A 57,671-nucleotide genomic window follows, 5' to 3' on the forward strand; every position below is an offset into this window, starting at 1 on the left:
GAACTCAAAAGCTATTTCGGAGAACTCAAAAGCTATTTCGGAGAACTCAAAAGCTGTTTCGGAGAACTCAAAAGCTGTTTCGGAGAACTCAAAAGCTATTTCGGCGAACTCAAAAGCTATTTCGGCGAACTCAAAAGCTGTTTCCAGTGTGTTCTTTACATATACTTTGCCACCATGCGCTTGCGAATTTTACAGACAGTTGCTAAAAATCTTGCTGATCCTATACGATACCACAGCCAAAATCTTATTTAGAACTTACGCACTCAGATCCCCCAACCCCCTTCAAAACGGGGCTTTAGACGTTCCCCCCTTTTGAAGGGGGGTTAGGGGGGATCAAGGTTTCAGGCTTGAGTGCGTAAGTCCTATTATTGTTAAGATGTGGATAGTATGGACATATTTGAGCAACATCTCATCCAGGTAACAGAAAAGGAAGCGCCCCTGGCTGCCCGGATGCGTCCGCGTACCCTTGATGAATTCGTTGGACAAGACCACATCATCGCCAACGGAAGGCTGCTACGACGTGCTATCAGTTTAGACCAACTATCTTCGCTGATTTTTTATGGCCCTCCTGGTACTGGTAAAACTACTTTAGCGCGTGTGATAGCTAACACAACTCGCGCTCATTTCATTGCCATTAATGCGGTGCTTTCTGGCGTTAAAGAAATTCGGGCTGCGATCGATACAGCCCAAGAACGGCGTAAGTTCCACAACCAGAGGACTATCCTGTTTGTTGATGAAGTCCACCGTTTCAACAAATCCCAACAAGATGCTCTCTTGCCTTGGGTAGAAAATGGTACAGTGATTTTAATTGGAGCGACAACAGAAAATCCTTACTTTGAAGTTAATAAAGCTCTTGTTAGCCGATCACGTATCTTCCAACTCAAGCCACTCAACGATCAGGACTTGTACCGCGTAGTTGAGCAAACACTAACTGATACAGAGCGCGGTTATGGCAAGCTGGCTGTGCAGATAGCGCCTGATGCTCTGGCGCATTTGGTAAATGTTGCTAACGGTGATGCACGCTCGTTGCTAAATGCCTTGGAATTAGCAGTAGAAACCACACCAACCGATGCTACAGGTGTAATTAAGGTTACTCTAGCTGTAGCAGAAGATTCTATTCAGCAGCGTGCTGTTTTGTATGACAAAGAAGGCGATGTCCACTTTGACACTATTAGCGCGTTCATTAAGAGTTTACGCGGCTCTGACCCAGATGCAGCCCTGTATTGGCTGGCAAAAATGGTTTATGCTGGCGAAGACCCGCGCTTTATCTTCCGCCGGATGTTAATTTTAGCTAGTGAAGATGTGGGACTAGCTGACCCAAATGCTGTTTTAGTTATCAATGCTTGTGCTGAGGCATTTGACCGTGTGGGTATGCCAGAAGGACGTTATCATTTAGCCCAAGCTGCGCTTTATTTAGCAACAGCACCAAAGTCGAACAGCATCATGGGTTTTTTTGATGCTTTAGCTGCGGTTGAGCAAGAACGAGAAGCGGAAGTTCCCACTCACCTCAAGGATGGTAATCGTGATAAAAAAGGATTTGGGCATGGAGCAGGTTATCTTTATCCTCATGCCTACCGTGACCATTGGGTAGCTCAACAATATTTACCTGCTAGCTTGCAAGGGCAAATGTTTTACCAGCCATCAACCCAAGGCTTTGAGGGAGAAATTGCTACACAGGTAGCGCGGCGTCGTGAAGCTCAACTTGCTGCTTTAGTAGAAGGTGTGGGTATTGCTCCCCTAGAAGTGCTGACTTATGGTGCTACTGACCGCGCTGCTGAACGCTGGTTGCAGCGTACTCTTTCTCAGATGGGTACACAGTTAGCAGAGGTACGCGATCGCATTTTCACATTGGCCCAAATACAGCGTCATCATCTAGTACTGGATCTGAATGCAGGAAGCGGTTTACTTACTTGGGAAGCCATACGCCAAACCCCAGAAGGTGGAGTTTATGCCTGTGTTCGCAATGCTAATGATGCTAAGGCTCTACAAGAACAAGCAACGGCGCTACCAGAATTAATGCATCCTACTGTGTTAACTGCACCGATATCTGAACTACCAGATGTGTTAGCTACCCAGCCGCCAAATCTGCGATTTGACTGTATCATCGGACGCAATGCTCTACTTTATGAAGCTGATAAATTTACTACTGCCCAAACTTTAGCGCAATTACTACCACAATCAGGAAGGCTGGTATTGGCAGAGACTGTGCCACGTCATACCCAAAGACTTTATAAATTACTTGACCCAAACAAACTGAACGCAGACTTATATGAGCAGTTAATAATTGCGGAAGAAACTATCTACACTCATCAGTCAGACTTGATGGTTAACTGGGATGTTGAAGATTTGCAGAAGGCTTTCGAGGCTACAGGTTTGGTAGTGGCAGTTCAGATTGAGCAAAATTCTACACAAATGCATATCACGCCAGCCTTTCTCAATCGCTTGTTCACTCCTAATCAAGCTCGACCAAGTTATGCAGACCGTTTAGCTGTTCACCTCAGGGCAGAAGAAGTAAGCGCTGTACAAAAACTATTTACTAAATATTTGCTAAATCAAACAGTTGCTTGGAAAAGTACTATTGCCTTTGTGCAGGCTAGTTATATTATGTGCGGTTAAATAGACCAGTACTTACGCACCAATAACGTAATTTCGTCATTGCGACCGTAGGAAAGCATAAGTCCTAAGCCCTTCGGGCACGCTACGCGGTAAGCGAAGCTATGCCCGAAGGGCTTTACGGACACGCTTCCCGAACGCAAAGCCTTGAATCTCGTTGCGAATGCGTAATGCCGATTCTCCAAAATTCAGCAACAGATTCTTTTTTTCACAAACCCTTGTGAAATCTGGCTTTCTTAATTTTGAATTTTGAATTGGTATTACTCTCTTATTTTGTAAGCAGTAACTAACAGTTGAGGAACATCAAAACCCCCCTGAATAAAAAGGTCATGCATGATATGCCATCCCCTTCGGGTAAATAATAACTCCCAAAATGATGGGCTGGACTCTGGGTATAATTTTCTCCAATAAAGCAGTTCACTACGAGTTAAAAAACACTGATCGCAACGATAGTTATCTACATAAAAGCCTGTCTTTTCCAGAAGATTAAGTATCTCATCCTGAGTAAAGGCATGAAGGTGGTATGGATCAAAATGACGCGTCTCACCCAGCGGTACAGATATTATGAATACACCATTGGGAGCTAGAAACTTACGGATTTGTTTAAGAAAATTAGTCGGATTTTTTAAATGTTCTATTGTCTCAAATGAGACAACAACATCAAAAGGCTCTAAACACTCAAACTGCTCTGCATTAGCGCAAATAAATTCTATTTCGGGTGCTTGGTAATGTTTTTTAGCATACTCCACAGTCTCTAAAGATATATCTACCCCGACTACACTGCTCGCGCCTGCGAAGCGAAGCATTTGGCTACCATATCCAGTACCAGATGCAATGTCTAGAACTTTTTTTCCCAAAACATAGCGGCTTGCAGCTTCGTAGCGCCCAATATGTAGCTCCAGAATCTTGCGACTAGCCGAATCGTTACCCATGCGATTAGGGATTAAGCGTTCCCAAGTGATAGAAAGGTTATCTAAAGCTTCGACCGATGAAGTAACGGAGTTATTCATATAATGACTGGCTTTTAGGGATCTGCTTTACGGTTAGGATAAGCTCTTGCAGCACTTAAGGCTGGGAGTGCTGGGGAAGACAAAGCAATAAATGTATTCAAGGTTATTAAAGTAGTAAAAATAACTAATAGTTAGGGAACTCCAACAAATAAATTATCCAAATTTCTGGACTCAACACGACTGTCCCTCCCCCTGCTCCCCTGCCTCAACGCAATGGAATATTTTTTATTTGGAAGTCCCTTATTCTTTACTCTCCCAGCTTATCTTCGTGACATTCCCTACACAACTGTATATCCATCTACAGAAAATCCTAGCAGCTTAAATTAACCCTTCACGGATAGCCAGAGCTGCTGCTTGGACACGATCATCAACGCTGAGTTTGTTTAGTAGCATACGCACATATGACTTAATGGTTCCGAGAGAGAGGTAGAGCTGATTAGCAATCTCTTGGTTTGAGTTTCCTTTAGCAATAAGTTTGAGGATTTCTAGCTCACGAGGGCTAAGAATTTGTTGTTGAGGTAGCTCAGGTGTAGGAATCGCTTGGGCTACAACGCTGGGCTTGAACATCCGGGAGACTTTTTGAGCTATGCGAGGATCTAAATAAGCACCACCTTGAAAGATCAATTGAATGACAGCGATGAGTTGTTCCCATTCAATGGTTTTAAGGCAGTAACCATCCGCACCAGCAGCTAACATTCCCATTACTTGGGTATCGCCGTCAAATGCACTCAAGGCAAGGATACGAATGGCAGGGTGATCGCTTTTAATTTGTTGCGTAGCTGTGATCCCATCCATAACTGGCATATCAATATCCATCAAAATAACATCTGGCTGGAGTTGAGCAGCCAATTCGATAGCCTGTGCACCGTCATATGCCTCTCCTACTACACTAAAACCAGGTTGAAGCGTAAATTGGCCTTTCATGCCCCGACGTATTAAAGTATGGTCATCGACCAGTAGAATCTTCATAGTCTTCTGTTCTACACTCTCGGACATCTTGACTTCTCCTCAATTTGCTTTCATGCTAAACCTAGCCTGATCTGTGTTAGCTGGCAGAGTAAACCAGAAGGTACTACCTTCTCCAAGGGAACTATCGACGCCAATGCTACCTCCATGAGCCTCGACGATTTGACGGCACAAATAAAGACCAAGCCCAGATTTACCACGGCGAGTTCGTCCCTGAATAAAGCGGTGGAAAAGCCGTTCTTTGTCCTCTAGCGCAATTCCTAAACCCTGATCGCGCACTGATACCTTTACTTGGGCCTCACTGAGGGATGCTACTTCTAGAACAATTTCCTTGTTAGCCTCACTCACCCGAACCGCATTTTCCAGCAGATTTTGTAAAACTCGTCGAATCTCTAACTCATCACCATAGATGATCGGTAGTGATTGAGAAATTCTATAGATGAGAGCGAACTCAGACTTGGAAGTAGATTTAATTTGAGCAATTACTTTCACAAAAATCTCTTCCCAATTAAGAGGCTCATAGTTTAGCTGAATGCCACAACCAGCTTCATAGCGCGAAACATCTAGTAGAACTTCTACAAGCTTGAGGAGATCAACGTTAGCTTGGCGGTACTCTTCAAATACTTCTCTCCAGGTATTGTTTACAGGGCCAAAAGCTCCTTTAAGCATGACATCCAATGTATTGCGGGTAGCAAGCAGGGGTGAACGTAAATCGTGAGATAAAGCACTGATCAGGTCTTCAAAGTGTTGATTGCGCTCTTTCATCCATTGCTGACGATAGCAAGTTTCGCCTGCCATTGTGTTGAGAACTCTAGCCAACCGTCCAATTTCATCAAAGGAGGAATAGCCAAATTGGGCTTCCATTTGACCATCTCGCCACTTTTCGCCTACCTGCGTCAATTTACCTAGAGGAACCGCAACTCGTTGATGCAATAGCCTGATATTGTAGCCTACTCCTACCAAAACCACTATTGTGATGAAGATGTCCACAACAGTATTAATTTGGTAGAGTTGCCACAGTCGAAGCTTGCGTTTTTCTAAAATTATCTCCTCGTACAAAAGTAGGGTACGAATTTCAGCGCGTAGGGCATTGAATAAAATGTTGTCCGCCGAGGTATAGTTCCTGGCAGAGCTAAAAACTTTTCTCTGGTCTAATTGACTTTGCCACTGAGTATAAAGAATTTTTATCTTATTTAGTTGTTTGAGTTGACTAGGCTTATGTTGTACAAGAGTGTATAGGCGTTTGAGGCTGGTATGAAAACTCAACTGTTTATTACTGCCAGTATCGAGTAAGGTTCTTTCCTGTTCAATCACAGCATTAAGCAGACGTTCTCCTTCACGCTCTATTACTAAAGTATGGGTTACTTGATCGGCTGCTTGCTGACTGAGTGATGTTATCCAAAGGTTCCAGCCTTGTTGTCCTAGTATCAATAACACCAAAATCAAAAAGCTAGTGTACAGGGGGGCAAATAAACGAGCTTTTAGAGCCGAGGGAACTAGTAAACGCAAGAACTTAATAGTTAACACCATTTAAACAGATCCCTACCCTATTTATATGCAATCCCAAACAATTGAATGGTATATTGGTTGCCTCTTACTCCAAATTTTTTGCATACTTAAAGATGATGTTAATACTCACCTTTTAATAATAAGTATTTTTTCATGTATAAAAAGGGAACCAATAGTGTACTCAATTTATTGTGACTAATCTATATAAGTGATATTACTATAAAACCATATATATAAATAAGCCGGCGCTAAGATTTTAAGCTAAGTTAAGAAATTTGAGTGTAGGAGGGCCAATGCGTTGCGGAGATTCCCTCCGTTTCCAAACAATTGACTGGTATATTGGTTGACCCTTACTCCAATTTTTTTGCATACTTAAAGATGATGTTTTAAAAGTTCTCTTGTTGGTAGCGAAACGTTTTAGATCCCCCTAAATCCCCCTTAAAAAGGGGAGGCAGTGCGTTGCGGGGGTTCCCCCCGTTGTAGCAACTGCCGTGGACTTTAAGAAGTTTCTCCCCTTGTTGGCTACCGTGTACACACAAGTCTTTGAGAGTTGTCCCACAGGCTTTTGATCCCCCCAACCCCCCTTAAAAAGGGGGGCTAAAATCCCTCAAAGTCCTCCAATTTATCGGAGGATAATGACGGATCTACAATGATTTCGGTTTAGTACAGAGATGTGTGTACACCGTAGCCTTCAAAAGGGGGCTAGGGGGGATAAATAAGTGCTTAAAATCACAGCCAACCACTTTTCAAAAAACCTCTAAAGATGATGTTAATACTCACCTTTTAATAATAAGTATTTTTTCATGTATGAAAAAGGGAACCAATAGTATACTCAATTTATTGTGACTTAATCTACATAAGTGATATTACTATAAAAACATATATATAAATAAGTCGGCGCTAAAATTTGAAGTTAGTCAGATGTGCATCAATTTTGTGGATCATTAAGTTTAAATTTATCCCCGTGAATACGAGGAAGACCAATCCCTGTGTAAACAAATGGTTCGCCGTAAAGTAGGCGATTTGAGCGCAAACAAAACAATTTATCGGCTGTCTAAGCTAAGTTTAAAATTACTATATAATTAGAAGCTTACTTACATTTGGGAACCGAGATTGAACAAAATGTGTCTGCAAGCTATAAATAGTAAGCGAGCTAATGAAAGATTTACAAGCTGAAAATGAAAAAGCAAGGCTTGAAGTCCTTCGACAATATCGTATTCTGGATACTGTCTGTGAAGCAGCCTTCGATGACCTCGCTCTTTTAGCAGCACAAATTTGTGGTACTCCTATAGCTTTAATCACCTTGATTGATGAGTGCCGTCAGTGGTTCAAAGCAAAAGTCGGATTCGATGCTGAATCAACACCACGGGATACTGCGTTCTGTGCCCATGCTATTTTGCAGCCTAATAACATTTTAATTGTTCCAGATACATTACTCGACCAGCGATTTGCCAGCAATCCACTGGTAACTTCCGATCCTTGTATTCGGTTTTATGCTGGTGCTCCGTTGGTCACACCCACCGGATATGCGCTGGGAACACTTTGTGTAATTGACCGTATTCCACGAAACCTGAGTCCAGAACAACAAAATTCATTGCGGATCTTAAGTCGTCAAGTCATGGCTCAATTAGAGTTAAGACGTAATTTAGACAAGCTGGAACTTATAACCATCGCAGAACACCAACGGATTGAAGATCTAATTTCTGCCCTTTCCCATGATATGCGTACTCCCTTGCTAGCAAATCGCGGTACTCTGCACGCCATGCTGAGTGGAGCTTTTGGCACTGTGAGTGATAGTTGGAGAGAAGGGCTTGAAGATTGTCGTCAGGCTAACGAAGAGGTACTGAAGCTTGTCGAAACTTTATTAGATATTTCTCGCCATCAAACTTCAGTTTTGAAGAATCTAAACTACGAAATTCTTAACTGGAAAAATATCTTTGTCGAAGCTATTACTCGCTGCAATGCCAGTTGGCAGCAAAAGCCAGTTATTGGATATCAAATTTCTCCCTCACTACCAACTGTCTATGGTGATGAGTTAGAAATTCAACGGGTAGTGCAGAACCTACTTGAGAATGCTTTCCGAGTCACCAAACCAGACCAGTTAATTAACTTGACGGTGGTAGCGCTGGGAGATGCCCAGGTAAAGGTATCAGTGCGCGATCGCGGGCCAGGAATTGTTCCCCAACAAAAGGAAAGGCTCTTCTATCGTTTTAGTCAAGAACGGGGTCGAAGTAATATATTTGGGCTGGGTCTGTATTTATGCCGCCTCATTGTAGAGGCTCACGGAGGAACCATCAACGTTGAAAGTGTTCTCGGTGAGGGTAGCAACTTCTGGTTTACCTTACCTGTTACCCCACAGTCCATAACACCAATTCAGTAATGAGGATACGGCAATTGCCTGTAATCTCCGATAATTAATGCTAAGTTCTAAGCTAGAGTTCGCATCAGTGTAATGCGATTGCAAATTTACCGATATAAATTTTTAGTTTTTTCCGGAATGCGTCAAAAGCTGACTGTATACCATAACATACAGAACCATTTATACATAAAACGGGGCATTATTCTATGAAGCCCCATGCCTAACAACTCTCCCAAAGCCGCTCTCTAGTTCAATTAGAGCGGCTTTGGTTTATATAAGAAGCTCTTTGTCAAATTTGGAATTTCGCCATCAAATCGAAGTTTGATAATTTCTACTTCGCTACGTTGTTATCCGGTTGAAAAGCGTAGATGCTTATGGCAGAGCATCAATGATAACTTTTTAGTAATTAGTAGCAAATCGGCAGGTACTTTAAAGGGGAGTAAGAAGTCCATGCGAAAAATACGGTTATTCATCGCTTCTAGCCTTGATGCATATATTGCCCGAACATCAAAAGAAGTACATTGGCTATTTACAGATCAAGACTATAGTTATGCAGACTTCTTTGAGCAAATTGACACCGTACTCATGGGTAGTACTCTCCTCCAATGCCAAATTATCCCAATTTTAGATTTTAGAGAGGGGACAAGAAACTCAATCTAAAATCTAAAATCTGGACAGCTAAAATTCAACAACTACCACCAAATCCGATTTCCGTTTTCGTCAACTCGTGCTTGTCGAATTACATCAGAAATCTCTTCGGCATCTTTAACATGGTGAAGTGCCTTTTTCTCACCATCTGGTTCATCGACAACGAAGTAAGTGGGGACAGTAATGTGGTCACCTGTAATGTCTGGTGAATCTACAGCAACTTGCTTAGACTTTTCTTCAACTGACTCAGATTTATCAGAAATTCTATCTCCCGGATTTGCTGTTAAGTTTCTTTCTTTGACGTTTGGCTCGTCTTGAGAATGTCTATCTTCGCTTACTGGTTGATTAATTTGCTCTTTTGGTTCATTAGTCATAGCTATTGCGGGAAATTAAATCTATGCATTTACTAAGTTCAATTTATGAAATAAAATGCATTATTAGTTCTTTCCCTAGAGAGAGTTTGAGAAGCTTAGTCAAAGATACATATCTTAGGTTATATATTGCCTCCCGCTTGAGAAATAGTTAGTATTTATTTTTTACTCAAAAGAGAGATGGCAATAAGGAACTTCCAAGTAAAAGAATATTCCATCGCTTTGATGGCAGGAGAGCAGGGAGCAGGGGGAGGGAAAGCCGTTTTGAAGGAGTAAAATTGGATAATTTATTTTTTGGAGTTCCATAAACTTAATTCACTTCTTTGGCTGAAAGAGCGTAGATTTTCCCCCTAATGCTTCTACAATTGTTCGAGTATTTGCTTCCATCATTTTAATGTAAGAATCTCCTGCGCTTCCCTTAGCACCAATTGAATCAGAGTAAAGTTGACTTGATGCTAGTTGCACACCTGCTTCTTGAGCAACGGTTTTGATTAAAGCTGGGTTAATTGTAGTTTCAGCAAAAATTGCCGGCACGCCTATTTTTTTAATTGACTCTACCAGTCGCTGTACTGTTTGGGCGCTTGGTTGTTCTTCGGTACTGATGCCAATTAATGTTCCAGCGATCGCTATGTTATAAGCACGTCCATAATATTGAAATGCATCGTGGGTAGTTATCAGTTTGCGTTTATCTGCTGGAATAGTTTGAATCTGCTGATTAATCCAGTTATGCAACTGTTTTAATTCATTGGTAAGTTGGGCTGCGTTCTGAGTAAATTTATCTTTATCTTCAGGCGATAACTTAATCAACCCATCCCGAATTGCAGCTACCATAGCGATCGCATTTTCCGCACTACCCCAAACGTGCGGATCGGGCACAACTTCACTGCCTTTATCTAACTGCAAAGGTTTGACAACTTCTCCCACCGCTAACTTTTGCGCCTTACCACCGGCGGCATTCATTAATTTAATCAGTCCTGGTTCTAGGTTGTAGCCGTTATATAAAATCAATTCTGCTTCTTCTAAAAACCTGCTGTCTGCTGGTACTGGTTCGTAAACATGGGGATCAGCGCCTGGTTTGAGAATACCAGTTAGTTGAATTTCATCTTCTGCAATCTTTTGTGTCAAATCAGCAATTATCGTGCTAGTTGCTACCACTTGCGGTTTGTCATCACCTTTGGGATTGTTACTTGCAGAGTTCAACTGAGTACAACTGAATAAAGCTAAAGGCAGAAGCATTGTCAGGCAAAAATGCGAAACAATGTTGTTCATCCTGTTTACTTTTGCTTTGCCGTGGGTGTTGGCATTCTCTATCTGGAGTATTAGTTTCATTTATTTGTGATATTACTTCTAATTATAGAGTTTTTCATATTTCTCTCATTTTTATAGTAAGCTCAAGAAATGAAATATTAAAGTATTGTTATGAAAAGTGTCTCTTTTTACTCAAAAATTAGCTTAATCCAGAGAAAAACATGGGAAATGCCTAAACAATCCGTAAAAGCTCTGGATATGAATTCTACAGAAGCAATTAACGTCGCTCACATAGGGGTACACTACCGCACACAAGAAGCTTTGCGGGACGTCAACTGTGCTGTCAAAGGAGGGAAACTAACGGGGATTTTTGGCCCGAATGGTGCTGGCAAAAGTACAATGATGAAAGCAATGTTGGGCTTAGTTCCCCTCAGTAGTGGTACTGTCAACTACCAAGGCAAACCGTTGATGCAGCAGCTTGAAAAAGTTGCCTATGTGCCACAGCGCAGCCAAATTGACTGGACTTACCCCGCCACAGTTTGGGATGTAGTGATGATGGGACGGGTAAAAAAGACAGGCTGGTTGCGTAGCTTCTCGGCGGTTAGCCGTCAGGTGGCAAACAATGCGCTAGAAAGAGTTGGGATGAGTGAATACCGCGATCGCCCCATTGGAGAACTTTCAGGAGGACAACAGCAGCGAGTCTTTTTAGCACGTGCTTTAGCGCAGCAGGCAGAAATTTTCTGTTTTGATGAACCTTTAGTAGGTATCGATCAGAAAACTCAGTCAGTAATTTTTGAAGTCTTTCATGAACTAACTGCTGCTGGCAAAATTGTGTTAGTAGTCAACCACGACTTAGGCGAATCAATCACTCATTTTGATGAGTTAATTTTACTAAATCGTGAGTTAATCGTCACAGGTTCCCGGCGACAAGTACTAACAGAAGAAAATTTACAGCGTGCTTACGGCGGTAAAGTAATGTACTTTTCCGAAGCCGCTTAAAAATTGAGAATTCCCCCTGCGTAGTTTGTGGTTCGTATTAAGAATAAATACTTATGCTCCAAGCATTAATTGAGCCGTTGCAATACGGCTTTATGCAGCGATCGCTCGTGATTGCTATTTTAGTCGGACTGTTGTGCGCTGTGGTTGGTAGTTATTTGATGGTGCAAAGGCTAGCATTGCTTGGTGACGCTATTAGTCACTCGGTTTTGCCAGGACTAGCGATCGCATTTATGGTAGGAGCAAATATTTTTATTGGCGCATTTATTGCAGGCGTGATCAGTACAATGGCGATCGCACTTATCAGAACGCGATCGCCGATTAAAGAAGATGCGGCAATGGGGATAGTTTTTTCCGCATTCTTTGCTCTTGGTATCACCCTAATTACCGTAATTCAAAAAGACAATAAAATCGATCTTAATCACTTTCTCTTCGGTAATATTCTTGGTGTCACTATTAATGACGTCCGGGACACCGCCATCATTGCAGCTATTGTTTTATTAGTTGTAGTCTTGTTATACAAAGAACTATTATTTTATACCTTTGATCCCTTAGGCGCTCAAGCCGTAGGTTTGCCAGTCAATAAGCTTAACTTTGGACTCATGCTGCTGATTGCTTTAACAATTGTTGCCAGCATGAAAGCCGTAGGTGTAATTCTCGTACTGTCACTTTTAATTACACCAGGGGCAACTGCCTATCTATTAGTTAAACGCTTAAATCAAGTAATGATTTTGGGTGCAGTCATTGGGGTAATTGCTAGTATCAGTGGTATGTATCTTAGTTACTTTTATAACTTGCCATCTGGCCCGGCGATCGTTTTAGTAGTATCTGGATTATTTGTATTGGCATTACTATTTAGCCCCAGGCATGGTATACTTACCACTTATCAAAGACAGCAAATTTTGGAAAAATAAATCAAGTAATACAAAGCAAGGCCTAACAAGGATGTTTGAAAAGTCTAAAATAAACTCAAAGACGTTTTTCCCAACCTCTTTCCTATGAGGAGTGAAACTATCTAAATATTCCCATTTCCTTGTAAACAACAAGCAATGGTAATTAAGTTTCGCGGGATTTGAAGTTTAGCAGAATATCTTTTAAGCATCCTCCAAGGCGGATACTTTAACATAGAACTGGACACCATAATCATTAATGGTAGAGGTTATCGATAATGGTAGAGGTATCAATGGACTCTTTAGTAGAAACTCTGGATACGAAATTGCGTCAATGGAAACCTGAGGTTGCTGAACAGGTACGGCAATATGTAGGAGCAATCATTGAAATGGCAGACCAAGATGCCCTAGATATTATGCAGTCCAGGGATGGTGTGCAAGAAGATTTTCATAAATCAGATGACGCTGAAAAGCGGTGAAGTCTAGCCTGTTGTTCTGGGGCTAGCTGCAAAAACGCGACACTATTTACGATAGGTCGCGTTATGAACCGAATGTACTAAATTCATCTTGGATTTGAATATTCATAGCAACAGGATTATTTACCTGAAACAGATGAACCTCAAGTTTAGCCAAAGTCGTCCCACGAATAAAGTCTCAACTACGTCCCAGCTAAAAACTGTCTTGTTTTGGTGCTGATACAGAAAAATAATTCCTGGATCGGATAAGCTAGCCACAGCAGTTTTTATCCTCAAAAACATGACCGCAAGTAGTCCCACAATTTTAGCCCTAGACTTTGATGGAGTAATTTGCGATGGACTAATTGAATATTTTGAGGTAGCATGGCGTACCTACTGTCAAATTTGGTCGCCTGCTAACAATACACCACCAAATGATTTAGCTCCTAAATTTTATCGCCTCAGACCAGTAATTGAAACGGGTTGGGAAATGCCTGTTTTAATTAAAGCTTTGGTAGAGGGAATTTCTGAAGCCAAGATTCTTCAAGAATGGGTCACTATTACCCCACAAATTTTATTAGACCATAAGCTACAAGCAAGAGAAATTGGCGCAAAACTAGATAATCTGCGGGATGAATGGATTGCTACAAATTTAGATAATTGGCTAAGTCTGCATAGATTTTATCCCGGTGTAGTGGAAAAAATTAAAGCCACTGTTGCCAGTACAATCAAGCTATACATTGTTACTACCAAGGAAGGACGTTTTGTACAGCAGCTATTGCAGCAAGAAGGAGTAGAAATCCCACCAAAATCGATTTTTGGTAAAGAAGAGAAGCGCCCCAAATATGAAATTCTGCGAGAATTAAAGCAGACGGCAGATGTAAAGTCAGCCAGTCTTTGGTTTGTGGAAGATAGACTTAAAACATTGCAGTTAGTCGAACAGCAAAAAGACCTTGATGATGTAAAACTCTTCTTAGGCGACTGGGGCTATAATACCCAACCAGAAAGAGAAGCTGCCCAAAATGACCCACGAATTCAGCTATTAACTCTTTCTCAGTTTGCTCAAGATTTCTCTGCTTGGTAATTTTTGCCGTAATGCACCCAGATGCATGGTGCGCTAAAGCACAGTGCAACGCACCATGCAAATTTAATACTAATTCAAATAATGTTTGCCACACATAAAGCATCTTATCAAAGCTCCCCCTGCTGCCATCTGGCGCGATCGCGGCAAAAAAAGACACATTGTAAAGTTATGCTACGCAAATTTTTATAACCGAGATCCGGTGACTACAATTCCAAACTGAGCGTCTTCCTTTTAGGTGAGAACATCGCCCAATATGCTTATTGCTGGACAAATTTGACGCAATGAATAGGGTTAAGAGTTGATTTTATTATGCAAAACTTTATTTGCCCGTATATTATTTATGGGTGAGTTAGTAAATTAACAAGGTAATCTCTGCAATAATCGATAAGAGAAGGGAAGTGTCAAGCTATTAGCTTTTCGATTGAAGCAGATTGAAGAGTTACTGCACTCGATGGAAACGGACAAGACCTCCTAAACTAGAATTTTCTTAGGACGGGCAGAAATAATGATTAGACCTCTGGAAGGTTATCAGTGCCTAGAACTCATTCACGAAGAGAGCAATACGGTTATTTATCGCGGGATCAAAGAATCGCAGCAAATACCCGTGCTGATGAAATTCATTAAAACTGAGTATCCGACGCTCGTTGATATTGCTCGGCTAAAACACGAGTATAAAATTCTCCAGTCTTTGGACATTGCAGGAGTTGTTAAAGCAGTAAGTTTAGAGGAATCTCATCGCGCTTTAGCACTGGTATTAGAAGATTTTGGAGGAGAACCGCTCTCAACATTACTATCTGGGCGATTGCCTCCGGTACTGCACTCCGCGCAATCGCGCAAACTAAGCGAGTTTCTCCAAATTGCGATTCAGCTTGCCCAAACACTGGCGCAACTGCACCACCATAGAGTTATTCACAAGAATTTGAAAACTTCTAATGTTCTGTTCAATCCAGCAACAGAACAAGCTTTAATTTACGACTTTAGCCTCGCTACCCGTTTGTCTAGAGAAAACCAAACAATCAGCAATCCGAATCTCCTTGAAGGCACTCTTGCTTATATGTCGCCAGAGCAAACCGGGCGAATGAATCGTAGTATCGATTACCGTACCGATTTTTATTCTCTAGGCGTCGTTTTCTACGAAATGCTGACAGGACAGTTACCCTTTCAAGCAAGTGATCCGCTAGAACTCGTTCACTGCCACATTGCTAAAGCACCTATTTGTCCTAGTGAAATTACCACAAGCGACTTCACCAGAATTCCTCAAGCGGTTTGTGACATTGTAATGAAGCTCTTGGCAAAGACAGCAGAAGACCGCTATCAAAATGCTTTAGGGCTAAAAGCTGATCTGGAAACTTGTTTAAGGATGCTCCAGGAAAGGGGCGAAATTGTACCCTTCAAGGTGGGGCAACTCGATTTATACAGCCAATTTTCAATCCCGCAAAAACTCTACGGTCGTGAGTCAGAGGTGGCGACTCTAATGGCTGCCTTTGATCGGGTTAGTGCAGGAACAACGGAAATGATGCTGGTCAGTGGCTATTCCGGGATTGGTAAGTCGTCTTTGGTGTATGAAGTTCATAAGCCGATTGTACGCCAGCGAGGGTACTTCATTTTCGGCAAGTTTGACCAGTTTAAGCGTAATATTCCCTATGCTGCTTTGATTCAAGCGTTTCAGGAATTAATGCGGCAATTGCTGACTGAGAGTGCTGAACGGATCGAGATTTGGCAGGCAAAACTTTTAGAAGCTTTGAGTTCTAATGGTCAAATAATTATTGATGTAATTCCTGAAGTCGAGCGAATCATCGGGTCTCAGCCTGCTGTGCCGCAATTGGGAGCATCAGAATCTCAAAACCGATTTAACCGCGTCTTTAGGCAGTTCATTCGTGTGTTCTGCAAACCGGAACACCCGCTGGTATTATTTTTGGACGATTTGCAGTGGGCAGATTCAGCATCACTGAAGTTAATTCACTTGCTGATGAATGACCTTAACAGCCAATATTTGTTGTTGATTGGCGCGTACCGCGATAACGAAGTGAGTGCGACGCATCCACTAATGCTGTCGCTAAATGAGATTCAGCAAACCGGGGCAGCGATCAATAATATTGTTCTTGGCCCGTTACACCTCAGTCATGTCAGTCAGTTAATCGCTGATACTTTTCGCAGCGATCAAGAGCAATGTTATCTCCTGGCTAAATTAGCCTTGAACAAAACTCAAGGCAATCCCTTCTTTTTATCTCAACTGCTCAAATCACTTCATCAAGACAATCTGCTGTTCTTCAACTTCAATGAAGGTTGCTGGCAGTGGGACATTGAGAAGTTACAAGGCATTGATATTACCGACAATGTTGTTGAATTGATGGTCAGCCGGATTCAAAAGCTATTACCGACTACTCAAAACATTCTGAAGTTGGCTGCCTGCGTTGGAGACAAATTTCCTTTAGAGATACTTAGTATTGTTAATCAGAAATCTTTGTCAGATACGGCATTAGAATTGTGGGAAGCTTTGCAAACTGGGCTAATTTTGCCTTTGAACCAGTCTTATAAAATTCCTCTAGTAATTAACTTGGAGGAAGTTGTGACTGGGCAAGATTCTCAATCTTTAGTTTCTAATTCCCAACTTGCGATCGCCTACAAGTTTCTGCACGATCGCGTGCAACAAGCAGCTTATTCGCTCATCCCTGAAGCCGAGAGAAGCCAAACTCACTTAAGAATTGGGCAGCTGTTGCTCGAACACACACCAAAGGCGGAACTTGAAGAAAAGATTTTTGAAATTGTTAACCACCTGAACATTGGCGCTCTTTTAATTACTAGCCAATCAAATAAAGATTATTTAGCTGAATTAAATTTAATAGCTGGTCGCAAAGCGAAGGCAGCTGCTGCTTATGAAGCTGCACTTAGGTACTTCAAAACTGCTCTAAACCTGCTTTCAAAAGATAGCTGGTTACATCAGTACGAGCTAACATTGACTATATACGACTTAACCATTGAAGCAGAATTTTTAATTGCTAAATTTCGACAATCTCAAGCACTAATTGATATTGCGTTAGAGCGAGTAAAAACGCTATTAGACAAAGTTAAAATCTCCAAAAGAATAATCCAGTTAAATATCGGTCAAGGCAATTTCCCAGCAGCTATTGATACAGCCTTAGAAGTTTTAGCAATGCTGGGAGTTGTGCTACCAACGAATCCAATAGAAATCAGCAATTATTCCCAAAAGTTGCGACAAGAATTAACATTTGAAAAAAGTCAAATTGCTGAGTTAGTTAACTTGCCAGCTCTGAACGATCTCTATAAACGAGCTGCAATAGAAATCTTAAACACAATGCCAGGCCCAGTTTATATTAGCAGACCTGAATTATTTCTGCCGATGATGTTGGCAATGACCAATATATCGGTTAAGTATGGTAACTGTGCTACCTCAGCTTTTGCCTATTGTGCCTATGGAATGCTTTTATCTGGGGTTTATAAAGATATTGAGTGCGCCTATGAATTTGGGCAATTGTCATTGCAGATATTAGATAAATTTAACGATAAAGCATTGCGATGTAATGTATTGAAGGTATATGCAAGCCATATTCAACACGCTAAAGAGCCGATTCGAGACGTTGTAGAAACCTTGCAACTGGCAACTCAAATTGCGATAGAAACAGGAAACCCAGAGTTTCTAGGTTATGGCAGTACAGAATATGGGATATATTTATTCTTTAGTGGAGAAAATCTAGAGACAGTTGCCCAAAAACTTGTACCTTATGTTGAGCTAGTCGATAGTTTTAAGCAAGAGCTAGGAATCTATTACATCAGAATTATCAGACAAATTGTACTTAACTTGCTTAACAGAAATACTAATCAACATACTTTAACGGGGGAGAGTTTTAATGAAGAAACGATGCTTCCTATTGTTGTGGCATCGAATTGGGAAACCTTACTTTGCTGTTTTTATCTTTTTAAGTTGATCTTAGCTTATTTATTTAAAGATTATGTAGCAGCACTGGCCTATACCAAATATGTAGAGAAACATCTGAACGCTGTAGCCGGGATGATGATGGATTATGAATATAATTTTTATCATTCTTTGACACTTCTGCAAGTATATTCTACTGAAAAGTTTTCTGAAAATGAGCGAGAAAACTATCTAAATCAAGTTCAATTAAACCAAGAGACTTTGCAGTATAGAGCGCTGCATGCACCTTGTAACTTTCTGCATAAATACGAACTCGTAGAAGCAGAGAAGGCGCGAGTTTTGGGACAACGCGATCGCGCAATGGAGTATTACGATCGCGCAATCCAAAACGCACAAAAACACGGCTACATTCAGGAAGAAGCACTCGCCTCGGAATTGGCAGCAGAGTTTTATTTTGCCCGTGGTCGAGAACGAGTAGCCAAAGACTATTTAACTGATGCTTACTATGGCTATTTGCGCTGGGGCGCAACTGCAAAAGTTCAAGATTTAGTAGAACGTTATCCGCAAGTATTTTCTGCGAATCAAGCACCAGCAGATTTAGGAATTGTATCAACTCATACAACAGAACTAGGCTTGGCATCATTGGATTTAGCCACGATAATCAAGACTTCTCAGGCACTCTCTGATGAAATATTTCTGGATAAATTACTTGATAATTTGATGAACAGTGCGATCGAGAATGCGGGAGCAAGTACCGGGTTGCTTGTCCTACAGCAGGAAGGTCAATCGGTTCTGGTAGCTCAAGGATTTGCAGACAAAGACATTACCCTTGTGCTACCACCCAAAGCGTTAGATGCATCTTTAGATTTGCCAGTAGCATTAATTAACTACGTCACTAGAAGCCAGTCTACTTTAGTGTTAAATAATGCCACCGAGGAAGGAATGTTTACTAATGACGCATACATCCTGAAAAATCGGCCTAAATCTGTCCTTTGTTTGCCGATTATTTATCAAAGTCATCTGAAGGGAATTCTTTACCTAGAAAACAATCTAGCGAAACACGCGTTTACCGAAAACCATGTGAAGGTATTGAGTTTATTAGCTGCTCAGGCAGCGATTTCTCTAGAAAATGCTGGACTTTACCAGGAGTTACAAATTTATTCTCAAGAACTAGAGAACAAAAATGAATCTTTACAGGCTGAAATCAGTGAACGCCAAACAATTGAGCAAGCGCTACGAGAAAGCGAACAACAGCTAAGGCTGGCACTCAAAGCTGCTAAACTTGGCATTTGGCAATTAGATTATTCAACTAAAACTCTATTTACTTCTGACCAATGCAAAGCAAACTTTGGACTACCACAAGGAGCAGATTTGTCTTACCAAGCTCTGTTCGAGGTATTCATACATCCTGACGACCGGGAGCGCGTGCAAGCAGCAGTTAAACAAGCGATAGCAGATCGCACTGATTACGAAGCAGAGTACCGTAACATCTGGCCTGACGGTAGTATTCACTGGGTTTCCGTCCAAGGTCGTGCGATCTATGCAGCCGATGGTAAACCCTTGCGGATGGTAGGCGTGTCGCTCGACATTACAGCCCGCAAGCAAGCAGAACAAGAGCGAGAACAACTCCTTGAGCGCGAGCAACAAGCTCGTATCGAAGCAGAATCAGCCAACCGCATCAAAGATGAATTTCTTGCGGTACTTTCCCACGAGCTTCGCACGCCGCTTGGCCCTATTCTCGGCTGGGTGCAGTTTCTCCGCACTCGAAATCTGGATCGAGTAACGAGTGATCGCGCCTTGGAAACAATCGAGCGCAATGCTAAGTTACAAACTCAACTAATTGAAGACCTGCTCGACATTTCTCGTATTATTCAAGGTAAGTTGAGTCTCAATGTTTCTCCGGTAGACCTGACCTCAACTATTACAGCCGCAATCGAAACAGTACGTTTAGCAGCCAACGCCAAATCGATTCAAATTCAAACGATGTTTGACCCCGGTGTGGGACAAGTTTTAGGCGATGCAAACCGCCTCCAGCAAATCTTTTGGAATCTGCTTTCTAACGCTATTAAGTTTACGCCCTCTGGAGGGCAGGTAAAAGTTTGCTTGGAACGTATAAATACTAATGCTCAAATCAGGGTTAGTGATACAGGCAAAGGCATTAGCTCTGAGTTTTTACCCTTCGTATTTCAAGCCTTTCGGCAGGCTGATGGAGGGACAACCAGGGCTTTTGGGGGATTAGGGCTGGGATTGGCGATCGTCCGTCAATTGGTAGAACTGCATGGTGGTACAGTCCAAGCGGAAAGTTTAGGTGAAGGACAGGGGGCAAATTTTACAGTTAACCTGCCGCTTCTGAAAATTCCTACACAAAACAATGAAGACAAGCAGCAATCTTTTGGCACGACAGAACTCAAGGACGTGAAGGTTCTAGTGGTGGAAGATGAAGCGGATATGCGGCATTTAGTAGCTTTGATGCTAGAACAATCTGGAGCGCAAGTCATCTTAGCAGCATCGGCAGCAGAAGCATTGGCAACTATCACTGAGGCTAAACCAGATTTACTACTGAGTGATATTGGTATGCCTGGGATGAATGGCTATACGCTAATGCACCAAATCAGAACTTGGACACCAGAACAAGGGGGACAAATTCCCGCGATCGCCCTCACTGCTTATGCTACTGATGCTGACCAGCAACAAGTACTTACCGCAGGCTTCGACCGATATATTACAAAGCCAGTCGCTCCAGACAAGCTGATCGCAGAAGTTGCAGACCTACTTAATAGGTCGGCGTAAATAATTATCGTTGGCATAAGGCAGGGAGCAGGGGGAAAAAGGGTTTGAGCCTTGTTTACTTTTCTTCAGACAGTTTGGTTTTATTGTGCCGACTTACTTAAAATTAGTTAAACATTAGCAGAAATTGCTTTGTTGATTTACTAACGTTGGATATGTAGGACTCATATTTGATTTTTGAACAAAATTCAGTACACCTTTATTCCTTCTTCCCAGTCCCCAGTCCCCAATCCCCAGTCCCTTACCTCTACGAGTGATTCAGAAATCAAATCGGATTGCTATATCGCCATTGAATTAATTCAATTGCGGTTTTGAGCAATGTAATAAAATTCAATCTCTGAAATTTACAATTTCGCTTCAATTTCGCTTAATATAAACTCTAAAATCTTATGCTTGACCTGACAAAATTAGCGCGGCAAATGCAAGGCTTAAGTCAGCATCTTACCGTAGAGGCTGTTGCCAGCCGCCAGCGTTTAGAATTAGCTCAACAACATCTCATAAATGCTTACGAGTGTCAACAAGATTTAGTTGATCGCCAAGAAAAATGGCGCGATCGCATTCTCTTTGCCAATGCTACCCCCATTGAACCCTTAGAAACCAGCATTAATATTCCAGTTCCGCCGAAAATTCATACTGTCATTGCTACCGATGGTTCGCAAATAGCTCCTAACCATCATGAAATTGCTTATTGCTATCTGCTGAATATCGGTAGGGTGGTTTTACACTACGGACAAAATCTCCACCCCCTATTAGATAGTTTGCCAGAGGTATTCTATCGTCCAGAAGATTTGTATATGTCTCGACAGTGGGGAATTAGAACTGAGGAATGGATGGGTTATCGCCGCACCGCTAGCGAAGCAACAGTTTTGGCAGAACTTGCTTGCAGTGTGAAAACAGAAGCACCAACCCTTGCAATGGTGGATGGTTCATTAATTTATTGGTTTTTAGAACAGTTGCCGATTGATGCACGCGATCGCATCTTACCCCCCATCTTAGAAGCATGGAAACAAATGCGTGATGCTCAAATTCCGCTGATGGGCTATCTTAGCGCCTCTCGTAACGTTGAAGGCATGAACTTTTTACGTCTGCTAGCTTGTCCCCATCCAGTACCAGACTGTATAAGTTATTGCCCCAACCAGTTAGAAAAAGTACCTTGTAAAATATTTGAACCTCTGCGAGATACTTCTTTGTGGGCCACCCAGCTCAAACCAGGACAGCGCGGCCCCCTGTGGCGGAGTAATGCCCGAATTTTAGATTTGTACGAAGAGCAAACGATCTACTTTTGCTATATCCACGTTGGCACGGAAATTGCCCGAATAGAAGTTCCAGCCTGGGTAGCAGAAAACACCAGCCTGTTTGACCAATCGCTGGGACTCATGCTGGCCCAAGTGCAGAAAGGATATGGCTACCCAGTGGCGATCGCCGAAGCGCATAATCAAGCCGTCGTACGTGGTGGCGACAAAGCGCGCTTTTTTGCCCTTTTAGAAAAACAAATGATCAAAGCAGGTTTGAAGAATGTCGGCACTTCTTATAAAGAAGCTAGAAAGCGAGGAAGTATTGCGTAATTACTTGCACACACTATCTTAAATTAGAAAATTCGTAAAATTTTCTACAATATCTCTAAATAAATTAATACAAATTTGACTTCGCCAATAGTAATTTTTGATATTACTTAAAACTAAAGTACAAATCTAAGACTTTATTAACTATCAAAACTTTACCTATTGTTACATTGTTGCTGAATTGCTTTGCCTAGCAAAGATTTTGAACTAGCAAAACTCACATTAAATAATTTACGTAACACTTCTTAACTTAAATTCTAAACATTAAGGTTTATTTTATAGTTTTTCAGGGAAATCTATATAAATACAGAAAAATGGGTAAATAGTAAGGTAGTTAAATAGGTAGAACATAGGCTAAACTCGCAACTACAGCATCAATTTTATTGCGTAATTGATCGTGGGCGCAAATTTTTAGGCTGGGAAATATGCCAATTATAAAAATTTAAAACATTGCCAGATAAACCACTGTTGGATAATTTTAAAATCATGGAAAAATCTCGCTATAATTTTCAAGAATTGGAAGAAAAATATTCTCGATTTTTTTCGCTTTCGCTAGATTTACTTTGTATTGCTGGTTTTGATGGTTACTTTAAGCATTTAAATCCAGCCTGGACAAGAATACTAAATTGGTCAACCCAAGAGTTAATGAGCAAACCATTTCTGGAGTTTGTTCATCCCGAAGACCGTGAATCTACGATTTTAGAATGCCAGAAACTTTCAAATTCTGAAGATACAATTTCCTTTGAAAACCGCTATCTTTGTCAGGATGGCTCTTATAAATGGTTGTCATGGAATTCAACTCCTTTTAATGAAGAGAATTTGATTTATGCAGTAGCCCGTGACATTACTCTGATAAAACAAAATGAAATAGTTTTACGCGATTCTATTTTAGCGTCTCAGACTCACGCAGAAAAACTCAATATAACATTACATAAATTACAAGAAACCCAAGCTCAACTAATTCAGCAAGAAAAAATGTCCAGCCTGGGGCAATTAGTAGCTGGAGTTGCCCATGAGATTAATAACCCAGTTAATTTTATTCATGGCAACCTATCTCCTGCTAAAGAATATATTGAAAACTTATTAAAGCTATTGCATCTCTATCAAGATTATTATCCTAATCGCGTTTCCGAAATAAATACTTTTTCTGAAGAAATTGATTTAGAATTTCTTACTGTTGACCTATTTAAAATCCTGTCTTCCATGGAAATTGGTACTAAGAGGATTCGGGAAATTGTTTTGAGCTTGCGAAACTTCTCTCGCCTTGATGAAGCCGATATGAAAGCAGTTAATATTCATGAAGGTATAGATAGTACGCTTTTGATTTTGCAGAATCGACTGAAAGCCAAGCCAGACCATCCAGAGATTGAAATTATTAAAGAGTACGGCAATCTGCCTTTAGTAGAGTGCTATGCCGGACAGTTAAATCAGGTGTTTATGAACATTATCGATAATGCCATTGATGCTATAGATAATGACAACTTTCAGCGTTCTAAGCAAGATATTTTGAGCAATCCCAGCCGGATTATAATTCGCACCGAACTTGCCAAGAATAAAGCAATAATACGAATTATCGATAATGGGCCAGGAATGACCCAAGAGGTGAAGCAGAAGCTATTCGATCCATTTTTTACAACTAAGTCTGTAGGTCAAGGAACAGGCTTGGGCTTATCGATTAGTTACCAGATTGTTGTAGAGAAACACTCTGGAGTACTTAGGTGTGAGTCAGAAATAGGAAAAGGAACCGAGTTTTGGATTGAAATTCCTTTGCAACAGGAAAAGAAGCTAACGGTATGCCTAACTCATTCAGTTATGGAAACAACATAAGTAGCAAATTGAGTTTAATGCAAGTTGAGCAGTTTGGCTGAAGATAACTACACCCAAAATACTCAACTTTGCAAATATCAATCGATGTGCCAAAGATCAGTTAACAACGCTGCAACTGCGTTAACAATACTACAATTTCATCAATTGCTTGTCGCAACATGCTTGCGGACTGTTCACTTTGATTGACCATAATGCTAAAAACTAACGGCTCATAGCTAGTTCCGTTTATATATCCGGCTAGGGAAACTGCACCGCTTAATGTCCCTGTTTTTGCTTGCACGATACCCTCAGCAGGAGTATTGCGAAAGCGATTCTTTAGAGTACCGCTTTTCCCTGCAACGGGTAAAGATGCCCGATAAACAGATGCGGCTGGTGTTTTTGCCATTCCTTGCAAAGTTTGTACTAAAGCTTCTGGCGACACTAGGTTACGACGTGATAACCCGGAACCATCTACCAAAATGTAAGTTGTTGGATCGACTCCTAACTTAATTAAACTTGCTTTAAGAACTTCTAACCCAATATCAGCAGTATTCTTATTGTGCAGATTGGGTTGTTTAAAAGCTAATGCTCTAAGTAATGCTTCAGCATAGAGATTATTACTATTTACATTTGTCTCTGTTACCAATTCAGATAACGGAGGCGAATCTACCGCTGCTATTTCCTGCTGATTATTACCACCAGGAACTACCAATGTTTGCCCCAAGCTGATTTTTTCTGTTGCCAAAACAGTACGGAAACGCCGCAAGAAATAATAATTAGGGTCAACTACTGGTAAAGTTACTAAATAAGATTCAGAATTTGCTGCTAACTGTCCTTGAATTCGTAATAAAAACCCTCTCAAATCACGGGTAACGTTGATGGGTTTAGAATTTTGTGTAACTGTCATTGACTGATTAATTATTCCCCACTGTTTCGCCTCATTGGGATCAGTCCAAATGACTTGTAAAGGTTTACCTATAGCTTGGGGTACAAGCTTGAAGGTAAAAATATTTTCATTCAAAATAAAGCTACTGATTGGTGCGCCATAGTCTGACTGTACATCTTCCCATTGCCAAGTAGGGTTGACTATATCCCCTTGAATATAACTATCATCAACAGCCAATTGACTAATTTGGGTAATACCCTGTTGTTTCAATTGTTTTGCTAGTGCTTGCAACTGAGTATCACTCAAGCTAGGGTCTCCTCTACCCACGACACGCAAAATACCATTATCATCTTGATAAATTGAGGTACGAATACGAAAATTTGTACCTAACTGCTGTAATGCAGCTGCTGTTGTCAGCAATTTTGTATTAGAAGCTGGGGTAAAGTATTTCTGAGCATCTCGACTGTAAAGAGGTTGCTCAGATGATAAGGATTGTACTAATATTCCCCAACGCACTCGACTAAATAAGGGACGATTAATAATAGAATTTACAGATGTCGCTAGTTGAGCCGGGCAAATTGTTTTTGTGGTGGGTGGAGCTACCGGGGTTGGTATTTGTGCTTGAGTTGCTTGGTGAATAACACCAATATGAATACCAAAAAACAACAACGTTAAACCAATAGTAATTTTTTTTGTCATTACATAGTGCTGAAAACTACTTGATGATAATAGCTTGAGGTTGCGCTTTTTAACAAAGTCAATATTCTTACCTTTACCGTTTTGGCAATTTTTGCAAAAGTTGCCAACAAAAAAATCATGAGTAGCTATTTTAAGGCAATCATGAACTGCATTATTTATTCTTTAACGATATAGATAAATGTTTGGCCCGATTTTAGGTACATATTGTCAAACTAAGTTTGCAATTTCATAGATTTAGGCAGATAAATGAAATAACCATACTAAATTGCGATAATTAGTATTGTGTGAAATTTTAAACTTGACTTTTGTAAAAGTTTTTAATTCAACATTGATATTACTTTTCCTCTTATCCATACTCTTCTTCGCCATCTTCCGCAAAAATTCCGTCTATAATCTCTTGTGCGCGCTTGTCTGAAATTTTCAAGGCTTCCTGAAGCTTAGAAATATAATTCTGTTCAGTTTTAGGTACTTCATCGTCAATACCCACCACTAAAAGAGCAGTGATATATGCAGCTTCTCGATTATCTGTATCTAGTAAAGAGGCGATCGCCTGTTCAAATAAGTCTTCGCGTTTTGTTTTCTCTAGCAAGCCATAAACTTTGGATGTCAACTTTTCAAAGTCTTTTTGCGAGAACTTTTCAAATTGGGAAATACTAGCTAACATTTCACTCAAAACATATTTTTCTGTCCTGCTTAGACCTTGATCATCAGCAACTGCGGAAAAATGTCCAATGACTGCGATCGCTACTTCTGGTTCCAGCACAACTGAACTGGTGCTACGGCTTTTAGGCAACTTGCGTTTAAACATAATTATCCTTTAAAAGTTCCGTTATGGCTGAAGCAGCAATCCCTTGGGTTTATATAGCTTCCTTAATTTAGGTTTCCCAAAAAAAAGCAGAGAATACACTTCTCTGCTTAGAAAGACACTTCAAATGTCGTTAATCTAGCTTTTTAATTCAACTCAGCACTCTTCATAGCTTAGTGCCACATTCACAACAGAAGTTGTGAGCAGGAGCGTTTTTCGTACCACAATGGCTGCAATAAACTGGTTCTACAGCTGTTGTCGGTGGCTGCTTAGGCAAGCCAATCATTTGAGCGTTACTCTTGCCTGGGGCTACCATGGGATAGCAGTTTTCATCTCTGGTGACGCGGACATCTACAACTACAGGGCCATTGTGTGCCAGGATTTCGGCGATCGCATCCTTGAGTTGTTCACGTTTGCTAATCACCATACCTTTGATGCCGTAAGCTTTTGCCAAAAACTCAATGTCTGGCATTCCTACTTCCATGTTTGAGCAGGAGTAACGTTCACCGTAGAAGGCTTGTTGCCACTGGCGTACCATTCCCTGCCAACCATTATTGAGAATCACTGTCTTGACATTTATGCCATATTGTGATAATGTTCCCAACTCTTGTAAGCACATTTGGAAACTGGCATCGCCGCTGATACAGATGACTTCTTCATCGGGGAACGCTACCTTAGCACCCATTGCCGCAGGTACACCAAAACCCATTGTTCCTAAACCAGCGCTGGAAATCCACCGTCGGGGGCCATTCTTGAGGAATTGTGCTGCCCACATTTGATGCTGACCGACATCCGTGGTGTAGAAAGCATTGGGCGCTTGGCGACCAAGTTCTACAATCACTTCTTGGGGAGAAATGCTGTCAGTATGCTGTGGCACTACTAAAGGATACTCTTCGCGCCAACGGTTGATTAAGTTTAGCCATTCTTGGTTTTGGTTGGGTGTACTTTTTGTACCTGTTTGCTTACACCGACGCAACAAGTCAACCAATACATTTCGGACATCGCCAACAATGGGCACTTCTGGAACGCGGTTTTTGCCAACTTCTGCGGGATCGATATCGATATGAATGACTTTGGCGCGGGAGGCAAATTCATCCAATTTGCCAGTTACACGGTCATCGAATCTCGCACCAACGCAGATCAACAAGTCACAATCGGTAACAGCAAAGTTAGCGTAGGCTGTCCCATGCATCCCCAACATTCCCAAAGCTAGGGGATGATGTTCGTCAAAAACACCAATACCCATCAAAGTTGTAGTGACGGGAATGTTAAATAACTCAGCTAGTTCTTTAACTTCTTGGTGGGCCCCTGAGGCGATCGCACCTCCACCCACATACAACAGGGGACGGCGGCTTTCCCGAATTAATTGGATGGCTGCATTAATCTGCCGGGGATTGCCCTTAACTGTAGGACGATAGCCACGCAACTTCACCGAACCCGGTTCTACAGGCACATAGTCAAATTCTTCTAAAGCCACATCTTTGGGCACATCAATCAAAACTGGCCCGGGACGCCCTGTGCTAGCAATGTGGAATGCTTCTGCCACAATGCGTGCCATATCTTTGGGATCGCGCACTACATAAGAGTGTTTGACTATCGGCAGGGTGATTCCATAAATATCAGTTTCTTGGAATGCATCCGTACCAATTGATGCCCGTGGTACTTGCCCGGTGACCACGATCATCGGGATCGAGTCCATATAGGCGGTAGCGATGCCTGTTACCAAGTTAGTCGCCCCTGGGCCAGAGGTGCCAAAGCATACTCCTACTTTACCAGTGGCGCGGGCGTAGCCATCAGCAGCATGAGATGCACCTTGTTCGTGTCTCACCAGGATGTGCTTAATGCCAGCAGTCGCTTCCACCTTGTACAAATCATCGTAAATCGGCAGAATTGCCCCACCAGGATAACCAAAGATATATTCGACCCCGTGGCGCTGGAGGCTGTCAAGGAGAGCAAAACCACCGGATGCACGCTGAGGGGTTACTACGACGGTTTGGATAGTCGTATTCAGCTGGGTGTGATTCTCGGTTTGTGGGGGACTGATTCGGGTTGGCGATTCTCCTGTGGAGACACTTTGTGAACGCACTGTCAAACCTCTGAGAATAGCTAAGTTAATACTTGGATTCTGTAGTTAAGATTTCATTTTAATAGAAAAGTTTAATTAAATCCTTACAAAAATATCTATCTTTGATATCTAGTTAACCTATAACTCTTTATGCTTTAGATTACGTCTTGCAGTACTCGACGGGTATTTTGCCAAGCCCAAACACCAACAGCCGCAACTACAATGCTCATGGTTACCAACACAACGCGCAAGCCCAAAATATCAGTTAAGGGGCCTGTAATTGCCAGGGGTAAGGAAAGAGCAATATTGACGGCATGATTTTGAAAGCCAAATACTTTACCGTGCATCGTGGGTGGTGCTTGCTGTTGAATTAAAGTTTGCATTGGCACGCCAATTAGAGAAGCACCTATACCTAACAATGCACAGAGTCCTAGCGCCAATAAAAGGTTATGGGTAAAAGTGAACACTCCTAAAACCACAGCCATCATCAAAAATCCGATTAAGGGTAAAGGTTTGTGATGCAATTTCACACCCCAGTGACCCAAAATACCTGCGCCCAAGACCATACCAACCCCAGCTGCTGCCAAGAAAAAGCCGAACTGTTTCTCTTTTAAGCCAAAGTCCTCTGCCAATCTAATTGTCAGTACTGTTAATGCTGCAAACACGCAATACAAAGTCACAAGTTGCAGCATGGCATTCAATACCAAACGGTTTTTCGTTAAATAGCGCAAACTTGCTGTAAATTCGGCCCAAGGCTTAATTGATTCCTGATGCACCTCAGTAGATTGGTGTTCTCTAAATTTAATTGGCTGCATGATTGCAGCTGATAACAAATATAAAACGCTAACTATAATCTCTTGACCGTACTGTTCTCCCAGAAAGGTTTTCGACCAACTTAATATCGGTTCTCCTATAGCAAAACCAACTATCAAGGCTCCCATCATCGTGCTGCTAAACAGCGCGTTAGCTGCCATTAAATTCTCTTTTCGCACCAACAAGGGAATGGCGGCTTGTTCTGCTGGGGCAAAAAACTGCGTCACAGTAGAAATAGCAAAAACAAGTATTAATAAGAATAAGAATTCACGCGGTAAAAACGGAATTAATAACGTCAATAACCCACGCACAACATCAGAGCCAACCATAATTAGCTTTTTAGGCAAGCGGTCAACAAAGATACCACCCGCAGAACCAAACAATATCGCTGGTATTGTAAACACTAACATCAAGGTTGAGTGCATTGAGCTATCTGCCAATCCCGGAAGGGGTGGGTAATGCTCCAGCAAGGCAATCATCAAAACGAAGAAGACCTTATCTGCCAACTGGGAAACGAGTTGCCCAATCCACAGGAGCATAAAATTTCGGTTTTTTAGCAGTGCGCCAAACCCGTTATTAACAGCAGCAGGTTCCGTTGGAAACATTAGTTACTCAATAATAGGGACTAGGGTAGATGGGGAGCAGAGGGGCAGAGGTGCAGGAAAACAAGAAAAGAGAAATTATTTCTTCAGATTCTTGCTGTTCATCACTCCATTTTAAAAGCTGCCTTATTTCTGACTCCTACTTGCCAACTTTGTTTTCCGGACTATTTGTTTTCATAGCGCTTTAACAGCAGGTGCAAAAATTCAGCTGCACTTAAGCGATCGCCTTTGGCGCTGCGCTCCGCGCAATCGCTCTTGGGGTAAAATTCCTCAGATGAGTCTACCCAAAAGCCTTGTACAGTTTGAGGCGATCGCCACATGGATAAATGGTCAACTGCTGGTTCAGCATAGAAGTTATTTTGCCCACTACCCAGTAAAGATGAACTCCAGTGAGTAAAATAATCATGGCTGATCCGATGAATGGGAAAATCTCCCCATAGTGGCACCCCCCATCCATCTATAGCAATAAACGCTTTGACATTACCACCTAAGAGTCGCCACGAACACGCCGCCAGAATTGCCCCGACTACGCCAGCACTAAAGCTAATGAATATAACGGGCGATTCTAACTTATCTCCCACGCGATCGCGCAAAAACTGCAAAATATGCAATGCTGATAGCGTCAAAAACCCCTGTTCTGGGAAAACCAGTACATCATCTAAATTTGCAGCAATTGAGCTACGAGAATCAGGATCTAAACACCCCAATATAAAGCTTTTAGTTAAGGCTGGATCATGAATTCCAGGGCAAATAATTATGCTCATCTGTTTTTCGTGTTAGCAGCTGTAAAAGAAACTGGGAATTAGGGATTAGGGATTGGGTAAGAGCGCGGAAAAATTCTGGAAGGCGGCTTTTACCCACTGACAAATTTTGGAATGTTTTCCCAGTACCCAGTCCCGGAGCGGCGTTCATGGAGCCGCGACCAGTTGACAATTCTCTTTTTCCAACCATTTTAGTTATCAATAAGACATTGTGTCTCAGCAATATTAACTAAATATTTTGTTGAAAAATTTTATAAATCATCTCTGAATTAGGCTATTAGGAATCTTCAGGATACACAAAATTCTAAATACTTAACATCTTGCATGAGGTGACTTTAAATTACAGCTCATTTTGCACATAGGCACAACCTGCAAAAGCAGGTTTCAAGACACTTAGTTTATATAGCCGTTGGATGCGCGATGAGAACAATTTTCCGGCCAATGGAAGATACTACTTTCGCTTCTAGTCCCTCATCATTGTAGGTAAATTTTTTTATCTATGTAGCGATCGCTGGAGTATATGATGTAATGTCCCGTTATGATGATTTTACTGATCCTATCCCCCCGGATGGGATAACATTTAAGTAAGCAGCGAAGTAATTAAGTTACTTTCTCACTGCTTTAACTCTCGATTCTGGTTATATTGAGGAACTCATTGTGGTAGCCACGCCGGAAAAAGTACAACACACTCACGAGCAATCATCAGGTAAAAATAGAGTCGCCGTATTGCTCATGGGCTACGGCGAAGTCGAAAGCTACGAAGATTTCGCTAACTATAATGAACAGGCTTTAAATCTATTAACAGCAAAATTTGCACCAGTTCCAACTTGGATTTACCCACCCCTAGCAAAGCTTTTGGCATTATTTGACCGTCACGAGTGGGGACACACACACCACGATTTTATTTCCCCACATAATGCCATCTTTGAAAAACAACGTGCTGGCATTGAGAAGTTGTTACAAGAAAAGTGGGGCGATGGCGTCCAAGTCTTTAAAGCTTTCAACTTCTGCGCTCCTTTTTTGCCTAAACAAGTCTTAGCGGAAATTCAAAACCAAGGCTTTGACAAAATTTTGATTTACCCACTGTTGGTGGTTGATTCTATCTTTACTAGTGGAATTGCGATCGAGCAGGTAAATAACGCCTTAGCTGAGATGGCTGATGGCGAGCAACATTGGGTAAAAGGCCAACGCTACATCCCTTCTTTCTACAACGAACCAGCCTACATTGATTTGATGGCTCATCTAGTAGAGGAAAAAATTACTGCCGATTTAGCAGCAACCTACCTACCTTCTCAAGTCGGCATTGTGCTAATGAACCACGGCTGTCCCCACAAAGCTAAAGGCTTCACCTCTGGGATTGTCGAAAGTCAGGCACTTTACGACTTGGTGCGTGATAAGTTGATTAACCGCTATCCTTTAATTTCGGTAGGTTGGCTCAACCACGATACACCCTTAATTGAATGGACGCAGCCAAACGCCGAGCAAGCTGCTAATAACCTCATTCAATTAGGTGCAAAAGCGGTGATTTTTATGCCGATTGGTTTTGCCACCGAAAATCACGAAACTTTATTGGATGTACACCACATTATCCATGCTTTAGAGAAAAAGCATTCCGATGTGGACTATGTACAAATGCCTTGCGTCAATGACCATCCAGAGTTTTTGGCAATGGCTGCTCAATGGGCAGATGCTTATATTGGTGAGTTGAGACAAGAGGAAGCAATAGCAGTTAATCCTCAAGTAGATGGGCATCACCATCACCATCACCATCATCATCATTAAGTAGCGGCTGGCGTCCCGTTGAGGAGCCACTACGCTCTTGCGGTTAAGCGACCTGTAGCGGTCGCTTAGTTTTAGGTGGGGATTTAATCCCCATCTAAGACTTAATTACGAATTACTACTTGTTAACGCTTTTTGATTCCCTATGCTGCGACCGTAGCCAGTGCTTTGTCTACAGCTTGTAAGGCAGTATTGATTTCTGCCTCTGTAATAATCAATGGCGGCACAAACCGGAGGACTTTTGGGCCAGCTGGTACGAGCAATACACCCTCCTCTATGGCAACTTTAACGATATCAGCTGCGGTTAGCTGAATATCGGCTTGCAACTCTAAACCGTTGATTAAACCCCATCCGCGAACATCAGAAATATAATTGGGATATTTCGTGGCGATCGCTCTTAATCCAGCTCGTAGTTGCTCACCTCTGTCTTGCACATTCTGCAAAATATTCTCTTTTTCTAAAGTTTGGCAGACAGCGATCGCCACCCCGCAAACAAAAGGATTTCCACCAAAGGTGCTGGCGTGTTCCCCTGGTTGAAATACATTGCAGAATTTCTTACTCATCATTGCCCCGATGGGGATACCACCACCTAAGCCCTTAGCGCTGGTGAAAATATCTGGCTCAATGCCAAGATTTTCATAACCCCATAACTTGCCACTGCGCCCCATGCCAACTTGCACTTCATCAAGAATCAGCAAAACGCCAGTTTCATCGCAAATTTGCCGCAGTTTTTGGAAGTAAGCGACATCACCAGGACGTACACCGCCTTCTCCCTGTAATGGCTCTAAAAGAACCGCTGCTACACGATAATCACCTTCATCCAGCTCGCTAATTGCCGCTTCTATGGCTCCAATATCGTTGTAAGGTACGTAGTGGAAACCAGGAACTAAGGGATCAAAATGTTTTTGATATTTTGGTTGCCCCGTAGCGGTAATTGTCGCTAAAGTCCGCCCGTGGAAACTAGCATTAGCCGTTAAGATAATTGGTTGCTCAATGTCTAGTACAGTATGGGCGTATTTCCGCGCTAGTTTAATTGCTGCTTCATTGGCTTCAGCACCAGAGTTGCAGAAAAAGACGCGATCGGCACAGGAATGTTGAATGAGCCATTTTGCTAATTCGCCCTGTTCTGGAATGTAGTACAAATTAGAAACGTGATGCAGCTTCTGGATTTGGCGTGTCACCGCTTCTACCATAGCTGGGTGGGCATGTCCTAAAGTACAAGTGGCAATTCCAGCTACAAAGTCCAAATATTCCCGCCCCTGTGTATCCCATACTCGACATCCTGCGCCCCGTTCTAGGGCTAGAGGAAACCGGGCATAGGTAGACATGACTGCTTCATCGAAGCTATTGGTATCAAAGGGGCTAGCTGGCAAAGAATCCGGCTTTGGGGAGATCGTGGCTTCTTCAACGAGAGTTTGTATGCTCACTACCGCTCCTTGTGAAAATCCTTGATCATATTAGTTATTTACTAGTGTCCTAGAAATCTCTCAAAAATTTCGACTATTTTCAGCAAATAACATTTTCTTGGTGGCTAACCCTCAGATATCCTCTAACCAGTGGCAGAGGTGAAAAAAAATTTTGTACTCGATGCCGGAACAAAAATATCAACGTATCCAAAAAGAGCTGATGACAGGAGCGATCGCTCTTGGCTGTGTTTTCTTAATTGGTACTTTGTGGTACTGCTTAGTAGAGGGCTGGTCATGGGAAGACGCGGCTTACATGACGGTAATTACTTTGGCTACTGTTGGATACGGGGAGACACACCCTTTAGGCAGTCGAGGACGATTATTTACCATTGCCTTAATTTTGATGGGTGTAATCAATATCGGTTACATTGTCAATAGATTTACAGAAGCTGTCATTGAAGGCTACTTTCAAGAAGGAATTCGACTACGACAACAGAGGCGCTTAATGGAATCCTTGTCAGGACATTACATTATCTGTGGATTTAGTCGGACTGGTCGTCAAATTGCCAAAGAATTCCGAGCAGAAGGCGTAGCTTTTGTAGTAATTGATTCTGAGGTTGAATCTGTTCAAAAAGCGCAAGTAGAAGGTTATACAGTATACCAGGGTGATGCGACGCTGGATGAATCGCTGCTGAGAGTTGGTATTGAACGGGCGATTTGTATAGTAGCCGCACTTCCTTCTGATGCAGAAAATTTATATACTGTTCTTTCAGCAAAAACTTTGAATCCAGGAATTCGGGCGATCGCCAGAGCAAGTACAGAAGAAGCTTTGCAAAAGTTACAGCGCGGCGGTGCAGATGCTGTGATTTCTCCCTATATCACAGGCGGGAAGCGGATGGCAGCTGCGGCTCTCAGACCCCAGGTGTTGGATTTTGTAGACGGTATCCTCACAGGTGCAGACCGCCAGTTGTATATGGAAGAATTTTTGCTCGACCCGGCTTCCTGTCCCTTTGTTGGACAAACCCTACAGAGAGCAAAACTGCGATCGCAAACTGGGGCGTTAGTGCTTGCCATCCGCCGCACCGATGGTAATTTGATTGGTGGCCCGACTGGTGACACCGTATTAATGCCGGGAGACACGCTAATCTGCATGGGTACAGCTGAACAACTGCGTAGTCTTAACCAAATCCTTGGCCCTATTGTTTCCCAAAAATTGCGTAAACCTAAAAATATTTGATGAAAATCTTAGGGAAAGCGAAACAAAAGTCCAGCTAACCGCAGGATATCTGATACTAAGTAGCTGTCAAGTAAATAACTTTTACTAATTTGTAATTAACATCTGATGTAGATTAGAAAAGCCTCTTAGTTGATCAGAGTTTCTATATTCGTTCAAAATCATTGATTTAGAATAACCTACGAAATTACAAGGGTGTTGGGCTTCCTTCACATTAAACGTAATTACGAAATTTACACAGCATTTAGGGTTCTAGGTTTGAATATGTTGCCCTTTCTTACTGCATTGATATTAGTAATTATGATGCAGCAAGGACACAGCTAGAGAGGGCTGGCTCCTTCTTAGCAAATTTTTAAAGACGAATTCTTAATTTTCAATTGGTATAAGCTGACGATTTTTTCTTCAAAATACCAGAAGCCACCCGCAGAGTTTATATATTCTTTAAAGTTAGGACTTATTTTGTAAAGAGTGTATTAAGTTTCTAAATTATTATCTTTACACTTATTTCATAAATTACCTAAAAATTGCAATATTCTCTTGAAAAATTCATGAAGACAAAAGAATTCATTGACAGTATGTGTATAAATAAACATTACAACTTAATGTATACGAATATAAGCAGTATTAAAGAAAAATGGCAAAACAAGAGTTACAAAAAAGAGCCACGTCAATCTTTGGTACTTCAATTAATTTAACTATTGAGCAGTTAGTCAGAGATAGCGTCAAACAAAATCCGCAAGCAACAGCAATTGCCGCTCCCGGTCGTTCTTCCCTAAGCTATATGCGTCTGTATGAACACATGCAGGACGTGAATACAACCTTGAATGCCTTGGGGTTGGGTTTGGGAGACCGGATTGCAATTGTGCTGCCCAATGGGCCAGAGATGGCGGTTGCTTTCTTAGCTGTAACTGCTTGTGCCACTAGCGCGCCTCTAAATCCTGCTTATAGTGCTGCGGAATTTGACTTTTATTTCGGTGATTTGAATGCAAAAGCACTGATTGTGCAAGCAGGAATAGATTCACCAGCCAGAAAAGTCGCAATGGCGCGTAATATCCCAATTATTGAACTCGTGCCGCAGTTGGAGGCGGAGGCAGGAATTTTTCGGTTAGTAGGTGAAACCCATTTACCTCCAGTACAACGCACTAGCAGTAGAAGTGAGGATACTGCCCTGGTATTGCATACATCAGGAACTACTGCCCGACCGAAAATTGTGCCATTAACGCAGGCTAATCTATATATCTCAGCACAGAACATTAAAAACGCACTAGAGTTAGGGCCAAGCGATCGCTGTTTGAACGTTATGCCCTTATTTCACGTACAGGGGTTAATTACAGCAATCCTTTCCTCGGTAGCAGCAGCAGCAAGTGTAGCCTGTACTCCTGGATTTGATAACGCTCAGTTTTTTGCTTGGCTGCAAGCAATGCAAGCAACCTGGTATACAGCAGTTCCAACCATCCATCAAGCAGTTTTGAATGCTGCAGCAGATATCAATAAGAGCTTGAATGAGTTCCCCAGACTGCGATTTATTCGTTCTGGAGGTGCTGCCCTACCACGTCCGATAATGACGGCTTTAGAGGAATTATTTCAGGCTCCAGTATTAGAAGGTTATGGCATGACTGAGACGGGCAGTATCAGCTCACTCAATCCCTTACCACCTCGTCAGCGTAAACCCGGTTCAGTCGGAATTGCCGCGGGGTTAGAAATTGGCATCATGGATGAAACAGGCCACTTACTCAAACCAAATCAAATTGGGGAAATTGTTGTTCAAGGTGGCAATGTGATGCTTGCTTACGAAAATAATTCCTTAGCCAATCAAAGCACCTTTACCAATGGCTGGTTTAGAACGGGAGATCAAGGCTATTTAGATCACGAAGGTTATCTATTCATCACAGGCAGACTCAAGGAACAAATCAATCGGGGTGGTGAAAAAATTTCTCCTAGAGAAATTGATGAAGTACTACTAGACCACCCTGCGGTAGCCCAGGCAGTTGCCTTTGCAGTTCCCCATCCTACCCTTGGTGAGGATTTGGCAGCAGCAATTGTTCTACGGCAGAATGCCTCTGTGACAGCAAAAGAAATCCGTGAATTTGCCGCCACTAAGCTGGCTGATTTTAAAGTTCCAACTCAGGTGGTATTTGTCAAAGAAATACCCAAGGGTTCTACAGGCAAACTCCAGCGTATTGGTTTGGCAGACAAGCTAACAGACCAATTGAAGGCAACGTTTGTTGCACCAAGAACTGATATAGAGAAGCTGCTAGCTACAATCTGGGTCGAGGTTCTAGGGATTGAGCAGGTAGGTATTTACGATAATTTCTTTGCTTTGGGTGGTGACTCTTTGGTGGCGTTACGTCTATTCACTGCAATCGAGAAGTCTTTGGGACAGAATCTACCTATATCTACCTTGCTGCAAGCCCCTACTGTTGAGCAACTCGCCACTAAGATTCTTCAGCTAGAATCCTCACAATCTTGGTCTTCTCTGGTGACTCTTCAACCATTCGGTTCTAAACCACCTTTGTTTTGTATCCACGGTTTAGGCGGAGAAGTTCTGTGTTTCCGTGAATTGGCAATGCATTTGGGAACAGACCAACCATTGTACGGTCTACAACCACAAGGGCTAGATGGAAAACAGGCTCCATTTACTCGCCTAGAAGACATGGCGGCACACTACGTTGAAGAAATTCAAACTATTCAGTCGAAGGGGCCTTATTTTCTTGGTGGCTACTCGTTTGGAGGTAATGTTGCCTTTGAGATGGCTCAACAACTTCGTCAGCAAGGTGAGGAAGTAGCTCTTCTAGTTATGTTTGATAGCTGTCGTCCTGGCTATGATGTGCGATTACCATTTGTGAAGCGACTTGGCGAGCATTTAAATAATCTCTTACAACTAGGGCCTGATTACCTTTGGCAAAGAACTGAGGTTTGGAGACAGTGGATTCCAAATCTGCTCAATAGTGGCCTCTATCGTTTCAAACAGAAATACAAGCATTACTTTAATGTTCAGTCTGATCAATTCTTAGACACTGACCGACACCTAGAAATTTCGGAAGCTAATAAACAGGCTCTTAGTAACTATGAGTTCCAGGTTTATCCAGGTCGAGTCGTCCTCTTCCGAACTGATGATCAAGCTCGCGTCAGTGCTGTTGGCATACAATATGATCCTCAATTCGGTTGGGGCGACGTTGTTACTGGCGGACTGGATATTTATTGTATTCCCGGTTCTCACTTTTCTCTACTCAACGAACCCTATGTAAAAGTAGTTGCTGAGAAATTGCATACTTGTCTAGATCAAGCCCAAGTAGATGTGCTAAGACGTAGCTCCGAAGCTGACCACTCTCTAACAATAATGAGTTAGCAAAGCTTGTCTGTTGAAACTGAGGTCATATCATGTCCGGCAAATCACCCTTAATGTCATTGCGAGTGGAACGAAGTCAAACGACGCAATCGCAATGTTTTTGGGATTGCTTCCCTACGGTCGCAATGACGGTTATTTGAATGGACATGATATCAGAGTGTGAGGATCTAAATTGATAGGGGTGTAGGGGAGTGAAGAGTAATTCTCGCTCATCTCCCTCATATACCCTTTCTTGGTCATATCTTTACCTCTACAAAAATTGCAATAAAGCAACTGATGCAAGATGTGGTGTGAGAGACTATTAAATAATTTCTTGCCATCCATGCATAGGCGCTATGCTTTTAGTGACCGATTCAATCAGAATTGGGGAAGCTTCTGATATCAAGATGCTAGGATAAACGGCTGTACCCCAGTTCGGATGTACTAGCACACAGCATTTGTCTTGAATTACTGGGTAATTAAGTAAAGCTTTCACAACTGCTGTGTCATCGTGGGGAATTACCCCGGAATGGGAAAGTAAGGGAAAGCCAGTACGAGGATCTATAAGGTCTGTTAAATAGCCGCGATCGCGCAGATTAAATGCTAAATCACAACCAAACCTCATAAACTTTTCTCGTAAGCGTTCTTTTTCTCTCTCTACTTCTGCCGTACTTTCGAGTAGTTGATATCGTGATTGTTGTAAAACAATCACTACCCATAAAAAAGATTGCTGTTTCCAATCTGGTAATATCCGTTCGCAGTTGGCACAGATATACTGGCTAGGAGAATGAATTGAAATCTGAACAGCTTGTCCCGTTTTGCCAACCAAATTAATGGGATAGCTTGGCTTTGAAGTGTAAACTTTGGGATAGTTCACTACATTGATTCGGTTTGTGCAAGTTTTTGACTTTAATCCTTGCGATCGATAATAACTCTTAAAACTTCATAAAAATCATCAATTTTCCATAACAGTTACGGTTATTTGGGAACTGTCGTCGATCAAGTATTAAGTTTTAATCAGTTTTTTATCGTTTATTAACCTATTTTGAGCAAACTTGTTTTTTTGCTGGGCAATTTCAATGTCTAGAAATCTCTAAAACTAGAGAGATAATCTGTATTAATCAAGCTTTAAAGCATTGACTGGAACATCATCCCAAGAATCGACTATCCGCAATCGCGCTTCCCAGCCGGAGGACTTTTGCGTCTCACTCAAATTTTTATCAAAGGATTCATGACAATCTTGTGCTTGAGACTCGTTACAGCAGGCAATACAAGCATGAATCATGCCAGACGGATCAATTTGCTCGTTTACCCAAATAGTCATGGATTATCCCCTCAAAAAATGTAGTGGAAAAAGCTATTTGTTTTTCTAGAATACTATTAAAATTGAACATTGTAGAGTAGTCAAAAGACTTATTTAAATTCTCTACATTAAAGCTGACAGGTGTAAGTATTTTTCTCTTATTATGGCTTTTGGGTGGCGATCGCTAATTTAGCTCACTGTACTTGACGCAACCGATCCATAACCGCTACCACTTGGCTGGTTCATTTGGTAGGCGCATAGGATTTCTCTCCTCTTTCATAGCGGCGGCGGTAGAGTAATTCTAACTGTCCACCATACTCTTGAATCCAGGCAATCTGGCGTTGGTAAAGCCCTCGGAAAGTATTAGCAAATAGAAGTGTAAAAATAGCAACGACCAATCCTGATGCTGTAGATACCAAAGCTTCACTAATCCCGGCTGTCACACCTGTTGTTTTTGTACCTCCTACATCACCAATATTTAGAGAGGCAAAGGAAGTAATTAACCCTAAGACAGTACCGAGAAGTCCCAATAAAGGTGCAAGTCCGATGATCGTCTCGAAAATGTTTTGGAAACGCTTAAGTAAAGGTATCTCAGCTTGCGCTTCACTTTCTAATGCCAAACGAAATTCCTCTGGAGTCGGCTCTTCTAATTCTAAAGCTGCCAGAAAAATTCGGGCGATGGGTAAATTAGTATTTTGCTGTAATTTATCCCAAGCGCCGACTATATTACCTTGACGATAAAGTTGTAATACTTCTCGCACAACACGGTTTTGACGTCTATTTATTTGTACCCAAAACCTCAGCCGTTCAATAATCAACGCCACAGCTAACATCGAAAACCCCAACAGGGGCCACATGACTACGCCACCTACCGTAAATAAATTACTAATTTCCATTTATTGTTTTTCCACTCCTCGACAATGCTAGATTAACAGATTGTTGGATTGACCAAACTAGCATAAATTGTCTATAAAGATTGCTTTGAGCTAATTCTGCGCTAACCCACACTAGTACCGCAAGGCGGAATTCAAAATTCACGCATTCAAAATTCAAAATAATTACAGCATAAGCGTTTCATTGATTTGGAATGGGTGATTTATTTACGCTGCAGTGTACTAGTATTATTTTGTATTGAGAACCATCTGCAAATTTTCTAATAATTCATGTGAGGTATAGGGTTTTGGTAAAAAGGTGGCGACGTTATTACCTAGAGTTTTAATTAATTCATGATTAGAGGTTAGACCACTAACTCCGATAATCTTGACTTCTGGGTTAATTTTTTTCAATACACGGATAGCCATTGGCCCATCCATAGAAGGCATCATCATATCAATCAAAACAACGCTAATTTCTGCTTGATGTTTTGTATATAGTGCCACTGCCTCAATTCCATCACGGGCCACTAGAACCTTGTAGGCGTTTTTTTCTAAAGCAGTTTTAGTAATCTCACGAATTGAATCTTCATCATCAACAACGAGAATTAATTCACCATTACCTATGGGTAATGCATGATGCCCTACTAGTGTGGTATCTGTCTCTGTCGCCTGTGTAGCTGATAAATATATTTGAAATTCTGTTCCTTTTCCTACTTCACTAAGTACGTTTACAAAACCACCGTGGCTTTTAACAATGCCCATGACTATTGAAAGACCAAGCCCTGTACCTTGACCGACTTCTTTTGTAGTGAAAAACGGCTCAAAAATTCTATCAACAATTTCTGCGGGAATTCCCTGTCCGGTATCGGATACAGTAATCACAACGTATGGGCCAACCTGAGCATCAATATTCATGCGAGCATAGTAGCTATCAATCCAGACATTGTTGGCAGAAATGCGTAAGATCCCACCGTCTAGTAAAGCGTCACGAGCATTAATACAGAGGTTCAGTAACACTTGGTGCAGCTGAGTAGCATCACCATAGATTGACCACAGATTTTGCTTGGGAAAATCAATTTTAAGTTCAATACATTTAGGAAAGGTCTGTTTAACAATTTGTTCAACTTCCGAAATTAAACTTTTTACCTGTATTGTTGTAAACTTACCTTCGAGTCCTCGTGAAAAACAGAGTACTTGTTTGACCAAATTTGCTGCACGTTTAATATTTGACTCTAATATTGAAATCCATTCTTGGCTCTTTTGATCTGTAAGTGTTAGTTCTAAAAGTTGAACTATCATCAGCATTGGTGTCAGCGCATTATTGAGATCGTGAGCGATACCACTAGCTAGGGTACCGATACTCTCCATACGCTGTGCCCGTAGAAACTGGGCTTCGAGTTGCTTTTTCTCTGTAATGTCAGTGTTGACGATTAAGATGGACTTAGGCTGTCCTTCTAAATCAGGCACAACTGTCCAACGACTGGCAACAATAATATCTTTACCTGTTTTTGTGATTTGCTGTAAATCACCTTGCCATAAACCGCAATTATTTAAACTGATGTTAATATCTTGCAGTTGAGAAAATGCTTCTTCTTTATAAAGAATTCTATTAGCATCTTTGGCGATCGCTTCTTCTTGGTTCCAACCATACAGGCGTTCGGCTCCTTTGTTCCAAAATCGAATTTGGTTGTCTAAATCTTGTACAAGAATCGCATCTGTAGTGATATCTAACAAGGCAGCTTGTTCACGGATTTTCTGTTCTGCTTGCTTGCGCTCAGTAATATCAAGCACAAAACCAACTGTAGTTTGTTGAGATTTTTCTAAAAGCGCACCGCCAGCTACAACAGGAACACGACTACCATCTTTATGAATGTATTCTTTCTCAAAGGGAGTAGAAACTCCAGAACTGATTAATTCTGCGATCGCTCTTGCTTCTAAATTCCTATATTCTGGTGGAGTTATTTTGTTCCAACACAATTTTCCTGAGTGCAGTTCTTCTCGTTCATATCCCAGCATCTGAAGAAATGCATCGTTTGCTTCTGTAATTTTGCCGCTCAAGTCTGACAAGATAATTCCAATAATATTAGATTCCACCAAGCGCCTAAATCGGGCTTCACTTTTTTGAAGTGCCCGAAAAGCTTCTTCCCGTTCCACCTCTAAGCGCTGACGCTCAGTAATTTCCGCTTCTAAACGTTCATTTTGCTCTGTGAGTTTTTTTGTCAGGTTTTGTAAGCGCATATGGATTTGAACGCGAGCTAAAACCTCTTCATGCTCTAAGGGCTTGGTAATGTAATCCACCGCTCCTAGATTCAGTCCTTTAACTTTATCTACTTTCTCTGCAAGGGCAGTTAAGAAAATTACAGGAATATTTTGAGTGGCTGGATTGTTTTTGAGACGACGACAAGTTTCAAAACCGTCCATCTTTGGCATCAATACATCCAATAAAATTAGCTCTGGTAAGGCATATTCTGCCATCTCCACTGCACTTTCACCATCTTCAGATACTAATACTTTAAAGCCAGATGTTTCTAAAAAATCTAGCAATACTTCTAAATTAATAGGAGTGTCATCCACAATTAAGATGACACCTTTTTCAGTAGTATCACTCATTACTACCTCTTAAAATTATTTTAAAAGTTCCCGAATTTGTTTGCCTTTAAAACCTTTAGCCTGTTGACTAATATGGGTAGCAAACGGTACCCATTGCCGATTCAACTCCTCCAGCCTAGTAGCTTCCTTGGCTATAGCTCTGAGATCACCTCTTTTTACTAAATAAGCAAGACAGCAATTCCTTCAGGTGGGGGAGGGCAACAATAGAAGTCTGAAGTGTAAGTAAATTCTAAAGGATGAAGTCGATTTTTGTGTTTATCCTTCATCCTTTTTACTACATCTTTTTCTGTATCAACCCATTCTAAGCCTAAGTGACTTCTTAATTTTTCTTAAAGATCCAATTACCGAACACATTTGGGGTGAGAACCGTCACAACCTACTTACCGACTTTATTGATGAGCGAACACATATCCTCCTTCTGTTTGATTTTACGAATAAAATCAAATTGGTTGCAAATGCCTGATATTGCCACTAGTTACGTAATTGAAATTTAATATTCTTAATCTAAAGTAATATTTACTACTGCAATTACTAAATATAAATTTTGTAAATTAGTAACAACGCAGAAACTGGCAATCAAAATTAACAGCTAAACTATTATCAACTGCATAGTATTTTGAATTTTAACGCTTAAAAAGAATATTATTTTAATTTTTTTTAATGCATTCTCGTAACAACATCTATATCATCGCTTTTTAATTGACCATCTTCCATATAAATGATGCGATCGGCAATATCAAGGATGCGGTTATCATGGGTAACTAGCAAAATTGTACAGTCTTGTTCTTTAGCTAGCTTCTGCATTAATTCTACGACATCGCGCCCAGATTTTTTGTCGAGTGCCGCAGTGGGTTCGTCTGCTAAAACAATTTTAGGATGGCTGACTAAGGCACGGGCGATCGCTACTCGTTGTTTTTGTCCACCAGAGAGTTTTTCTGGGTAGTAATTTATATGTTCTCCTAAACCAACCGTTTCTAGCATAGTGATCGTTTTTGTATCGATATCCTGATTGAGAAACTGATCGTGTAACTCTAAAGACATACGTACATTTTCTTTAGCTGTTAAAAAGGTCATGAGGTTATGTGCCTGAAAAATATAACCAATCTGACGGCGTAGTTGGGTTAACTGTTGTTTCTTCGCACCAGAGATTTCCTGTCCTAAGATTTTTAGGCTACCTTCTTGAGCCGATCGCAGTCCACCCATGAGAGTCAACAGAGTCGTTTTTCCTGAACCAGAGGGGCCGGTCATAATTACAATTTCACCAGCATTAATTTCTAAATTAATATCGAATAATACTTGTTTACGTAGCGCTCCTTCACCAAAATAATGATTGAGCTTACTAATAGAAATTACTGATTCTAAATTAGAAAATTGAGAGTTGGTAGTGACTGGGGTAGATTCTTGTAACATAGGATATTGTATGATTTTGATTTGGTTTAGGCAGAGTGCAGGAGGGGAGACAAGGTGAAAGAACTATCAATACATCTTGCCCCTTGTCCTGTTCAGTACGCAGTTCATAACGATAACTTAAAAGATATCTGCAGGGTCGGCGGCTCGTAATTTTCGCATAGCGATCGCCCCAGAAACACTACACATAATCACGGTCAAAATAAAGACAGATATTGCTCGATCCAGCTTCATAAAAATAGGTAGCAATGTGGCAGCGTAGGTAATTTGATACAGCCCAAAAGAAAGGAAAAAAGCCGGAAAATAACCTAAGAAAGCTAAAAATAATGCTTCTTGTAGCAGAACTCCTAATAAATAGCGATCGCTATAGCCCATTGCTTTGAGGGTGGCGTATTCTGGCAGGTGATCGGAAACATCGGCGTAAAGAACTTGGTAGACAATGACGATACCTACAATAAACCCGACTCCCACACCCAAACCAAAAATGAAACCAATACCAGTTCCCGTGGCCCAATAAGTCTTTTCAGTTTCGGCAAAGCCTTCAGGAGTGAGAACTTTTACATCATTAGGTAAACCAGCAGCAAGTTGCGCTTGGACTTTTTCGGGATTAACGCCAGGTTTAAGAGTAATCAAACCAACTTCAATGCGATCGGGTTTACGTTCTGGGAATAATTGCAGAAATGTGGAGTCACTAGTGATGACATTGCCATCAGCAGCAAAGGAAGCACCGTTGCTAAATATGCCTTTAACATTGACGGCTTTGCTATTAAGTTCTGTTTGAAAGTTGCCTGTTTTTTTAAAGATAGTGCCAACATCCCCGTACTCTGGACGACCTGCTTGGTCAAACAAAACTTGATACAACTGCTTCAGATCATCGTGGTTTTGTTGAATTTCGGGAAATTTGAATGCAGGTTGTGCCGGATCGACACCCCAGACTAATATGGCACGATCAAGACGTGTTTCGGGATTCCGCCACTGTCCGGTACTAATGTATAGGGAATTGACTGACTGCACACCGTCGTAACCCAATGCCTGATACAGCCGTTCACGAGAAAAGCTTTTCACCGAGAACAAAGTTTGAAATTGGGGATTAATTAAAACTAAATCTGCCTTTAAATTGCGATGTGGTTGGACGGCTGCATCAAATAGGGCACTTTCAAACCCCAACTGAATAAACATCAGCATATCGGCAAAGGTAATACCTGCCACTGCAACTGCTAGGCGCGTTTTTTCTTTCATTAACTGCCGCCAAGCTAGCGGAGTTTTGCGAAATAGATGAGAAAACATTTTGCTTCAGCCTCAATATCAAAGGTAGTTAAGAGTTTACAGTTTCAATCTGCTGTTCAAGTTGATATTGCCGCATTAAGAGAAATAAAGGCAGACCAAGAGAAACGCCAACTAAAAGATTAGAAGCGATGTAAATCCAAAGATTTTGCATTTTTAGGCGTTTCCCTTCCCGGAACACAAACACCCAGAGTACAAGAGATGAAACAATCACATCCATGCCAAAAAAACCAGAAATTCTGTTAGCAAATAGCTGTTCAAAAAAAAGTTGGATATCAAGACTGTTCTCTAAAAGAAATGGCATAAACTGCGAATAAGGTAAAACTGTTCCCAAAATGCAAAGCAGAAGATATATAACTTTCAGCATGATGAAATCTCCTGATTTTGTATGGCTTTATAATTCAATTGCTGTCTGCACTTGTAGGTTAGTTAAACCTGCAACTCGCTTGCTATCTTGAGGATTAAGGCGAATTTTCACTTCAATGACTCGGCTATCGAGATTTTCTCCTGGCTGGTTGCTGAAGACGTTTTGTCGGTTTACCTGCAAGCCAATCTGCGAAACTCTGCCGCGCAGTTCACCAGTAAATCCCTGGCTGGAAATTACTGCTTTTTGTCCTAGTTTTACTTTACTGATATCGGTTTGATAAACTTCTGCCACTGCAATCATCTGATCAGTTTGAGCGAAGTCTGCAATGCCAGCATCACCAATTTTTTCACCGGCTCGTTTATGAATTTTGAGAATTTGTCCTGTTGTTGGTGCTTTGATGTAAGCTGCTGCTAAGTCGGTTTGGGCATGTTTAAGTGAGGCGATCGCATTTTCAACTTCAGTTTGCGCTGCGGCTACATCCACTGGGCGGACTTCTGCAATACTGTTGAGTGTGGCTTGGGCTTCGCTGATTTGCTTGTTACTAGTGGAGTTAATGCGGTTGAGTGCAACTTTAGCTTCAGCCAGTTGGCGGCTAGCAGTGGAGTTAATGCGGTTGAGAACTGCTTTGGCTTCGTCAAGTTGCTGTTTTGCAGTTTCTAAACTCAAGCGCCTAGTGTCAAACGCAGAATTAGAAATTGCACCTTGGGAATATAATTGTTGATAACGCAGATATTCAGCTTGGGCATTGTTGAGTTCTGCCTCTAGCTTGCCAATTGTCGCCTCTTGTGCAATCCTATCTCCTTTCCATTGTGCTTCCAGGCGAGCGATCGCTTCTTGTTGGCTTTCTCTATCTCCTTGGGATTGGGCTTGTAAGCGCTCAACAGTTGCTTGCTGTGCTTGAATTTGTCCGGTTTTGGCTCCAGCTTTGACTTGCGCGAGTTTAGCTTGAGCCACTTGAACTTGTTTTTGTGCTTGTAATACCGCAGTTTGTAAGCGATCGCGTGAATCTAAAATTGCTATTACTTGCCCAGCTTTGACGCGATCGCCTTCTTGAACAAGGATTTGGGCAATGCGATCGCCATCTAACGCCAACGGTGCAGACAAGCTAAGTACCTCTGCTTCTGGTTGCAGTCTTCCTAAAGCCGTTACCTTCTGCACAATTGGTGTAGTTGGTACAGCTTCATCTGAGGTAGTGCGGCTAGCTTGCCCAAACTGAGAAACAGCATAAACAACAATTCCACCTGTAATTGCAGTAGCCGCAACTACTAATGCAATTAACCCTTGATTCTTAGGTTTAAATAACAGCCTCTGACCCATTTTTCCCCTCTATTAAAATTTAAGTTGGTGTATGGAATACAACGTAACTGCTAGCAGTTATTTTTTGCAATTAGCTGCATTATGAGAAACTGATTGCTGCAAATATGCCGTTAACATTTTTCCTAGCAAGACGCATTGTTCACAAAAATCAATCGTTTCGTCACCCCATAGTTTTTCCAAAATTAAACCATTGACGAAACTCAACACAAAGGAAGCTAAAACAGGATCTTGAATGCCGATAAAATTACAGGCTGCTTGCTGGTAGCGTTGATTGGCACGCTTCACTACAGCACTTCCTTTCATTTGCTCAGAATCTTTATTTTGGCAAAAATCAACCCAAATATAAGTCCATTTAATAAAGTAATCTTCATTTTTTACCAAATATCTTCCTAGTGCTTCCATTGCCTCTGGCAAAATTTTTCTTTCTCCCAACTCTGCTAATGCTATCGCCACATCTTGCTGACTAATTTCTTCTAGCAATTGCTCAAACAAAGCTTGCTTACTGGGAAAGTAGTGATACAGTGTGCCAGTCGAAACTCCTAAACTTTGGGCAATTTGCCGCATGGTAATCGAACCATAACCTTTTTGGGCAAATAAATCGAAGCACTTGCCGAGCAATTCTTTACGGTATTGTTCATGGTCAACAATCTTGGGCATAACTCGGCTTATTTATATCGAACGATCGTTATGTATTAAGATACAATCCTTAATACTGATTCGTCAACTTATAGAAGAAGTATGAATAACTTCTTCCCTTTGTCTTCAATTCACCTTGTTCTCTTCTGGTAAACTGTTGCCAATTCTGCAAAATGTTAAATTTAACTCAGCAATTCCCTAAGTAGGGCACTGAAAACATGGACCCTATCTCAGCTACTATTGGCTTTGTTGTGGGCTTAATCGGCTTTATTGCCAGCGTCGTGCAGGTGCTGGACTTCGTAGATAAACGACGAGAAAAGCAGCTAGCAATTGAAAGAGTTGAAAAAGGCAACCCTAATCAACCTGCAATCCTCAATCCCAAATCTCAAACTCCACATCGCATCGATTGGGGAGAAGCAGTTGATGTGTCAGTTTTTTATGGTCGCGCTGAAGAACTTGACAAATTAACCAAGTGGATTGTGCAAGAACGCTGCCGATTAGTTTCACTTTTGGGGATGGGGGGAATTGGCAAAACTTCACTATCTATTAAACTGGCACAACAAATTCAGGATCAATTTGGCTATGTAATCTGGCGCAGTCTCAGGAATGCTCCACCAATACAAGAAATTTTGGCAGAATTGATCAAGTTTTTATCAAACCAGCAGCAAACTGATTTACCCGAAGATGTAGGCGATCGCATTTCTCTACTGATTGATTATCTGCGCTCATCAAAATGTTTGTTAGTACTGGATAATGCTGAGTCAATTTTACAGCCAGGTGCTTTAGCATATCGAGAAGGCTATGAAGCTTATGGAGAATTACTCAAACGCATCGGTGGCACATCTCATCAAAGTTGTCTCATCCTGACAAGTAGAGAGAAACCGCAAGAAATTGCCGCATCAGAAGGAGAAACTCTGCCCGTGCGTTCTTTGCAGCTAACTGGTTTAAAAGCAGTAGACGGCGAAGAAATTTTTCATACTCAGGGATTGTCAGGCACACAAGCAGAAGAAGTCCAACTCATCGATTTTTATAAAGGTCATCCGTTAGCATTAAAAATAATCTCTACCACTATTAAAGAATTATTTGATGGTAATATTTCAGAATTCTTAGCCCAGGATACTGTAGTATTTGGGGGAATTCGTGAGCTTTTAGACCAGCAATTTAATCGCCTGTCAGAATTGGAAAAAGAAGTAATGTATTGGTTGGCGATTAATCGAGAACCTATTGGTATAGCAGAATTACGAGAGGATATTGTCTCACTGGCATCTCAGTCAAGTTTAGTGGAGGCGTTACAGTCATTAGTTAGAAGGTCGCTAATCGAAAAAATTACGTCACTATTTACATTGCAACCTGTGGTGATGGAATATTTGAGCGATCGCTTAATTGCAGAAGTCAGTGAAGGCATTATTAGTGGAGAAAGAGAATTTTTAAATCGCTATGCTTTGATGAAAGCAACTGCTAAAGATTACATCAGAGAAGCTCAAATTCGTTTCATTATTAAACCTCTTGCCGAAAGGTTACTTGATTTACTGTTAAATAATAAAAAAATTGAAAATAAGTTAACGCAAATCCTCTCAACCTTACGAGAAAATTTTACCCATCAACCAGGGTATATAGGCGGCAATATTTTAAATCTACTTTGCTACCTCCAAACAGATTTAAGCAATTATGACTTTTCTAATCTGACACTTTGGCAAGCTTACCTTAAGGGAGCTAATTTACAGCAGCTAAAATTAGTTAATGTTGCTCTAGAAAGGTCAGTTTTTACAGATATTTTAGCGACTATTTTTTCAGTAGCCTTCAGTCCCAATGGCAAAATTTTGGCTACAGGCGATGCTAATGGCGAAATTCGCTTATGGCAGATTGATGATGGTCAACAAATTTTAATTTGCAAAGGTCATACAGGTTTTGTCCGGTCAGTAGCCTTTAGCCCTGATGGTCAACTTTTAGCGAGTGGTAGTGTTGACAAAACTATCAAACTATGGAAAGTAAGTGACGGTAAGTGCATCCAAACTTTACAGGGACATAGCGATCGCGTAGAGTCGATAGCATATAGTTCTGATGGTCAACTTTTAGTTAGTGGCAGTGTTGACCAAAGCCTGAGAATTTGGTCAGTCCATGACGGTAAGTGCTTGCAAGTTCTTCAAGGACATACTCGTGAGGTTTGGTCAGTAGCCTTTAGTCCTGATAGTCAAAGTGTTGCCAGTGGCAGTTTTGACCAAAGCCTAAGAATTTGGTCAGTTAATGACGGTAAGTGCTTGCAAGTTCTTCAAGGACATACTGATAAGCTGCGGTCAGTAGCATTTAGTCCAGATGGCAAAATTCTCGCTAGCGGCAGTCATGATACTACTGTGAGGCTATGGTCGGTTAGTGATGGTCAGTGCTTGCAAGTACTGCATGGGCATACTGATAGAGTCTTGTCAGTTAAATTTAGTTCTGATAGCCAAACTATTGCCAGTAGTAGTTCTGACCAAACAGTGAGGCTTTGGTCAGCTAGGGACGGACAATGCTACCAAATTTTGCAAGGACATACTCATGAAATTTGGTCAGTAGTATTTAGCCCTGATGGTAAAATTTTAGCTAGTGGTGCTTATGACCAAACAGTCAGGCTGTGGTCAGTTAATGATGGTAAATGCCTCAAAGTTTTTCAGGGCTACATTAATGCTGTAGACTCAGTAGCCTTCAGCCCCGACGGTGAAACTTTAGCCAGTGGTAGTTTTGACCAAAAGGTGAGGCTTTGGGCACTCAGTAATCATCAATGCCGCAAAATTTTCAACGCACATACTCAACAAGTACGGTCAGTTGTTTTCAGCCCTAATGGAGAAATTTTAGCTAGTTGCAGCAATGATCGAACAGTTCGGTTATGGTCAGTTAAAGATGGTAAGTGCCTGAACGTTTTAGCGGAACATACTCATAAAGTGGGGTCAATAGCATTTAGCCCCAATGGTGAAATTGTAGCTAGTGGCAGTAATGACAGAACAGTCAGGCTATGGTCAGTTAGTGAGGGTAAGTGTCTAAAAGTTTTACAGGATAGTACTAATCAGGTATGGTCAGTAGCATTTAGTCCCGATGGGCAACTTTTTGCTAGTGCTGGTTATGACCAAACCGTGAGGCTGTGGTCAGTCAATGATGCTAAATGCCTCAAAGTTTTACAGGGTCACACTGGCCAAGTTGGGCCAGTAGCATTTAGCCCTAATGGGCAACTTTTAGCTAGTGGCGCTAATGACCAAACAGTGCGGCTGTGGTCACTCAATGATGGTAAATGCCTGAAAGTTCTCCAAGGACATACTAATTGGATTTGGTCAGTTACTTTTAGTCCTGATGGGCAAACTTTAGCCAGCGGCGGTGATGACCAAACTATCAGGTTATGGTCAGTTAGTGACGGCAAATGTATCTACACCTTACAGGGACATACTAATCGAGTTTGGTCAGTCGCGTTTCATCCCAATGGTCAAACCTTAGCTAGTGGTAGCGGCGATGGAACGATAAAACTATGGGATGTCAAAACAGGTAAGTGTTTCAAGACGCTGATAGTCGAAAGACCTTATGAGAATATGAACATCACCGGGGTTACAGGCTTGACAAAAGCGCAGATAGCCACATTGAAAGCACTGGGTGCGGTGGAGAATTAGAGACTTCCAACTAAAAAAATATCCCATCGCTGTGTAGGCAGGGGAGCAGAGCGCAGGGGGCAGGGGGATAAAGAAAAATATTATTATCTGAGTAAATTGGATAATTTATTTTCTGCAAGTCCTTAACTTGAAAGTAGTTATACCAATTTGAAAAAAGAATGCGACAGATGGGTAGGGGCACAAAAATGTTGTGCCCTTACTTACAAATAATTTATCTGTAGCAAACATTATTTGAATTGCTATAACCTATCTGACTACGGCTGTATCTTTAATACTCGTGAATGAGGCTTTGAACTCCATTAATGAGTCTTTGATACTCGTGAATGAGTCTTTGATACTCGCGGACGAGTCTTTGATACTCGTGAATGAGTCTTTGATACTCGTGAATGAGTCTTTGATACTCGCGGACGAGTCTTTTATACTCGTGAATGAGCCTTTTATACTCGTGAATGAGCCTTTTATACTCGCGGACGAGTCTTTGATACTCGTGAATGAGTCTTTGATACTCGTGAATGAGTCTTTAATACTCGTGAATGAGTCTTTTATACTCGCGGACGAGTCTTTGAACTCCATTAATGAGTCTTTGATACTCGCGGACGAGTCTTTAATACTCGTGAATTAAAAATAAAGTATATACAGCAGATTGCAAATAAATGAGTGAGGTAAAAATTATTGTAAGGGCACAACATTGTTGTGCCCCTACCTCCTACGTGTACACTTCATTTACCTTAAAAAACGCTGTCAAAGCCAAATATTTAAAGAACTGGTTGACAAACTGTTGGTACTGTACCTCATAAACTTGCAAGTAGACTGAGAGTTAGCAATACTGCGGTCTTGGCGGTTCTGGAGGAAATTCCTTGATGATAGCTTCCCACTGCTTTGAATAGGGAGGCTGGTTACTAAAGACATTTAATACAATTTTTTGAGTTCTGTCGTCAGTGTAGTAGTAGTCAATGAATACTGAAGCGCTGTGTAATTGAGCAGAATTGTAACTTCCTCTAGGGTGGTTTGTTTTCAAAAGCAATTCACCAGAAACCAATGGATAGACTTGCCCATTGTCTTGATGCCAATTATCATGAGCCAAGCCAAAAGCATAATCATCACCTTTATATATCTCAGTGACTTCTCCAGTAATCAGATTAATCTGATATTTTGCTTCACTTTTACGGGAAGGGCCAGGAGTTCCTCCCATCCATTGGTGAATATAAAGTAAATGGATCTGCAAGGTTTGCTGAAGTAAATCACACACTGAGTAAGTGACTTCACCAGGTAGCCACAACTGATTTGATCGCATCAGCAGTTGACCATCTGTTGTAGAATATGCCGCGATCGCGTCACTTTGCACCGCCCAAAGGATTTAATCTGTGACTCGTAGTGGATAGCCAGATTCTTCAGATTGCCACTTAATTGCGCCAGAAGCTAACGAACAACTCACAATCTTTCCCTCAAGCGATCGATAAAACAAGCTGGACTCTAGTGGATCAACTGCAAGCTGATACGGTAATGTTTGAGCAACGGTGTGGCGGAGGGCTGGATGAAGAAAGGTTGTAGGAGGTGGCGGTGATTGCTCCTCTACAGCAGGCTTGGATAGAGCGATCGCTCTTTGCCAGTAGTTCAGCCATTTAAACATTTTATAGGCTCCTGTTCATTGGATTAGCACACCAGATTTCCTAAATACTTTCAGTTCTAAGTTGAGTAGTTTTGAGCAACGAGTATTTTTATTTACTATTCCCACTCCATAATCAGAACTCAGCACTTAGAACTCAGCGCTCATTGTTCATGTCCGATGCTGCCCCAAGACTCGTATGATCAAAATAATAGGAAAATATAACAGCCAGATTTTCACCTTAAAAAATGGGCAGTATTTGGGAACTCGATTTTTACTCTCGTCCAGTTCTGGACGAAAATCAGAAAAAACTTTGGGAAGTCTTAATCTGTGAAAGTCCTTTAGATATTCGCGCAAAAACAGATTCTCTGTTTCGCTATGCTCAATATTGCCCCAGTACTCAGGTAAATTCGGGCTGGTTGCGGGCGGCGTTGCAGGAGGCTATTACCAAAGCAGGAGAAGCACCAATCAAAATCCGCTTTTTCCGCCGCCAAATGAACAACATGATTACTAAAGCTTGCCAGGATGTGGGTATACCTGCCCAGCCTAGCCGCCGGACTTTGGTTCTCAATCAATGGCTACAACAGCGGATAGAGGAAGTGTACCCTAATGAGCCAGGGTATCAAGGGGGAGCAAATCCTTCGGTGCGTTTAGAAAGCCCTTTACCTCAAAGGTTACCAGATGCTTTGGAAGGACAGCAGTGGGTTTTTGTCTCCTTATCAGCTGCTGATTTGATGGATATGCCAGAGTGGGAAATTGGTTTTAGTGAAGCTTTCCCTCTAGAATTGGCGCAAGTTTCGCCAGAAACCCGCATTCCAGGTGTTTTGATTTTCTCACCTAGAGCCTTACCCTTAGCAGGCTGGATGTCTGGTTTGGATTTAGCTGTCTTGAAATTTGACACAAGTGTTGGGTCACGATTAATTTTAGAAACTGGTGTGACTGAAAGCTGGATTTTGGCAAATATCAAAAACCCTCAAACTCTGGCAGAAGCAAAAGGTTTTGAAGCAGCAAAGCAAAAAGCCAATGGAGTGCATTTTATCGGTGTGCAATCAAATCCCCAAGCAGAATCTTTTGCTGGATTTTGGCTGTTACAAGATGTCAATCTGCCGTAAATTAATGGCAGGGTAGTGAGAAATCGGGACGAGGATCAACAAGAAGGGCACTAATGGCTCTTGACCAATAACTAGCCATTCATGGCTAATTACTAATTACTAACCCAAAACAGCAACGGCTGATACACACTGATAGATGTCGATGATTTGGGATAATGATCTGCGCGACAGTTGCTACAAGTCGGCAAAGCCGACGCCACTTGCTACCCTGCGGGTTCTCCTTTGGAGTACAAGCCGGGAAACTCGTAAGGGCGCAGTGGCTCCCCAACGCACTGCCTTGTCCATCTGCGGTTCAAAATCCACATCCACAATTTACCAAGGGTCATGGGTTCTGAAAATTTTTCATCACAAGATACGCTAGCAGAATATTTGCTGGAACTAGCCATCAAGTCTGGAGCAGAAGCTGCTGAAGTGTATCAGTCGCGATCGCTTTCTCGACCAGTCTTTTTTGAGGCCAACCGCCTCAAGCAGCTTGAAACCAGCCAATCTGAAGGCACAGCACTACGGTTGTGGCGCAATGGATGTCCCGGATTAACGGTGGCTTACGGTTCTGTGGAACCACAAGCTATGGTCGAAAGGTCTTTAGCCTTGAGCCAACTTAATCAACCAGAACCAGTAGAGTTAGCTAGTAACTCTCGGCCGTCCTACCCAAATTTGGGTAAAAATGTGCCTATAGAAGTTTTAGTAGACTGGGGCAAAGAAGCGATCGCCCTAATTCGTGATACCTATCCAGATGTTGTTTGCAATAGTGACTGGGAATGTGATGTTGAAACTACCAGATTGGTAAATACCCAAGGTTTAGATTGCTACTACACCGACACCACCCTCAGCTGTTATATGTCAGCCGAATGGGTACGAGGTGATGATTTTTTAAGCGTTTCTGATGGTCAAACCCAACGGAACGAACTAGACCCGGAGAAACTAGCTCTCCAAATTTTACAACGGTTATTTTGGGCCAGAGAAAATGTTCCACCTCTAACTGGTCGTGTTCCAGTTTTGTTCACGTCTAAAGCTGCTGATATGCTTTGGGGTACTGTGCAAGCAGCGTTAAATGGTAAGCGTGTGCTAGAAAAAGCTTCTCCTTGGGCAGAACGTTTGGGCAAACCCGTACTTGCACCTAATCTCACCCTCTACCAAGACCCCCAAGCTGGGCCTTACAGTTGCCCCTTTGACGATGAAGGCTCTGCTACGAATTCTTTGGTATTTATCCAAAACGGAATTTTACAACATTTTTATAGCGATCGCACTACTGGACGCCAATTAGGTATTGGTAGCACAGGCAATGGTTTTCGTCCTAGTTTGGGCAGCTATCCCACCCCTGGTTTATTTAATTTTCTGATCCAGCCCGGTTATGCATCACTGCAAGATTTGATTCGACAAATGGATGATGGCTTGATTGTGGATCAAATGCTTGGTGGTGGTGGCGGCATTTCTGGCGACTTTTCAATCAATATTGAGTTGGGCTACCGTGTGCAAAATGGTCAAGTAATTGGGCGTGTTAAAGATACAATGGTTGCTGGCAATATCTACTCAGCCCTCAAAGAATTAGTAACTTTAGGCGGCGATGCTGATTGGAATGGCTCTTGTTACACTCCCTCTTTGATAGTAGAGGGGCTATCCACTACCAGCCGCAACAATTAAAAATTCAAAATCAATCGCATATTCATAGATAAACCAAGTAACAAAACTGATGGTCTTTAGTTTGATAGAGTAGTATTCTACAGATTTGAGAACTTATATCTTGTTCATTAAATTACTGATACTTCTGGCCAGACCTTTCCTTGAACCCTGGTAGAGGTGGGTGAGGGCTGATTTATCATAGGCAATTTGCCGGACAAGATATTAGCTTCACAATTAAATTGAATATCAGGATTTACCTGCTGAAGCTGGGAAGAATAATAGGATAAGGGTTTTTTAACCTTTGAATTATTTCTTTTTGAATTTTGAATTTTTAAATTTGAATTTTATGTCGCTTCCTGTTCTGACTCAGCGCTTTCGCAGTTTGTGGCAGCCAAGGAAAGGTTTAGCGATCGCAGAAGCTTCTGTTATCGGTCTCGTGGCCGCCCTATCAGCGGTGTTCCTTAAAGTAGGGTCGGGATGGCTGGGGACATGGCGAGTCCATAGTGCCAACATTTTACCAGTATGGCTGGCTCTACCCGCAGTTGGCATGATTTTCGGTTTCTTGGCGGGTTGGTTGGTGCAACGGGTAGCTCCAGAGGCGGCGGGTAGCGGTATACCTCAAGTTAAAGCGACTCTTGCGAATGTGCCGATGACATTATCTTGGCGCGTGGCAGCAGTAAAATTACTCAGCGCCATCATCGTTTTAGGTTCAGGGATAACTCTAGGGCGACAAGGCCCCACCGTCCATGTTGGGGCAGGTTTGGCAGCAGGGATGAGCCGTTGGGTTCCCACTTCCCCAGATCATCGGCGACAGATGATTGCTGCTGGTGCTGGGGCTGGTTTGGCAGCCGCTTTTAATGCCCCGATCGCTGGCGTATTGTTTATCGTAGAGGAATTACTTCAGGACTTATCAGGACTAACCCTGGGAACTGCTATTATTGCCTCGTTTATTGGTGGAGTCATATCTCGATTGTTGGGCGGCGGTAGTCTGGATCTGAATCTGCAATTGACCCAATCCTCTAGCCAATTCTCCATACCAGAAATTCCCTTTTTCCTGCTGTTGGGTATCTTGGCAGGTTTATTGGGTGCATTATTTAATCAGGGGCTAGTTTTTAGCATAAAGCTTTACAGAAGATTGCATATCAGTTTACCGCTACGAGTAGCCTTAGCTGGCTTAATTTCTGGTGTCGTCGTGGCAATTCTTCCAGCATCATTCCGTGATAATACAGGTTTAAGGGAGTATTTAATTACTGGTGAGGCTAATGCTTTCTTAGCAGCGATCGCATTTGTGGCTCAGTTCGTTCTGACATTAGTAGCATTTGGTT

General features: G+C 41.7%; 40 protein-coding genes and 2 pseudogenes (1 of these 42 running past the window's edge). 19 read left to right on the plus strand and 23 right to left on the minus strand.

What is annotated here, in order from left to right; translation table 11 throughout:
* Positions 1 to 316, plus strand: a 316-nt coding sequence (locus AC5JL8_RS09675) for a hypothetical protein (RefSeq protein WP_495879574.1), incomplete at its 5' end; no start/stop codon positions are given.
* Between the two features lie 71 nt (positions 317 to 387).
* Positions 388 to 2,616 (plus strand): AAA family ATPase, encoded by a 2,229-nt coding sequence (locus tag AC5JL8_RS09680; RefSeq protein ID WP_495879575.1) that lies wholly within the window; start codon positions 388 to 390, stop codon positions 2,614 to 2,616.
* Positions 2,617 to 2,873: 257 nt separating this feature from the next.
* Here AC5JL8_RS09680 and AC5JL8_RS09685 read toward each other — a convergent pair whose 3' ends face one another.
* The 3 genes from AC5JL8_RS09685 to AC5JL8_RS09695 all read right to left on the minus strand — a co-directional run bounded on the left by AC5JL8_RS09685 (position 2,874) and on the right by AC5JL8_RS09695 (position 6,119).
* Positions 2,874 to 3,623, minus strand: coding sequence for a class I SAM-dependent methyltransferase (locus AC5JL8_RS09685; RefSeq protein ID WP_495879576.1), 750 nt, complete (start codon positions 3,621 to 3,623; stop codon positions 2,874 to 2,876).
* 318 nt (positions 3,624 to 3,941) lie between these two features.
* On the minus strand, positions 3,942 to 4,619 hold the full coding sequence (locus AC5JL8_RS09690) for a response regulator (protein ID WP_495879577.1): 678 nt from the start codon (positions 4,617 to 4,619) through the stop codon (positions 3,942 to 3,944).
* Positions 4,620 to 4,631: 12 nt separating this feature from the next.
* Positions 4,632 to 6,119 carry a sensor histidine kinase gene (locus AC5JL8_RS09695; RefSeq protein WP_495879578.1) on the minus strand — a complete coding sequence of 496 codons (1,488 nt, stop codon included), beginning with the start codon at positions 6,117 to 6,119 and terminating at the stop codon, positions 4,632 to 4,634.
* 1,135 nt (positions 6,120 to 7,254) lie between these two features.
* Between AC5JL8_RS09695 and AC5JL8_RS09700 the strand changes: the two are divergent.
* The 3 genes and pseudogenes from AC5JL8_RS09700 to AC5JL8_RS09710 form a co-directional block, all read left to right on the plus strand.
* Positions 7,255 to 7,767, plus strand: a pseudogene (locus AC5JL8_RS09700) (GAF domain-containing protein); the annotation flags it as partial.
* A gap of 33 nt (positions 7,768 to 7,800) precedes the next feature.
* Positions 7,801 to 8,478: pseudogene (locus tag AC5JL8_RS09705) on the plus strand (sensor histidine kinase); the annotation flags it as partial.
* Positions 8,479 to 8,907: 429 nt separating this feature from the next.
* Positions 8,908 to 9,117: a hypothetical protein gene (locus tag AC5JL8_RS09710; RefSeq protein WP_495879579.1), complete on the plus strand. Its 210-nt coding sequence runs from the start codon at positions 8,908 to 8,910 to the stop codon at positions 9,115 to 9,117.
* Positions 9,118 to 9,149: 32 nt separating this feature from the next.
* Here the strand turns inward: AC5JL8_RS09710 and AC5JL8_RS09715 are convergent, their stop codons facing one another.
* Together AC5JL8_RS09715 and AC5JL8_RS09720 are read right to left on the minus strand one after the other, a co-directional pair.
* A complete protein-coding gene (locus tag AC5JL8_RS09715) occupies positions 9,150 to 9,479 on the minus strand; it encodes a hypothetical protein (protein ID WP_495879580.1) in 330 nt (109 codons plus the stop codon).
* Positions 9,480 to 9,791: 312 nt separating this feature from the next.
* Complete coding sequence (locus AC5JL8_RS09720) at positions 9,792 to 10,745, minus strand: metal ABC transporter substrate-binding protein (RefSeq protein WP_495879686.1); 954 nt, start codon at positions 10,743 to 10,745, stop codon at positions 9,792 to 9,794.
* 207 nt (positions 10,746 to 10,952) lie between these two features.
* Here AC5JL8_RS09720 and AC5JL8_RS09725 point away from each other — a divergent pair, with 207 nt between their 5' ends.
* The 7 genes from AC5JL8_RS09725 (at position 10,953) to AC5JL8_RS09755 (ending at position 24,220) form a co-directional block, all read left to right on the plus strand.
* Positions 10,953 to 11,723, plus strand: a complete 771-nt coding sequence (locus AC5JL8_RS09725; RefSeq protein WP_495879581.1) for a metal ABC transporter ATP-binding protein — start codon at positions 10,953 to 10,955, stop codon at positions 11,721 to 11,723.
* Between the two features lie 53 nt (positions 11,724 to 11,776).
* Entirely contained in the window at positions 11,777 to 12,634 is an 858-nt protein-coding gene (locus AC5JL8_RS09730; RefSeq protein ID WP_495879582.1) for a metal ABC transporter permease, read from the plus strand.
* A 254-nt stretch (positions 12,635 to 12,888) separates the two neighbouring features.
* Complete coding sequence (locus AC5JL8_RS09735; protein WP_495879583.1) at positions 12,889 to 13,089, plus strand: hypothetical protein; 201 nt, start codon at positions 12,889 to 12,891, stop codon at positions 13,087 to 13,089.
* 277 nt (positions 13,090 to 13,366) lie between these two features.
* Positions 13,367 to 14,149: an HAD family hydrolase gene (locus tag AC5JL8_RS09740; protein ID WP_495879584.1), complete on the plus strand. Its 783-nt coding sequence runs from the start codon at positions 13,367 to 13,369 to the stop codon at positions 14,147 to 14,149.
* A 505-nt stretch (positions 14,150 to 14,654) separates the two neighbouring features.
* Positions 14,655 to 20,834, plus strand: a complete 6,180-nt coding sequence (locus tag AC5JL8_RS09745) for an AAA family ATPase (protein ID WP_495879585.1) — start codon at positions 14,655 to 14,657, stop codon at positions 20,832 to 20,834.
* A 386-nt stretch (positions 20,835 to 21,220) separates the two neighbouring features.
* Positions 21,221 to 22,396 carry a DNA double-strand break repair nuclease NurA gene (locus AC5JL8_RS09750; protein ID WP_495879586.1) on the plus strand — a complete coding sequence of 392 codons (1,176 nt, stop codon included), beginning with the start codon at positions 21,221 to 21,223 and terminating at the stop codon, positions 22,394 to 22,396.
* A gap of 483 nt (positions 22,397 to 22,879) precedes the next feature.
* On the plus strand, positions 22,880 to 24,220 hold the full coding sequence (locus AC5JL8_RS09755; protein WP_495879687.1) for a PAS domain-containing sensor histidine kinase: 1,341 nt from the start codon (positions 22,880 to 22,882) through the stop codon (positions 24,218 to 24,220).
* Positions 24,221 to 24,320: 100 nt separating this feature from the next.
* Here the strand turns inward: AC5JL8_RS09755 and dacB are convergent, their stop codons facing one another.
* The 5 genes from dacB to AC5JL8_RS09780 all read right to left on the minus strand — a co-directional run bounded on the left by dacB (position 24,321) and on the right by AC5JL8_RS09780 (position 30,833).
* Positions 24,321 to 25,784, minus strand: a complete 1,464-nt coding sequence (gene dacB / locus AC5JL8_RS09760; RefSeq protein ID WP_495879587.1) for a D-alanyl-D-alanine carboxypeptidase/D-alanyl-D-alanine endopeptidase — start codon at positions 25,782 to 25,784, stop codon at positions 24,321 to 24,323.
* Positions 25,785 to 26,130: 346 nt separating this feature from the next.
* A complete protein-coding gene (locus tag AC5JL8_RS09765; protein ID WP_495879588.1) occupies positions 26,131 to 26,592 on the minus strand; it encodes a tellurite resistance TerB family protein in 462 nt (153 codons plus the stop codon).
* Positions 26,593 to 26,755: 163 nt separating this feature from the next.
* Positions 26,756 to 28,675: a biosynthetic-type acetolactate synthase large subunit gene (gene ilvB / locus AC5JL8_RS09770; RefSeq protein ID WP_495879589.1), complete on the minus strand. Its 1,920-nt coding sequence runs from the start codon at positions 28,673 to 28,675 to the stop codon at positions 26,756 to 26,758.
* Positions 28,676 to 28,809: 134 nt separating this feature from the next.
* On the minus strand, positions 28,810 to 30,072 hold the full coding sequence (locus AC5JL8_RS09775; RefSeq protein ID WP_495879590.1) for an MFS transporter: 1,263 nt from the start codon (positions 30,070 to 30,072) through the stop codon (positions 28,810 to 28,812).
* A 161-nt stretch (positions 30,073 to 30,233) separates the two neighbouring features.
* The gene (locus tag AC5JL8_RS09780; RefSeq protein ID WP_495879591.1) at positions 30,234 to 30,833 is read right to left on the minus strand and encodes a hypothetical protein; all 600 of its coding nucleotides are present in this window, start codon (positions 30,831 to 30,833) and stop codon (positions 30,234 to 30,236) included.
* Positions 30,834 to 31,487: 654 nt separating this feature from the next.
* Here AC5JL8_RS09780 and AC5JL8_RS09785 point away from each other — a divergent pair.
* Entirely contained in the window at positions 31,488 to 32,612 is a 1,125-nt protein-coding gene (locus AC5JL8_RS09785; protein ID WP_495879592.1) for a ferrochelatase, read from the plus strand.
* A 140-nt stretch (positions 32,613 to 32,752) separates the two neighbouring features.
* Here the strand turns inward: AC5JL8_RS09785 and AC5JL8_RS09790 are convergent, their stop codons facing one another.
* Positions 32,753 to 34,036 carry an aspartate aminotransferase family protein gene (locus AC5JL8_RS09790; protein WP_495879593.1) on the minus strand — a complete coding sequence of 428 codons (1,284 nt, stop codon included), beginning with the start codon at positions 34,034 to 34,036 and terminating at the stop codon, positions 32,753 to 32,755.
* 151 nt (positions 34,037 to 34,187) lie between these two features.
* Between AC5JL8_RS09790 and AC5JL8_RS09795 the strand changes: the two genes are divergently transcribed.
* Both AC5JL8_RS09795 and AC5JL8_RS09800 read left to right on the plus strand, forming a co-directional pair.
* Positions 34,188 to 35,252 carry a potassium channel family protein gene (locus AC5JL8_RS09795; RefSeq protein ID WP_495879594.1) on the plus strand — a complete coding sequence of 355 codons (1,065 nt, stop codon included), beginning with the start codon at positions 34,188 to 34,190 and terminating at the stop codon, positions 35,250 to 35,252.
* Between the two features lie 631 nt (positions 35,253 to 35,883).
* Positions 35,884 to 38,598: an AMP-binding protein gene (locus AC5JL8_RS09800; protein ID WP_495879595.1), complete on the plus strand. Its 2,715-nt coding sequence runs from the start codon at positions 35,884 to 35,886 to the stop codon at positions 38,596 to 38,598.
* 301 nt (positions 38,599 to 38,899) lie between these two features.
* On the opposite strand, the gene AC5JL8_RS09805 is transcribed toward AC5JL8_RS09800, so the two are convergent.
* The 9 genes from AC5JL8_RS09805 to AC5JL8_RS09845 form a co-directional block, all read right to left on the minus strand.
* Entirely contained in the window at positions 38,900 to 39,454 is a 555-nt protein-coding gene (locus AC5JL8_RS09805; RefSeq protein WP_495879596.1) for a methylmalonic aciduria and homocystinuria type D protein, read from the minus strand.
* Between the two features lie 240 nt (positions 39,455 to 39,694).
* Positions 39,695 to 39,901, minus strand: a complete 207-nt coding sequence (locus tag AC5JL8_RS09810; protein WP_495879597.1) for a glycogen debranching protein — start codon at positions 39,899 to 39,901, stop codon at positions 39,695 to 39,697.
* Between the two features lie 221 nt (positions 39,902 to 40,122).
* Complete coding sequence (locus AC5JL8_RS09815) at positions 40,123 to 40,776, minus strand: MotA/TolQ/ExbB proton channel family protein (RefSeq protein ID WP_495879598.1); 654 nt, start codon at positions 40,774 to 40,776, stop codon at positions 40,123 to 40,125.
* Between the two features lie 225 nt (positions 40,777 to 41,001).
* Entirely contained in the window at positions 41,002 to 43,365 is a 2,364-nt protein-coding gene (locus AC5JL8_RS09820) for a response regulator (protein ID WP_495879599.1), read from the minus strand.
* A gap of 657 nt (positions 43,366 to 44,022) precedes the next feature.
* Positions 44,023 to 44,775 (minus strand): DevA family ABC transporter ATP-binding protein, encoded by a 753-nt coding sequence (locus AC5JL8_RS09825; RefSeq protein WP_495879600.1) that lies wholly within the window; start codon positions 44,773 to 44,775, stop codon positions 44,023 to 44,025.
* Between the two features lie 117 nt (positions 44,776 to 44,892).
* Entirely contained in the window at positions 44,893 to 46,059 is a 1,167-nt protein-coding gene (devC, locus tag AC5JL8_RS09830) for an ABC transporter permease DevC (protein ID WP_495879601.1), read from the minus strand.
* 28 nt (positions 46,060 to 46,087) lie between these two features.
* The gene (locus AC5JL8_RS09835) at positions 46,088 to 46,423 is read right to left on the minus strand and encodes a DUF2834 domain-containing protein (protein ID WP_495879602.1); all 336 of its coding nucleotides are present in this window, start codon (positions 46,421 to 46,423) and stop codon (positions 46,088 to 46,090) included.
* 27 nt (positions 46,424 to 46,450) lie between these two features.
* Entirely contained in the window at positions 46,451 to 47,740 is a 1,290-nt protein-coding gene (locus tag AC5JL8_RS09840) for an ABC exporter membrane fusion protein (RefSeq protein ID WP_495879603.1), read from the minus strand.
* 57 nt (positions 47,741 to 47,797) lie between these two features.
* Positions 47,798 to 48,397 (minus strand): TetR/AcrR family transcriptional regulator, encoded by a 600-nt coding sequence (locus AC5JL8_RS09845; protein WP_495879604.1) that lies wholly within the window; start codon positions 48,395 to 48,397, stop codon positions 47,798 to 47,800.
* A gap of 197 nt (positions 48,398 to 48,594) precedes the next feature.
* Here AC5JL8_RS09845 and AC5JL8_RS09850 point away from each other — a divergent pair, with 197 nt between their 5' ends.
* Positions 48,595 to 52,008, plus strand: a complete 3,414-nt coding sequence (locus AC5JL8_RS09850) for a WD40 repeat domain-containing protein (protein WP_495879605.1) — start codon at positions 48,595 to 48,597, stop codon at positions 52,006 to 52,008.
* Between the two features lie 817 nt (positions 52,009 to 52,825).
* Here AC5JL8_RS09850 and AC5JL8_RS09855 read toward each other — a convergent pair.
* The gene (locus AC5JL8_RS09855) at positions 52,826 to 53,353 is read right to left on the minus strand and encodes a hypothetical protein (protein ID WP_495879606.1); all 528 of its coding nucleotides are present in this window, start codon (positions 53,351 to 53,353) and stop codon (positions 52,826 to 52,828) included.
* 12 nt (positions 53,354 to 53,365) lie between these two features.
* Positions 53,366 to 53,638 carry a hypothetical protein gene (locus tag AC5JL8_RS09860; protein ID WP_495879607.1) on the minus strand — a complete coding sequence of 91 codons (273 nt, stop codon included), beginning with the start codon at positions 53,636 to 53,638 and terminating at the stop codon, positions 53,366 to 53,368.
* Positions 53,639 to 53,862: 224 nt separating this feature from the next.
* Between AC5JL8_RS09860 and AC5JL8_RS09865 the strand changes: the two genes are divergently transcribed.
* The gene (locus AC5JL8_RS09865; protein ID WP_495879608.1) at positions 53,863 to 54,726 is read left to right on the plus strand and encodes a Tab2/Atab2 family RNA-binding protein; all 864 of its coding nucleotides are present in this window, start codon (positions 53,863 to 53,865) and stop codon (positions 54,724 to 54,726) included.
* 174 nt (positions 54,727 to 54,900) lie between these two features.
* On the opposite strand, the gene AC5JL8_RS09870 is transcribed toward AC5JL8_RS09865, so the two are convergent.
* Positions 54,901 to 55,035, minus strand: a complete 135-nt coding sequence (locus AC5JL8_RS09870) for a hypothetical protein (RefSeq protein WP_495879609.1) — start codon at positions 55,033 to 55,035, stop codon at positions 54,901 to 54,903.
* Positions 55,036 to 55,050: 15 nt separating this feature from the next.
* On the opposite strand from AC5JL8_RS09870, the gene AC5JL8_RS09875 reads away from it, so the two are divergent.
* Together AC5JL8_RS09875 and AC5JL8_RS09880 are read left to right on the plus strand one after the other, a co-directional pair.
* Positions 55,051 to 56,367 carry a TldD/PmbA family protein gene (locus tag AC5JL8_RS09875; protein ID WP_495879610.1) on the plus strand — a complete coding sequence of 439 codons (1,317 nt, stop codon included), beginning with the start codon at positions 55,051 to 55,053 and terminating at the stop codon, positions 56,365 to 56,367.
* 325 nt (positions 56,368 to 56,692) lie between these two features.
* Positions 56,693 to 57,671, plus strand: partial view of a chloride channel protein gene (locus tag AC5JL8_RS09880; RefSeq protein WP_495879611.1) — the start only. Its footprint extends 1,706 nt past the window's final position; the window shows 979 of its 2,685 coding nt (coding positions 1-979); it begins with the start codon at positions 56,693 to 56,695; its stop codon lies off the right edge, out of view.

This window comes from Mojavia sp., assembly GCF_059505145.1.

Excerpts from the sequence above, each read along its gene's own strand:
- AC5JL8_RS09680 (WP_495879575.1), top strand. The coding sequence starts at position 388 with ATGGACATATTTGAGCAACATCTCATCCAGGTAACAGAAAAGGAAGCG.
- AC5JL8_RS09685 (WP_495879576.1), bottom strand. The coding sequence starts at position 3,623 with ATGAATAACTCCGTTACTTCATCGGTCGAAGCTTTAGATAACCTTTCT.
- AC5JL8_RS09690 (WP_495879577.1), bottom strand. The coding sequence starts at position 4,619 with ATGTCCGAGAGTGTAGAACAGAAGACTATGAAGATTCTACTGGTCGAT.
- AC5JL8_RS09695 (WP_495879578.1), bottom strand. The coding sequence starts at position 6,119 with ATGGTGTTAACTATTAAGTTCTTGCGTTTACTAGTTCCCTCGGCTCTA.
- AC5JL8_RS09710 (WP_495879579.1), top strand. The coding sequence starts at position 8,908 with ATGCGAAAAATACGGTTATTCATCGCTTCTAGCCTTGATGCATATATT.
- AC5JL8_RS09715 (WP_495879580.1), bottom strand. The coding sequence starts at position 9,479 with ATGACTAATGAACCAAAAGAGCAAATTAATCAACCAGTAAGCGAAGAT.
- AC5JL8_RS09720 (WP_495879686.1), bottom strand. The coding sequence starts at position 10,745 with ATGAACAACATTGTTTCGCATTTTTGCCTGACAATGCTTCTGCCTTTA.
- AC5JL8_RS09725 (WP_495879581.1), top strand. The coding sequence starts at position 10,953 with ATGCCTAAACAATCCGTAAAAGCTCTGGATATGAATTCTACAGAAGCA.
- AC5JL8_RS09730 (WP_495879582.1), top strand. The coding sequence starts at position 11,777 with ATGCTCCAAGCATTAATTGAGCCGTTGCAATACGGCTTTATGCAGCGA.
- AC5JL8_RS09735 (WP_495879583.1), top strand. The coding sequence starts at position 12,889 with ATGGTAGAGGTATCAATGGACTCTTTAGTAGAAACTCTGGATACGAAA.
- AC5JL8_RS09740 (WP_495879584.1), top strand. The coding sequence starts at position 13,367 with ATGACCGCAAGTAGTCCCACAATTTTAGCCCTAGACTTTGATGGAGTA.
- AC5JL8_RS09745 (WP_495879585.1), top strand. The coding sequence starts at position 14,655 with ATGATTAGACCTCTGGAAGGTTATCAGTGCCTAGAACTCATTCACGAA.
- AC5JL8_RS09750 (WP_495879586.1), top strand. The coding sequence starts at position 21,221 with ATGCTTGACCTGACAAAATTAGCGCGGCAAATGCAAGGCTTAAGTCAG.
- AC5JL8_RS09755 (WP_495879687.1), top strand. The coding sequence starts at position 22,880 with ATGGAAAAATCTCGCTATAATTTTCAAGAATTGGAAGAAAAATATTCT.
- dacB (WP_495879587.1), bottom strand. The coding sequence starts at position 25,784 with ATGACAAAAAAAATTACTATTGGTTTAACGTTGTTGTTTTTTGGTATT.
- AC5JL8_RS09765 (WP_495879588.1), bottom strand. The coding sequence starts at position 26,592 with ATGTTTAAACGCAAGTTGCCTAAAAGCCGTAGCACCAGTTCAGTTGTG.
- AC5JL8_RS09775 (WP_495879590.1), bottom strand. The coding sequence starts at position 30,072 with ATGTTTCCAACGGAACCTGCTGCTGTTAATAACGGGTTTGGCGCACTG.
- AC5JL8_RS09780 (WP_495879591.1), bottom strand. The coding sequence starts at position 30,833 with ATGAGCATAATTATTTGCCCTGGAATTCATGATCCAGCCTTAACTAAA.
- AC5JL8_RS09800 (WP_495879595.1), top strand. The coding sequence starts at position 35,884 with ATGGCAAAACAAGAGTTACAAAAAAGAGCCACGTCAATCTTTGGTACT.
- AC5JL8_RS09810 (WP_495879597.1), bottom strand. The coding sequence starts at position 39,901 with ATGACTATTTGGGTAAACGAGCAAATTGATCCGTCTGGCATGATTCAT.
- AC5JL8_RS09815 (WP_495879598.1), bottom strand. The coding sequence starts at position 40,776 with ATGGAAATTAGTAATTTATTTACGGTAGGTGGCGTAGTCATGTGGCCC.
- AC5JL8_RS09820 (WP_495879599.1), bottom strand. The coding sequence starts at position 43,365 with ATGAGTGATACTACTGAAAAAGGTGTCATCTTAATTGTGGATGACACT.
- AC5JL8_RS09825 (WP_495879600.1), bottom strand. The coding sequence starts at position 44,775 with ATGTTACAAGAATCTACCCCAGTCACTACCAACTCTCAATTTTCTAAT.
- devC (WP_495879601.1), bottom strand. The coding sequence starts at position 46,059 with ATGTTTTCTCATCTATTTCGCAAAACTCCGCTAGCTTGGCGGCAGTTA.
- AC5JL8_RS09835 (WP_495879602.1), bottom strand. The coding sequence starts at position 46,423 with ATGCTGAAAGTTATATATCTTCTGCTTTGCATTTTGGGAACAGTTTTA.
- AC5JL8_RS09840 (WP_495879603.1), bottom strand. The coding sequence starts at position 47,740 with ATGGGTCAGAGGCTGTTATTTAAACCTAAGAATCAAGGGTTAATTGCA.
- AC5JL8_RS09845 (WP_495879604.1), bottom strand. The coding sequence starts at position 48,397 with ATGCCCAAGATTGTTGACCATGAACAATACCGTAAAGAATTGCTCGGC.
- AC5JL8_RS09850 (WP_495879605.1), top strand. The coding sequence starts at position 48,595 with ATGGACCCTATCTCAGCTACTATTGGCTTTGTTGTGGGCTTAATCGGC.
- AC5JL8_RS09860 (WP_495879607.1), bottom strand. The coding sequence starts at position 53,638 with ATGTTTAAATGGCTGAACTACTGGCAAAGAGCGATCGCTCTATCCAAG.
- AC5JL8_RS09865 (WP_495879608.1), top strand. The coding sequence starts at position 53,863 with ATGGGCAGTATTTGGGAACTCGATTTTTACTCTCGTCCAGTTCTGGAC.
- AC5JL8_RS09875 (WP_495879610.1), top strand. The coding sequence starts at position 55,051 with ATGGGTTCTGAAAATTTTTCATCACAAGATACGCTAGCAGAATATTTG.